This window comes from Vibrio sp. V09_P4A23P171 (assembly GCF_963875615.1).
In the GTDB taxonomy this organism is placed as follows: Bacteria; Pseudomonadota; Gammaproteobacteria; order Enterobacterales; family Vibrionaceae; genus Vibrio; species Vibrio anguillarum.
Window position 1 is genome coordinate 171,098 of the sequence record NZ_CAWNMR010000055.1, and the last position, 57,671, is coordinate 228,768.

At 46.9% G+C, this 57,671-nt stretch carries 48 protein-coding genes (2 of these 48 running past the window's edge); 31 read left to right on the top strand and 17 right to left on the bottom strand.

Annotated elements, in window-relative coordinates:
- Nucleotides 1–205, top strand: partial view of an MATE family efflux transporter gene (locus AACT23_RS14645; RefSeq protein ID WP_094123850.1) — the end only. 1,133 nt of this gene lie to the left of the window's left edge; 205 of the gene's 1,338 nt are visible here — the last part of the coding sequence; its start codon lies beyond the left edge, outside the window; the stop codon is at nucleotides 203–205.
- Nucleotides 206–310: 105 nt separating this feature from the next.
- On the opposite strand, the gene rraA is transcribed toward AACT23_RS14645, so the two are convergent.
- From rraA to priA, 7 genes are all read right to left on the bottom strand, one after another.
- Nucleotides 311–832, bottom strand: coding sequence for a ribonuclease E activity regulator RraA (gene rraA / locus AACT23_RS14650; RefSeq protein ID WP_026027418.1), 522 nt, complete (start codon nucleotides 830–832; stop codon nucleotides 311–313).
- A 76-nt stretch (nucleotides 833–908) separates the two neighbouring features.
- Nucleotides 909–1,826 (bottom strand): 1,4-dihydroxy-2-naphthoate polyprenyltransferase, encoded by a 918-nt coding sequence (locus AACT23_RS14655; RefSeq protein WP_017043197.1) that lies wholly within the window; start codon nucleotides 1,824–1,826, stop codon nucleotides 909–911.
- 122 nt (nucleotides 1,827–1,948) lie between these two features.
- Nucleotides 1,949–3,280 carry an HslU--HslV peptidase ATPase subunit gene (gene hslU, locus AACT23_RS14660; RefSeq protein WP_013855851.1) on the bottom strand — a complete coding sequence of 444 codons (1,332 nt, stop codon included), beginning with the start codon at nucleotides 3,278–3,280 and terminating at the stop codon, nucleotides 1,949–1,951.
- A 35-nt stretch (nucleotides 3,281–3,315) separates the two neighbouring features.
- The gene (hslV, locus tag AACT23_RS14665) at nucleotides 3,316–3,882 is read right to left on the bottom strand and encodes an ATP-dependent protease subunit HslV (RefSeq protein ID WP_010317615.1); all 567 of its coding nucleotides are present in this window, start codon (nucleotides 3,880–3,882) and stop codon (nucleotides 3,316–3,318) included.
- Between the two features lie 120 nt (nucleotides 3,883–4,002).
- Nucleotides 4,003–4,545, bottom strand: coding sequence for an SPOR domain-containing protein (locus AACT23_RS14670; protein WP_017043196.1), 543 nt, complete (start codon nucleotides 4,543–4,545; stop codon nucleotides 4,003–4,005).
- A 102-nt stretch (nucleotides 4,546–4,647) separates the two neighbouring features.
- The gene (gene cytR / locus AACT23_RS14675) at nucleotides 4,648–5,655 is read right to left on the bottom strand and encodes a DNA-binding transcriptional regulator CytR (RefSeq protein WP_017043195.1); all 1,008 of its coding nucleotides are present in this window, start codon (nucleotides 5,653–5,655) and stop codon (nucleotides 4,648–4,650) included.
- 305 nt (nucleotides 5,656–5,960) lie between these two features.
- Nucleotides 5,961–8,162, bottom strand: coding sequence for a primosomal protein N' (gene priA / locus AACT23_RS14680; RefSeq protein WP_094127515.1), 2,202 nt, complete (start codon nucleotides 8,160–8,162; stop codon nucleotides 5,961–5,963).
- 268 nt (nucleotides 8,163–8,430) lie between these two features.
- Here priA and rpmE point away from each other — a divergent pair, with 268 nt between their 5' ends.
- Together rpmE and AACT23_RS14690 are read left to right on the top strand one after the other, a co-directional pair.
- A complete protein-coding gene (rpmE, locus tag AACT23_RS14685; protein ID WP_010318344.1) occupies nucleotides 8,431–8,646 on the top strand; it encodes a 50S ribosomal protein L31 in 216 nt (71 codons plus the stop codon).
- A gap of 205 nt (nucleotides 8,647–8,851) precedes the next feature.
- Nucleotides 8,852–10,129: a malic enzyme-like NAD(P)-binding protein gene (locus AACT23_RS14690; RefSeq protein ID WP_026027888.1), complete on the top strand. Its 1,278-nt coding sequence runs from the start codon at nucleotides 8,852–8,854 to the stop codon at nucleotides 10,127–10,129.
- Between the two features lie 148 nt (nucleotides 10,130–10,277).
- On the opposite strand, the gene metJ is transcribed toward AACT23_RS14690, so the two are convergent.
- Nucleotides 10,278–10,604, bottom strand: coding sequence for a met regulon transcriptional regulator MetJ (gene metJ / locus AACT23_RS14695; protein ID WP_010318342.1), 327 nt, complete (start codon nucleotides 10,602–10,604; stop codon nucleotides 10,278–10,280).
- Between the two features lie 393 nt (nucleotides 10,605–10,997).
- On the opposite strand from metJ, the gene AACT23_RS14700 reads away from it, so the two are divergent.
- The 3 genes from AACT23_RS14700 (at nucleotide 10,998) to metF (ending at nucleotide 15,711) form a co-directional block, all read left to right on the top strand.
- Complete coding sequence (locus AACT23_RS14700; protein WP_017049224.1) at nucleotides 10,998–12,164, top strand: O-succinylhomoserine (thiol)-lyase; 1,167 nt, start codon at nucleotides 10,998–11,000, stop codon at nucleotides 12,162–12,164.
- Nucleotides 12,164–14,575, top strand: a complete 2,412-nt coding sequence (locus tag AACT23_RS14705) for a bifunctional aspartate kinase/homoserine dehydrogenase II (RefSeq protein ID WP_081245075.1) — start codon at nucleotides 12,164–12,166, stop codon at nucleotides 14,573–14,575. Before AACT23_RS14700 ends, AACT23_RS14705 begins: the two co-directional genes overlap by 1 nt.
- A 245-nt stretch (nucleotides 14,576–14,820) precedes the next feature.
- Nucleotides 14,821–15,711 carry a methylenetetrahydrofolate reductase gene (gene metF / locus AACT23_RS14710; protein WP_017043191.1) on the top strand — a complete coding sequence of 297 codons (891 nt, stop codon included), beginning with the start codon at nucleotides 14,821–14,823 and terminating at the stop codon, nucleotides 15,709–15,711.
- Nucleotides 15,712–15,829: 118 nt separating this feature from the next.
- Here metF and zapB read toward each other — a convergent pair whose 3' ends face one another.
- Complete coding sequence (gene zapB / locus AACT23_RS14715; RefSeq protein WP_013855843.1) at nucleotides 15,830–16,072, bottom strand: cell division protein ZapB; 243 nt, start codon at nucleotides 16,070–16,072, stop codon at nucleotides 15,830–15,832.
- Nucleotides 16,073–16,389: 317 nt separating this feature from the next.
- On the opposite strand from zapB, the gene glpX reads away from it, so the two are divergent.
- Entirely contained in the window at nucleotides 16,390–17,397 is a 1,008-nt protein-coding gene (gene glpX / locus AACT23_RS14720) for a class II fructose-bisphosphatase (RefSeq protein WP_064625978.1), read from the top strand.
- A gap of 111 nt (nucleotides 17,398–17,508) precedes the next feature.
- Here glpX and pfkA read toward each other — a convergent pair whose 3' ends face one another.
- The 3 genes from pfkA to AACT23_RS14735 all read right to left on the bottom strand — a co-directional run bounded on the left by pfkA (nucleotide 17,509) and on the right by AACT23_RS14735 (nucleotide 20,260).
- A complete protein-coding gene (gene pfkA / locus AACT23_RS14725; protein WP_026027886.1) occupies nucleotides 17,509–18,471 on the bottom strand; it encodes a 6-phosphofructokinase in 963 nt (320 codons plus the stop codon).
- A gap of 260 nt (nucleotides 18,472–18,731) precedes the next feature.
- A complete protein-coding gene (gene fieF / locus AACT23_RS14730; RefSeq protein ID WP_010318335.1) occupies nucleotides 18,732–19,640 on the bottom strand; it encodes a CDF family cation-efflux transporter FieF in 909 nt (302 codons plus the stop codon).
- Between the two features lie 122 nt (nucleotides 19,641–19,762).
- Entirely contained in the window at nucleotides 19,763–20,260 is a 498-nt protein-coding gene (locus AACT23_RS14735; protein WP_019281508.1) for a CpxP family protein, read from the bottom strand.
- A 183-nt stretch (nucleotides 20,261–20,443) separates the two neighbouring features.
- Between AACT23_RS14735 and AACT23_RS14740 the strand changes: the two genes are divergently transcribed.
- From AACT23_RS14740 to AACT23_RS14750, 3 genes are all read left to right on the top strand, one after another.
- Nucleotides 20,444–21,130: a response regulator gene (locus AACT23_RS14740; RefSeq protein ID WP_013855837.1), complete on the top strand. Its 687-nt coding sequence runs from the start codon at nucleotides 20,444–20,446 to the stop codon at nucleotides 21,128–21,130.
- Entirely contained in the window at nucleotides 21,130–22,530 is a 1,401-nt protein-coding gene (gene cpxA, locus AACT23_RS14745; RefSeq protein ID WP_094127518.1) for an envelope stress sensor histidine kinase CpxA, read from the top strand. Before AACT23_RS14740 ends, cpxA begins: the two co-directional genes overlap by 1 nt.
- A gap of 99 nt (nucleotides 22,531–22,629) precedes the next feature.
- The gene (locus AACT23_RS14750) at nucleotides 22,630–23,106 is read left to right on the top strand and encodes a tRNA (cytidine(34)-2'-O)-methyltransferase (RefSeq protein WP_094125367.1); all 477 of its coding nucleotides are present in this window, start codon (nucleotides 22,630–22,632) and stop codon (nucleotides 23,104–23,106) included.
- A 96-nt stretch (nucleotides 23,107–23,202) separates the two neighbouring features.
- Here the strand turns inward: AACT23_RS14750 and cspE are convergent, their stop codons facing one another.
- Nucleotides 23,203–23,415 carry a transcription antiterminator/RNA stability regulator CspE gene (gene cspE / locus AACT23_RS14755; protein WP_013855834.1) on the bottom strand — a complete coding sequence of 71 codons (213 nt, stop codon included), beginning with the start codon at nucleotides 23,413–23,415 and terminating at the stop codon, nucleotides 23,203–23,205.
- Nucleotides 23,416–23,701: 286 nt separating this feature from the next.
- Nucleotides 23,702–24,205, bottom strand: a complete 504-nt coding sequence (locus AACT23_RS14760) for an FxsA family protein (protein ID WP_038149154.1) — start codon at nucleotides 24,203–24,205, stop codon at nucleotides 23,702–23,704.
- Between the two features lie 479 nt (nucleotides 24,206–24,684).
- Between AACT23_RS14760 and aspA the strand changes: the two genes are divergently transcribed.
- From aspA to AACT23_RS14815, 11 genes are all read left to right on the top strand, one after another.
- Nucleotides 24,685–26,139 (top strand): aspartate ammonia-lyase, encoded by a 1,455-nt coding sequence (gene aspA, locus AACT23_RS14765; protein WP_017042195.1) that lies wholly within the window; start codon nucleotides 24,685–24,687, stop codon nucleotides 26,137–26,139.
- 148 nt (nucleotides 26,140–26,287) lie between these two features.
- A complete protein-coding gene (locus AACT23_RS14770; RefSeq protein ID WP_017042196.1) occupies nucleotides 26,288–27,601 on the top strand; it encodes an anaerobic C4-dicarboxylate transporter family protein in 1,314 nt (437 codons plus the stop codon).
- A 515-nt stretch (nucleotides 27,602–28,116) separates the two neighbouring features.
- On the top strand, nucleotides 28,117–29,562 hold the full coding sequence (locus tag AACT23_RS14775; protein WP_026027156.1) for a YfcC family protein: 1,446 nt from the start codon (nucleotides 28,117–28,119) through the stop codon (nucleotides 29,560–29,562).
- 848 nt (nucleotides 29,563–30,410) lie between these two features.
- The gene (arcA, locus tag AACT23_RS14780) at nucleotides 30,411–31,634 is read left to right on the top strand and encodes an arginine deiminase (RefSeq protein ID WP_017046788.1); all 1,224 of its coding nucleotides are present in this window, start codon (nucleotides 30,411–30,413) and stop codon (nucleotides 31,632–31,634) included.
- A gap of 73 nt (nucleotides 31,635–31,707) precedes the next feature.
- Nucleotides 31,708–32,619, top strand: a complete 912-nt coding sequence (arcC, locus tag AACT23_RS14785) for a carbamate kinase (protein WP_013855827.1) — start codon at nucleotides 31,708–31,710, stop codon at nucleotides 32,617–32,619.
- 114 nt (nucleotides 32,620–32,733) lie between these two features.
- Entirely contained in the window at nucleotides 32,734–33,744 is a 1,011-nt protein-coding gene (locus AACT23_RS14790; RefSeq protein WP_013855826.1) for an ornithine carbamoyltransferase, read from the top strand.
- A gap of 441 nt (nucleotides 33,745–34,185) precedes the next feature.
- Nucleotides 34,186–35,115 (top strand): aspartate carbamoyltransferase, encoded by a 930-nt coding sequence (gene pyrB / locus AACT23_RS14795; protein ID WP_017042200.1) that lies wholly within the window; start codon nucleotides 34,186–34,188, stop codon nucleotides 35,113–35,115.
- Between the two features lie 15 nt (nucleotides 35,116–35,130).
- Complete coding sequence (gene pyrI, locus AACT23_RS14800; RefSeq protein ID WP_017042201.1) at nucleotides 35,131–35,595, top strand: aspartate carbamoyltransferase regulatory subunit; 465 nt, start codon at nucleotides 35,131–35,133, stop codon at nucleotides 35,593–35,595.
- 407 nt (nucleotides 35,596–36,002) lie between these two features.
- Nucleotides 36,003–36,461, top strand: a complete 459-nt coding sequence (locus AACT23_RS14805) for an arginine repressor (protein ID WP_088718009.1) — start codon at nucleotides 36,003–36,005, stop codon at nucleotides 36,459–36,461.
- Between the two features lie 160 nt (nucleotides 36,462–36,621).
- Nucleotides 36,622–38,424, top strand: coding sequence for a protein-disulfide reductase DsbD (locus AACT23_RS14810; RefSeq protein WP_094127521.1), 1,803 nt, complete (start codon nucleotides 36,622–36,624; stop codon nucleotides 38,422–38,424).
- A 241-nt stretch (nucleotides 38,425–38,665) separates the two neighbouring features.
- Nucleotides 38,666–39,295: a response regulator transcription factor gene (locus AACT23_RS14815; protein WP_013855820.1), complete on the top strand. Its 630-nt coding sequence runs from the start codon at nucleotides 38,666–38,668 to the stop codon at nucleotides 39,293–39,295.
- A 4-nt stretch (nucleotides 39,296–39,299) separates the two neighbouring features.
- On the opposite strand, the gene AACT23_RS14820 is transcribed toward AACT23_RS14815, so the two are convergent.
- Complete coding sequence (locus AACT23_RS14820; protein WP_013855819.1) at nucleotides 39,300–41,045, bottom strand: potassium/proton antiporter; 1,746 nt, start codon at nucleotides 41,043–41,045, stop codon at nucleotides 39,300–39,302.
- A 387-nt stretch (nucleotides 41,046–41,432) separates the two neighbouring features.
- Here AACT23_RS14820 and AACT23_RS14825 point away from each other — a divergent pair, with 387 nt between their 5' ends.
- Both AACT23_RS14825 and AACT23_RS14830 read left to right on the top strand, forming a co-directional pair.
- Nucleotides 41,433–41,699 carry a DUF4212 domain-containing protein gene (locus AACT23_RS14825; RefSeq protein WP_013855818.1) on the top strand — a complete coding sequence of 89 codons (267 nt, stop codon included), beginning with the start codon at nucleotides 41,433–41,435 and terminating at the stop codon, nucleotides 41,697–41,699.
- 12 nt (nucleotides 41,700–41,711) lie between these two features.
- Complete coding sequence (locus AACT23_RS14830) at nucleotides 41,712–43,415, top strand: sodium:solute symporter family protein (protein WP_013855817.1); 1,704 nt, start codon at nucleotides 41,712–41,714, stop codon at nucleotides 43,413–43,415.
- A gap of 97 nt (nucleotides 43,416–43,512) precedes the next feature.
- Here AACT23_RS14830 and AACT23_RS14835 read toward each other — a convergent pair whose 3' ends face one another.
- Both AACT23_RS14835 and AACT23_RS14840 read right to left on the bottom strand, forming a co-directional pair.
- Nucleotides 43,513–46,947, bottom strand: a complete 3,435-nt coding sequence (locus AACT23_RS14835; protein ID WP_094127524.1) for a PAS domain-containing hybrid sensor histidine kinase/response regulator — start codon at nucleotides 46,945–46,947, stop codon at nucleotides 43,513–43,515.
- An 86-nt stretch (nucleotides 46,948–47,033) separates the two neighbouring features.
- Complete coding sequence (locus AACT23_RS14840; RefSeq protein ID WP_017048886.1) at nucleotides 47,034–48,224, bottom strand: 3-phenylpropionate MFS transporter; 1,191 nt, start codon at nucleotides 48,222–48,224, stop codon at nucleotides 47,034–47,036.
- 202 nt (nucleotides 48,225–48,426) lie between these two features.
- Here AACT23_RS14840 and AACT23_RS14845 point away from each other — a divergent pair, with 202 nt between their 5' ends.
- From AACT23_RS14845 to dusB, 8 genes are all read left to right on the top strand, one after another.
- A complete protein-coding gene (locus tag AACT23_RS14845; protein ID WP_094127545.1) occupies nucleotides 48,427–50,253 on the top strand; it encodes a DUF294 nucleotidyltransferase-like domain-containing protein in 1,827 nt (608 codons plus the stop codon).
- Nucleotides 50,254–50,266: 13 nt separating this feature from the next.
- On the top strand, nucleotides 50,267–50,899 hold the full coding sequence (locus AACT23_RS14850) for a 3'-5' exonuclease (protein WP_026027882.1): 633 nt from the start codon (nucleotides 50,267–50,269) through the stop codon (nucleotides 50,897–50,899).
- 141 nt (nucleotides 50,900–51,040) lie between these two features.
- On the top strand, nucleotides 51,041–52,990 hold the full coding sequence (acs, locus tag AACT23_RS14855) for an acetate--CoA ligase (RefSeq protein ID WP_094127527.1): 1,950 nt from the start codon (nucleotides 51,041–51,043) through the stop codon (nucleotides 52,988–52,990).
- 285 nt (nucleotides 52,991–53,275) lie between these two features.
- Nucleotides 53,276–53,725, top strand: a complete 450-nt coding sequence (aroQ, locus tag AACT23_RS14860; RefSeq protein ID WP_013855811.1) for a type II 3-dehydroquinate dehydratase — start codon at nucleotides 53,276–53,278, stop codon at nucleotides 53,723–53,725.
- Between the two features lie 83 nt (nucleotides 53,726–53,808).
- On the top strand, nucleotides 53,809–54,264 hold the full coding sequence (accB, locus tag AACT23_RS14865; protein ID WP_094127530.1) for an acetyl-CoA carboxylase biotin carboxyl carrier protein: 456 nt from the start codon (nucleotides 53,809–53,811) through the stop codon (nucleotides 54,262–54,264).
- A gap of 14 nt (nucleotides 54,265–54,278) precedes the next feature.
- A complete protein-coding gene (accC, locus tag AACT23_RS14870; RefSeq protein ID WP_013855809.1) occupies nucleotides 54,279–55,625 on the top strand; it encodes an acetyl-CoA carboxylase biotin carboxylase subunit in 1,347 nt (448 codons plus the stop codon).
- 113 nt (nucleotides 55,626–55,738) lie between these two features.
- Nucleotides 55,739–56,626, top strand: a complete 888-nt coding sequence (gene prmA, locus AACT23_RS14875) for a 50S ribosomal protein L11 methyltransferase (protein WP_013855808.1) — start codon at nucleotides 55,739–55,741, stop codon at nucleotides 56,624–56,626.
- Nucleotides 56,627–56,765: 139 nt separating this feature from the next.
- On the top strand, nucleotides 56,766–57,671 hold the 5' portion of the coding sequence (dusB, locus tag AACT23_RS14880) for a tRNA dihydrouridine synthase DusB (RefSeq protein WP_010320339.1). The gene runs 63 nt beyond the window's last position; the window shows 906 of its 969 coding nt (coding positions 1–906); its start codon is at nucleotides 56,766–56,768; its stop codon lies beyond the right edge, outside the window.

A 57,671-nucleotide genomic window follows, 5' to 3' on the forward strand; every position in this document is an offset into this window, starting at 1 on the left:
ATTGAATGCATTGCATCAACCTATGCGCGCCTTTCAGTGGAGCGTGATGCGGCTGTTTGTGTTCACTCTTCCTGCCGCGTGGTTAGGTTCGTATCTCTATGATGTCGAAGGGCTGTTTATCGGGATTGCCGCAGGCAATACCTTAGGTGGGCTGCTGGGTTATTACTACGCCCTGCGTCTAAAACGAACTTACCTGTTTCGCTAATGCTACCATTTATCTGGTTGAGCACGTCGTGGTGAACTAAATATAAAAAAGCCAGCATTCATGCTGGCTTTATCACTTAGAAACATCGCCTTTCAGCGCGAGAAACTACTCTTCAATCTCGTCAAGGTCATCATCTAAGTCCATATCCACATTTAAAGGCTCAGGAGATAAAATAATACCCGTATTATCAGCGTACAAATAATCTTCAGGTAGGAAAGTGACGCCACCAAAATTGACAGGCACATCCACTTCACCGATACCTTGATTGGATGCTCCAACAGGAATAGAGGCGAGCGCTTGAATGCCGATGCTCATCTCTTCGAGTTCATCCACTTCACGGACACAACCGTAAACAACGATGCCTTCCCACTCATTTTCTTCAGCAAGAGCGGCCAATTCTGCATCAATCAGCGCACGGCGCAGTGAACCACCACCATCAATTAACAGCACCCGTCCTAGCCCATCTTGCTCTAATACTTCACGGATTAAGCCATTATCTTCAAAACATTTAATCGTCGTAAGCTGGCCAGCAAAGGATGCGCTTCCACCAAAGTTACTAAACATTGGCTCCACCACATCGACTTGGTCGAGATAAATATCACATAACGCAGAGGTGTTGTATTCCATAATGGTTCTTCTCTTGCCGAAAATTATCTTCACCGAGTATATAGGGTCATTAAGTCATTGCAATGACAAGCGACAATTAACTCGTCAGAGTTTGAGCTATAACAATTCCAACAAACAACAAGTTGGTGATCAGTGAACATTTGACGATAGCGGGCATCATAGGTGCTATCTGCGCAGGTTGATCACTCACCCACACCGCTTTACTGTGTTTTACCACTACCACAATGCTCAACAAAAAGGGCAAACTTATCCACGTTGGGCTGCTTTGCATCACTAAATACCAAGCAAAAGCGATCACCGCACCCGCCAATAGCATAAAATGATATTGCTTGGCACGCGTTTGCCCAAGACGTACGGCAACGGTTTTTTTACCGCAAACTGCATCATTTTCAATATCACGCATATTGTTGACATTGAGCACAGCAACCGCCAATAAGCCACAGCCTAACGCGGGTAAGAACAGGCTCGGTTCCACATGGCCGGTATGCAAGAAATAGGTTCCAGACACCCCAAGTAAACCAAAGAAAATGAACACGGATAAATCACCTAAGCCGACATAGCCGTAGGGTTTGTTACCGACCGTGTAAGCAATCGCGGCCACAATAGCGAGCACGCCCAGCCCGACAAAAGCCAGAATACTTTGCACACTATCCAGTGCATAAAAAATCAACACCAAACCCGAGATAACCGTCAATGTGATGTTAATCAGCATCGCTTGCTTCATATCATCGAGCGTCACCGCACCGGACTGAATCGCTCTGATTGGCCCTAAGCGAGCCTCATTATCCGTGCCCTTGACCGCATCACCATAATCATTTGCAAGGTTAGATAAAATTTGTAATAAAGTTGCGGTAAGCAGAGCAAGCAGCGCTACTGGCAACGAAAAATGGCCCGATGAGAAAGCTAACGCGCTGCCCGTTAAAATAGAAACTAGCGCGAGAGGGAGCGTTTTAGGCCTGGCCGCATCAAGCCAGATATGGAGCGAATTCTTCATGCAAGGTCACTGCCGTTCAAAAAAGGGGTCAGTATATACTGTTCTGCTGGCGAGTATAACACGGCAATAAAAAGCCCGTCACTTTGGACGGGCTACAAACAGTGTACTGACCATTCGACCCGCTAAAGAATAAAGCGGCTCAAATCTTCATTCTCGACTAACTCACCTAGGCGCTGCTTGACATAGGCGGCATCGATAATCATTGAGGAGCCAGGTTTTTCTGTTGCATCAAATGAGATTTCATCCATCAAACGCTCCATCACGGTATGCAGGCGACGTGCGCCGATATTTTCCGTGGTTTCATTCACTTTCCACGCGGCTTCCGCAATTTGAGTGATGCCATCTTCAGTGAATTCAATGTGCACCTCTTCCGTCTTCATCAGCGCAATATACTGCTCGGTCAGAGAGGCTTTCGGCTCAGTCAAAATACGTTTAAAGTCATGGCTCGATAATGCTTCAAGTTCGACGCGAATCGGCAAGCGGCCTTGCAACTCGGGGATTAAATCAGAGGGCTTCGCCACTTGGAATGCACCCGACGTAATAAAGAGGATATGATCAGTTTTAACCATGCCGTGCTTAGTCGAGACAGTACTGCCCTCAATCAAAGGTAGCAAATCACGTTGCACTCCTTCACGCGACACATCTGGACCTGAGCTTTCGCCGCGTTTACAGATTTTGTCAATCTCATCGATGAAGACAATGCCGTTATTTTCAACATTAAAAATAGCTTGATCTTTCAGCTCTTCCTGATTGACCAATTTTGCCGCTTCTTCCTCAGTCAAAGCTTTGAAGGCCTCTTTGATTTTGAGTTTGCGTTTTTTCTTGGTATCTCCCGCAAGGTTCTGAAACAAACCTTGCAGCTGATTGGTCATCTCTTCCATGCCCGGAGGTGCCATAATTTCAACCCCCATTTGAGGGACAGCGACATTGATTTCAATCTCTTTGTCGTCGAGCTTTCCTTCACGCAACTTTTTACGGAAGATTTGGCGAGTGTTCGAGCTCTCTTCGCCCTTTTCATTCTCTCCCCAAGCATCACGAGCTGGCGGCAATAAAGCATCTAAAATACGCTCTTCTGCTTGTTCTTGCGCGCGAAATTGCACTTTTTCCATCGCTTGCTGGTGAGTCATTTTTACCGCGACATCGGTTAAATCGCGAATAATGGTTTCCACTTCTTTACCAACATAACCCACTTCGGTAAATTTGGTCGCTTCCACTTTAATAAATGGTGCGTTGGCAAGCTTGGCGAGACGACGAGCAATTTCCGTTTTTCCCACCCCAGTTGGACCAATCATCAAAATGTTTTTCGGCGTTACTTCGGCGCGCAAGCTCTCTTCGAGCTGCATGCGACGCCAGCGGTTACGCAGCGCAATCGCCACCGAACGTTTGGCTTTATCTTGACCAATAATATGGCGATTTAATTCGTGAACAATTTCACGTGGAGTCATTTCAGACATCAGATTTTCCTTAATTCTTTACCCTAACACTGTCTTTATTTTTCGGTGGTCACTGTTTGTTGCAGTAGCAATTCCGCCGGTATTTCTAGTTCTTCGATAGTGTGGAAATGGTTGGTAAACACGCAAATGTCGCCCGCAATTTTTAGTGCTTTTTCAGCGATTTCACGTGCATCTAAATCGGTATTTTCTAATAATGCGGTCGCCGCAGCTTGGGCAAAATTACCACCCGAACCGATAGCAATCAGGTCGTTTTCTGGTTGAACGACGTCACCATTGCCCGTAATAATGAGCGATGCCGTTTCATCAGCCACCGCTAAAATCGCTTCTAGCTTACGCAGTGCTCGGTCACTACGCCAATCTTTTGCCAGCTCAACCGCGGCCTTAGTAAGATGACCTTGATGCATTTGCAGCTTACTTTCAAAGCGCTCAAACAAGGTAAACGCATCGGCTGTGCCACCTGCAAACCCTGCCAAGACTTGATTATTGTACAGACGGCGAACCTTGCGCGCGTTGCCTTTCATTACTGTATTACCGAGCGATACTTGTCCGTCACCGGCGATGACAACTTTATTATTACGACGTACAGAGACGATGGTAGTCACGACAGGACCTCTTATTTGTTTTCACGATGGAGTTAGCAAATATATGAGGATGGTTGGGGAAGATTTCAAGTCACAAAAAACACTCACCGCGAATCGATTGGATGCGGTGAGTGATCGCTCTTATTGTGGTTCAGTCCAAATGGCGCACGGCTCAATTTTAGCGCGTTGTAATTTATGCTCGTCACGCTGCGCATCACGCTTATATTTGTATGGCCCTAATACCACGCGATACCAACTGCTGCCTTCCGTTTTTCGGATTTCACTTTTTAAACCCTGAAACGCGATATCAAGTTTACGGCTTTCAGCCTGTGCCGAAGTTTTGTACGCCCCACACTGCATGATATAAGGGATTTCAGACACTTTTTGTTCTTTGGCTACTACTTCTACTTCACGTTTCGGCAAGCTATCCACGTAATCCCATTTTTCCTCTGGGGGCGGTGGGATCACTTTCTCTGGCTTAGGTTTTGCAACTGGTTTTGTAGGAACCACAACCGCTTGAGGCGGCTCAGGATCACGGCTGAGTAAGAACAGCCCATAACCAAAACCGGAAACGAGCAACAGTGCCAATAAGCCACTACGCCAAGGTTTACGACGTGGAGTTGTTTTTTTCGGGGTCGGCTTTTTCGGACTACGACCGCGCCTTACATAATCTTTATTAGCCACAGAGAATTCAAAAGTTGATGGTTTGTACCAATGTTAATGCAGTTTCCAACGACTTAATAGTGTTGAAAGAGTTGCAGCGCATCAAAAGTGCGCTGCATGTGGTTAGCTCAAGCGAGGAGGTGCTGCGCTTTCTCGAATCACTAACTTGGTTTCTAATAGTCGAGAACCTGCGCCAACCTCTTGACCGCGAAGAAGATCGAGCATCATGAGCATCGCTTGACGCCCTATCTCATAGCGCGGCTGTGAGATGGTCGTTAACGGTGGATCGCAGTAGAGCGCAAATTGAATATCATCAAATCCCACCACTGAAATATCTTGTGGAACGCGCAAACCCAATTTTTTGGCTTCTTTAATGACACCGATCGCCATACTGTCATTATGACTAAAAATGGCTGTGGGTGGCTCAGATAACGCCAATAATTGGCGCAGTGCTTTAGCCCCAGCTTCAAAAGTAAAATCACCATAAGTGCAATAATTAGGGTTCATGGTAATTCCTGCGCGGCGTAAAGCTTGTTGATAACCTTGATGGCGGAACTTACACAGCGTGGCCTCTGCTGGCCCCGATATTTGCGCGATGCGTTTGTGCCCGAGCTGCGTCAAATAGTTCACCGCTTCAAACGCTGAAGTAAGGTTATCAATATGTACCGTCGGCAACTCAAGTTCTGGCGCAAATTCACATGCCATGACCATAGGTGGCAGGTTTTTTTGCTCCGGCTTACTAACATCAAACGGCAAATCCGTTCCCAGCAACAACATGCCATCGGCCTGCTTAGTAAATACGAGGTTAACTAACGAACTTTCTCGCTTTTTCTGCTGACCACTATCACCCAACAGTACTAAATAACCATGTTCCATCGCCGCATCTTCGATACCACGAATGATCTCTGTGAAGTAAGGGTCACAAATATCAGGCACGATAGCGACAATAGTTTTAGATTCATTACGACGTAAGTTGCGAGCGAGAGAATTTGGTGAGTAACCAGCTTCCAAAACAGCATCTTCGACACGCTTTCGCGTTGAAGATGATACTTTTTCAGGGTTCATCAACGCCCTAGATACTGTGGCGGTTGATACACCTGCAAGCTGGGCAACATCCTTCATTGTCGCCATAGAAATTAACCTCTTTAAAAGTTGTTACTGGGCTGAAATCACCCGTTGTTATGTTTATAAAATCCGGTTGTAAAATCTGGTTATCCATTTTGAACGCTGAGCTGTTATTCACAGCGGATATATGAGTGATAGTCTATTCATTTCCACCCAGAAAGTTACGGTCAGATTAACAAATTTTACATAATAAGCGTGAAGCCACTCACATTAGAGAGGATTAAATAGGCTGACAAAAATAACAGTAACCGTTTTAGCATTCGATTGCTTCAATATGTTACATCTCATTTCATCGAAAACGCTACTGAGGTTTAACTGAGATCTTGCGGTTCAATATCTAACGACCAGCGAATTTTCTTGGCTAATGGTAACAGTCCAATCGCAGGCTTAGCACTCATCAATAGTTTTTGCATTTTGGAGCGATGTTGAGTTTGCAGTAATAACTGCCAGCGATATTTGCCCGCTCTTTTCGCCAATGGTGCTGGGGTTGGCCCTAATACTAAGCACGAATCATCAAATAACGGATGCGCTTCTAACGTATGCCTAATTTGGCGTAAAAACTCTTCCACCATCGAAGCTTGATTGGATTCCGCTTTAAACAGAGTGAGATAGGTGTAAGGCGGCAACATCGCTATTTTCCGCTCTTCTAACGCGGTTTCTGCAAAATGACGATAATCCTTTTGCAACAATGCTTGCAGCAAACTGTGTTCCGGGTGATGCGTTTGTAAAATCACTTCGCCGGGTTTACTCGCGCGCCCTGCTCGACCTGCCACTTGAGTAAATAGCTGCGCCAAGCGTTCGGCGGCGCGAAAATCACTGCTGTATAGCGAACCATCCACATCCAATAACGCTACTAAAGTCACATCGGGAAAATGGTGCCCTTTAGCGAGCATCTGCGTGCCAATTAAAATCTGATACTCACCTTGGCGAATCGATGATAACGCACTTTCTAAACTGCCTTTACGACGCGTACTATCGCGATCAATACGCACCGTTTTATATTCGGGGAAAAGCTGCGCCAGTTGCGCTTCAAGTTGCTCGGTACCTACCCCAACCGTAACCAACTGAGTGGAACCACAACCTTGACACTGATGAACCACCGGACGTTGCGAGCCACAATGGTGACAACGCATGTCACTGCTATATTGGTGAAAGGTATAGTACGCATCGCAACGTTTACACTCGGCAATCCAACCGCATTCATGGCACATCAGCGCGGGCGAGAAGCCGCGCCGATTGAGAAACAGCATCACTTGGTTACCTGCGCTGAGGTGTTTTCTCATCTCAGCAATCAGCGGCGCTGATAAACCACTCTCTAAAAACAGGCCTTTCACATCCAACACCTTGTTTTTAGTGGGAACCGCTACGCCCGCACGCTGAGTTAAGCTTAAGTGATGATATTTGCCGCTCAATGCATTATGCAACGTTTCTAATGCTGGAGTGGCAGAACCAAGCACAATCGGGATCTGCTCAAGGTTTGCACGCATTACCGCAACATCTCTTGCATGGTAGCGTAGGCTATCTTGCTGTTTATACGAAGCGTCGTGCTCTTCATCAACAATGATGATACCTAGGTCTGCAAAAGGCGTTAGCAGCGCTGAGCGAGTACCAATGATAATGCCCGCAATATTATCACGCGCCGCTAACCACGCGTTGAGGCGCTCGGTTTCATTGAGCCCCGAGTGGACCACGGCAACTGGCACATTAAATCGCTTACGAAAGCGGTTAATGGTTTGTGGTGTTAGACCAATCTCAGGCACCAGTACCAATGCCTGACGTCCTTTTTCTAAAACGGGCTTGATTAAGTTTAGATAAACTTCGGTTTTCCCTGAACCGGTGACCCCTTCAAGTAAATAGCATGCGAAATGGTGATGGCTATTAATTGAAGCAATCGCGATCGCTTGTTCTTGGTTGAGCTTGGGCTTTTCCACATCCGCTTCAACATTTTGCGGCCAAGCCGTCAGTGTCGGCCGTTTTTCCAGTGATTCTATCCAGCCTTTCTCTTGTAAGGTTTTGAGTACGCTGCTACCTACCTCTTCATCAATAAACAGTTGATGGGGCACAGCGCCAGACTCAAGCATCACCATCACTTTGGCTTGCTTTACCGCTCGCCCAAATCCTTGCATGAGTTGATCGCGCCCACTGGGCGTCAGTTGCCACTCCACTAAGGTCGAAAAATCGGCCGCTTTCCCTTTGCGTAATGCGCCAGGCAAGGCATTAAATAACGTGTCGCCTAATGGGTATTGATAAAACTGGCTACACCACAACAGCAATTGATAGAGTTTCTCTGGCCAGACTGGCTGGCTATCGAGCACCGCTTTTAGCGGCTTTAATTGATCGACTGAAAACTCAGACTCACTGACTATAGCGGTGACGATACCCACCAGAGTTTGCCGACCAAATGGCACCGACACTCGTCCACCAACAATCGGAAACAGATGACTTGGGATCTGATAATCAAACTGCTTATCCAATGGGACAGGTAAGGCAACGCGTGCAATGGTGGGGCGCATAATCGACCGTTCGTTCTACAAAAAATGTGAAAAGACAGTCTACTGGATGCGTCACCGAAATTCGAGCTTCGTCATTGGACAAAAATGTGGCGAAAATAGCGGCGAAATGGCTTGATCCACTGAAGAGGATTCATTAATATATCGCGCCTTGATGATATGGCTTCTTGCTTGATGTTAAGCAGTCAGCGGTATCAACATTTTTTTATTAACTACGTGTGGTGTCCGGCATAGATTCGGATAGCGACGCGGCCCAATTTGAGGTTATCCCATGAAAGCTGGTATCCATCCAGAGTACAAAGCAGTTAGCGCGACTTGTTCTTGCGGCAACTCTTTCGAGTTCAGCTCAACGCTAGGCAAAGATTCTATCCACCTAGACGTGTGTGACAAATGTCACCCATTCTACACTGGTAAGCAACGTATCGTTGATACTGGCGGCCGTGTAGATCGCTTCAACAAGCGTTTCGGTGCTCTTTCTAGCAAATAATTTCTTTTTTGCTAGAAAATTAAAAAAGGATGCTTCGGCATCCTTTTTTGTTGGCATTTTTTGTATAGTTGTCAGTACGCACTGGTCTTATCTGCGACATTTTCTCCATTTTTTGATGAAGCACGTCAGGTTCCCGCCTAGGAAGTTTGAGCGACATCCATTAGAATTATGGACCTTTTCCAATCCAACACGAGCACTTATACCTATGTCTGATGACACTCACCAAGAATTAACGGCAGAAGAACAATTTCGCCAACGCGCACTCGATTACCATGCTTACCCAACCGCAGGTAAAATTGCCATTTCACTAACTAAGCCTGCCGACTCGGCTGAAGACCTTGCTTTAGCTTACAGCCCGGGCGTCGCTGAACCGGTTCGTGAAATCGCACAGAACATCGACAACGTTTATAAATACACTGCGAAAGGCAACACCGTCGCTGTGATCTCAAACGGCACGGCTATTCTTGGTTTAGGTAACTTAGGTCCGATGGCTTCCAAGCCCGTCATGGAAGGAAAAGCGCTACTGTTTAAACGCTTTGCTGGGCTTGATTCAATTGATATTGAAGTAAAACACCGCACAATCGATGAATTTGTCGATACGGTTGCCAACATCGCCGACACCTTTGGCGGCATCAACTTAGAAGATATCAAAGCACCAGATTGCTTTGAGATTGAACGCCGTTTGATCGAACGCTGTAATGTGCCTGTTTTCCATGACGATCAACACGGCACTGCGATTGTTACTGCCGCTGGCATGCTCAATGCGATTGAACTGCAAGGCAAGAAACTCAACGAATGCACTATCGTCTGTCTTGGCGCTGGCGCAGCAGCCACCGCTTGCATGGAACTATTGATTAAGTGCGGCGCAATGCGTGAAAAAATCTACATGCTTGATCGCAAAGGTGTGATTCATACTCGTCGCGATGACATCAATGAATATAAGCAGTTGTTTGCTAATAACACCGACAAACGCACACTGGAAGATGTGATTGAAGGCGCTGACTTATTCCTAGGTGTGTCAGGCCCCAACCTGCTGCCTGCCGAAGCGCTAAAATTAATGGCCGATAAACCGATCGTATTTGCTTGCTCAAACCCGGATCCAGAAATTAAACCGGAACTCGCACGCGCGGTACGTGACGATTTAATTCTCGGCACAGGCCGTAGCGATTATCCAAACCAAGTCAACAATGTGTTGTGCTTCCCATTTATTTTCCGTGGCGCTTTGGATGTCCGTGCTAGTGAAATTAATGACCAAATGAAGCTAGCCGCAGTTGAGGCAATACGTGAACTGGCTAAAGAAGAAGTGCCGGCTGAAGTGTTGAAAGCTGCAGGCGTAAAAGCGTTAAGTTTCGGCCCTGAATACATCATTCCAAAACCGATGGACCCACGCCTACTGCCTCGTGTTGCTAAAGCGGTTGCTCAAGCAGCGGTTGACTCTGGCGTCGCTCGAATCGAGATGCCTGTCAATTACATGCAAGAATAATCACAAGCTTGAGCGGCTAAATGCCTTGCTCGAAAAAAAACCGCTGACTTTCAGCGGTTTTTTTATATTCTGAGACACAGAGCCAAAGTCACAATGGCAACTTACCCAGTATCCTCTCGATTTTATCTCGTTGTACCGCAATTACGCGCTACACTTCTTCATCATCATACGCTTCAAATTCAATGCCCATAGCGGTCATTAATGCTTTTGCTTCCGTCGGAATATCGTCTGGACGATCTTTTCTCAAATCTTCGTCGGTCGGTAAAGGTTGACCGGTATAAGCATGCAAGAAGGCTTCACACAGCAGCTCACTGTTCGTTGCGTGGCGTAAGTTATTGATTTGACGGCGAGTGCGCTCATCAGTTAATACTTTCAACACTTTCAATGGGATTGAAACGGTGATTTTTTTGACTTGCTCACTCTTCTTCCCATGTTCAGCATATGGGCTAATGTATTCCCCATTCCAGTCTGCCATTGCGCACCTTCGTTATCGTAATTGGTCGTTAAAAATTTGAAAGTTGGATTTTAGCGGGATTTACCGCCACAAGCAAAGACATATAGACGTCTAGATATATTGACGTCTTCTTTTGAGTTCAGTAAAGTGTGCCATTATCGACAAAGAGATACCCGAAATACTTGAAATTTCAGCAGAGCGGCAAGTCAAGGCAACCAGACTATGTGATTGAAGTAGGTGAATCTAGCCAACATCGCAGCAACTTCAAGTTAGAAAGGGGATAGCAATCTCACGCACTATCGGATATAGCTAATACTCGAGACAATGGACGTTGCCCTTTCGTTGTCCCCAGATAAAGCAGGAACCCCTCAATAAAAGTCAGTTTATTGAGTTTAATTAAGTAAGGAAACCGTCATGACCACTCGCAAGCCAGCCACCATCGCCGTTAGAACCGGTATTGAATCCGACTCTCAATATCATGCTGTTGTGCCTCCAATTTATCTTTCGACAAATTATAGCTTTCCTGCGTTTGGTGAAGTGCCTAAATACGATTACACACGCTCTGGCAACCCGAATCGCGGTCTGCTCGAAAAAGCGTTGTTTGAACTAGAATCGGGTCAAGGCGCGGTGGTGACTAACTGTGGCACTTCGGCGCTGAATCTATGGGTTTCCGCCTTTTTAAGTCCTGACGATCTGATTGTGGCCCCGCATGACTGTTACGGTGGCACATATCGCCTGTTTAATACACGCGCCAAAAAAGGCGATTTTAAGACACTCTTTATTGATCAATCCGATCCAAACGCTTTGCAGGCTGCTTTGGCGAAAAAACCCAAATTGGTACTCATTGAAACCCCATCCAACCCATTAGTTCGCGTGGTAGATATTGCTGATATTTGCCAACAAGCACACGCCGTCGGTGCATTAGTGGCGGTTGACAACACCTTCTTAACGCCAGTCTTCCAAAAACCATTAGAGTTGGGCGCAGATTTTGTCATCCACTCCACCACCAAATTCATCAACGGCCACTCCGATGTGATTGGCGGAGTTGTTATCACCAAAACAGAGCAGCACGCTGAAGAGCTAGCATGGTGGGGCAACTGCCTTGGCTCAACGGGAACCCCTTTTGATAGCTATATGACGCTGCGTGGCATTCGTACCTTAGGCGCAAGAATGCGCGTCCATGAGGAAAGCTCACGTGCCATTTTGGACTATCTGCAAAGCGAAGCCTTAGTAAAGGTCATTTATCACCCGAGTTTGCCAGAGCATCCTGGCCATGAGATAGCGAAAAAGCAGCAATCTGGCTTTGGATCTATGCTAAGTTTTGAGTTTGCGGGCAGCTTTGAACAGCTCAAATATTTTGTCTCTCAGTTAACATTATTCTCACTGGCAGAATCATTAGGAGGCGTGGAGAGCTTAATCTGCCACCCCGCTTCGATGACTCACCGAGCGATGGGCGAAGAAGCGTTGGCCGAAGCCGGTGTTTCACAGCAGCTATTACGCCTATCGGTCGGCTTAGAAGATGCCCAAGATTTGATTGACGATCTCGCTCAAGCCTTTGCTAAAGCGAAGGAGGCCTATTAATGACTGCCCTACGTCAATTGCACAAGTTTGGCGGTAGCAGCCTTGCCGATCCTGAATGCTACAAACGGGTCGTTAATATCTTAAAAGAGTATTCTCAAGCTGATGATTTGGTGGTGGTTTCTGCCGCAGGAAAAACCACCAATCGTTTAATCGAATTTCTCGACGCTCTCAATAAAGATGGCCGAGTAGCTCATGAGAACTTGCAATCGGTCCGTCAGTACCAAATCGATTTAATCAACGCGCTGCTCGATGAAGATGCAGCGCAACCACTCATCACTTTACTCACCAACGAAATTCGCACCTTGGGTCAGCTTTGCGCGCCCCTATCGCCAGCTCAACAAGCGGCGGTACTTGGCCATGGTGAAGTGTGGTCATCACGCTTATTGGCGGCGTTACTCAATCAACATAATCTTGCGGCTGTGGCACAAGACGCCCGCGAATTTCTTCGCGCGCAAGCAGGCACACAACCGGAAGTGGATCGCGCTCGCTCCTACCCTTTGCTGAAAGAAATTTTGGCACAACACGCGCATCACCGAGTGATCATCACAGGCTTTATGGCTCGCAGTGAACAAGGTGATACTGTGCTACTTGGGCGCAATGGCTCTGATTACTCCGCCACTATGATCGGCGCACTTGCGGAAGTAAACCGGGTAACGATTTGGAGTGATGTGGCCGGTGTTTATAGCGCCGACCCGCGCATTGTCAGTGATGCCTGTTTACTGCCGCTACTGCGTTTGGACGAAACCAACGAGTTAGCACGCCTTGCCGCCCCAGTATTGCACAGCCGAACTTTGCAGCCCGTGGCGCAAAGCACCATGGATTTGCACTTGCGCTGCAGTTATCAACCCGAAGCAGGATCGACTCGTATTGAGCGTGTATTGGCATCGGGACGCGGTGCCAAAATCATTACTTCACTTGATGATGTGCTGTTGATTGAGCTTAATTTTGCTCACGGGCATGACTTCCAGCGCCTACAAAATGATGTACTACGCAGCTTGCGTCGTGCTCAACTCGAACCGCTAGCTTTCGATACTCAAGCCGATCAACACCAACTGCGTCTTGCCTATACTGCTGAGATTTCAGGCGGAGCCCTAGCCCATCTGCAAGATGCCGCTTTTGAAGCAGAAATTAAACTCAAAGAAGGCTTTTCATTAGTGGGTGCTGTGGGTGCGGGAGTGACGAAAAACCCCAATCACTGCTACGGCTTTTATCAACAGCTACGTTCATCACCGATCGAGTTTATCTGTGAAGCCGAATCTGGGCTGAGTTTAGTTGCGGTACTGCGTAAAACGCCGATCACCCCCTTAGTGGTGGGTATGCACAACCAACTATTTCAGGCGCAAAAACGGGTCGCACTGGCACTGTGTGGCAAAGGCAACATTGGTTCGAGTTGGTTAAAACTCTTTGCTGAACAAAAATCAGAGTTAGAAAAACGCCATGGCATGAACTTCGAGTTGGTCGCGGTGGTCGATAGCCAAACCTATTGGTTTGATGAGCAAGGGATTGATGCAGCATCGGTTTTAAAGCATTTTGACGATGAAGCGATTGCCAGTGAAGGAATGGCTTGGCTCCAACGATTAAGCAATATTCAAGGATATGACGAAGCGGTTGTGCTCGATGTAACCGCAAGCAAAGAACTGGCTGATCACTACCTCAACATTGCTGAAAATGGGGTGCACCTCATCTCAGCGAATAAAGTCGCGGGCTCTTCCTCTAGCGTCGATTACCACCAAATAAAAGAAGCGTTCGCGAAAATTAGCCGCCATTGGCTCTACAACGCGACGGTTGGCGCAGGCTTACCCATTAACCACACGGTACGTGATTTACGTGAAAGCGGTGATGAAATCGTCGCCCTCTCTGGTATTTTCTCTGGCACTTTATCTTGGTTATTTCAGCAATTCGACGGCTCAATACCGTTTAGCGAACTGGTCGATTTAGCATGGCAACAAGGACTTACCGAGCCTGATCCGCGCAGCGATCTGGATGGTTCAGACGTAATGCGCAAACTGGTGATCCTAGCCCGTGAAGCGGGATTACATATCGAACCGGAAAATGTCAAAGTTGAATCACTGGTTCCTGATGAGCTCAAGCACCTCTCACTGGATGACTTTTTAGACAAAGGCCAACTGCTGAGTGAAAAATTAGCAGAGAGACTAACCAAAGCACAACGTGAAGATAAAGTGCTACGCTATGTCGCAAGGCTTGAGAAAAATGGCAAAGCAACGGTGGGGGTTGAAGCTTTAGAGCGTGAACACGCTTTGGCTAACCTTTTACCTTGTGACAACATTTTTGCTATCGAGAGTAAATGGTATCGCGATAACCCGTTAGTGATTCGTGGCCCGGGCGCTGGTAGAGAAGTGACAGCAGGAGCTATCCAATCGGACCTCAACTTGCTGTCAAGCTTGCTGTAACACTCCAGCTTATTCCAGATTAAGGGGCCACTAGGCTCCTTAATTTAACTGCGAAAGGATGATATTAGGTCATGCATACCGAGGTTGAGCATGACTTGAAGGTCACTCACAATCAACATGAATAATATTCATAATTACAGTGTTGACATTAAATGCTATTCAATACATTCTGTGGACATATAGACGTCTAAACGTCAACTTAAGGAATGATAGATTGGCGGAAGAACGCCACAGGGAGAAATAAAATGGGATACACGCACGCCGGTCATATTGATGCACTCAACCAGAACGTGGCTGAGCTATCAGATAATATCAATGTCTCATTTGAGTTTTTTCCACCCAGCTCAGCGCAAATGGAAGAGACATTGTGGAATTCCGTTCACCGTTTAAAAACCCTACAACCTAAATTTGTTTCTGTGACTTACGGAGCAAACTCTGGCGAGCGCGACCGCACCCATTCGATCATTAAAGAGATTAAAGATCAAACTGGCCTTATTGCAGCACCGCACCTCACTTGCATTGATGCCTCTCGCGATGAGCTGATTCAGATTGCCGATGACTACTGGCACAACGGCATCCAGAACATAGTTGCGCTGCGTGGCGATATTCCCGCTGGTGGCGGCAAACCAGAAATGTATGCTTCCGACTTAGTTACTCTACTCAAATCTCGCCATGATTTTGATATTTCTGTCGCGGCATTTCCAGAAGTCCACCCTGAAGCGAAAAGCGCGCAATCCGATCTGGTCAATCTAAAACGCAAAATTGATGCAGGTGCAAACCGCGCAATTACTCAATTCTTTTTTGATGTTGAAAGCTACTTACGATTTCGCGACCGCTGCGTAGCCGCTGGTATTGATGCTGAAATTGTACCGGGCATTCTACCGGTATCAAACTTTAAACAAGCTTCTCGCTTTGCCGCGCAAAACAACGTTAAAGTCCCCGGATGGATGGCGAAACAATTTAATGGATTAGATGATGACCCAACCACACGCCAGCTCGTGGGTGCAAGCCAAGCAATTGACATGGTTCGCATTTTAAGCCGTGAAGGTGTCAAAGACTTCCATTTCTATACGCTCAATCGCGCTGAAATGACCTACGCATTGTGCCATACGTTGGGCGTAAGACCGAAAGCATAAACTTTCTCTACACTCATAACGCTATTATTGGTAAATGTTGCTCGTGATAAAACGCGATGATTGATTAAAAGTAACGCCGACTTGATGTCGGCGTTGTGGTATCACTTAAGCGAGCAGATTATTCCACGTCGTCCATTTTACCAAGTAAGCTACGAATACGATCTTGCCATGCACTCTGCTCTTGCTCCATTTGTTGCGCTTTTTGCTCAAGCTCTTCACGCGCTACTTTTAGCTCATTCGCTTCATTCACGAGCTGCTGTTTCTCTTCTTTAAGCTCTTCCACTTCCATTTGTAGAAGTGCGATGGTGTCAACTGCGGTTTGAATTTTTGCTTCTAGTAGTTCTAATACTTCAAAAGACATGGTGCATACCCTTAGTTATTCGGTTGAGGTGAACAAAATTTCACTTATTGGTTCATTCTACTCAGCACAGCGCTCAGAAACACTCACTATATGCAAATTTTCTCGCTATTTGGCTAAAAAATCGGCTCAACTTAACCGTCAACTCACTTAAGCGCCAAACCTAGGCCGAAAAACACTTTATCTAGCCATAGATTTGCTCAATTTGAGGCTTAGCTTTGATCAAGTGCAATCCTTGTGAACTAAAAAAGCAAACGTTTACTATTTGATATGCTAAAATTCCCGCCGAAATTTCCTATTCCCTTTTCTTTGGAGCTAGCATGAAACGCGATTTAGCAATGGCATTCTCTCGAGTCACTGAAGGTGCCGCACTGGCAGGTTACAAATGGCTTGGCCGAGGCGATAAAAATGCGGCCGATGGCGCAGCGGTAGAAGTCATGCGCAACCTACTCAATAAAACTGACATCCAAGGTGAAATTGTAATCGGTGAAGGCGAAATTGACGATGCTCCAATGCTCTACATTGGCGAGCTTGTTGGCCTTGGTGGCGATGCGGTTGATATCGCAGTGGATCCTATTGAAGGTACGCGCATGACGGCAATGGGCCAGTCAAACGCATTGGCTGTTTTGGCGGCTGGCGAAAAAGGCAGCTTCCTTAAAGCACCTGATATGTACATGGAAAAATTGGTGGTTGGCCCCGGCGCTAAAGGATGCATTGACCTCAATAAGCCTTTAAAAGAGAATTTAGAAAATATCGCCGCCGCGCTGAATAAACCATTAGACACTCTAGTGGTGATCACCTTAGCGAAACCTCGCCATGATGCCACCATAGCGCAGATGCAAGAGATGGGTGTTCGCGTGTTTGCTGTGCCAGATGGCGATGTCGCCGCCTCGATCCTAACTTGCATGCCTGATAGTGAAGTCGACGTGATGTACTGCATAGGCGGTGCACCTGAAGGAGTGGTTTCAGCCGCGGTCATCCGAGCTCTAGATGGTGACATGCATGGCCGTCTACTACCACGTCATGAAGTCAAAGGCGATACGGAAGAAAACCGCATTTACGGTGCAAAAGAGTTAGCTCGCTGCGCGGAAATGGGTGTCGAAGCTGGCATAGTGTTGAAAATGGAAGAGATGGCCCGCAGTGATAACGTCATTTTCTCAGCTACTGGTATCACCAAAGGGGATCTGCTGGAAGGTATTACCCGCAAAGGCAACATCGCCACCACAGAAACGCTATTAATTCGTGGCCGCTGTCGTACCATTCGCCGTATTAAATCAATTCACTACTTAGAGCGTAAAGACCCAGAAGTGCGCGCGATCATTTTGTAATCCGCCAGTGCTTTGCTCTGTTTTATTTTAAAGACAAAGCATAGAGAGACAAAAAAGACCGCAATGCGGTCTTTTTTACTTAATCACTTTATACCGAGATGGAAGAAGTGATTAGAATAACTCTTCAGCCACTTTATACAAATCAGTGCGAACTGGACGCTTCATATTTTCAATTGCGTCGATAATATCGTGGTGAACCAACTGCTCTTTCTGAATACCAACACAACGACCACCGTGGCCATCAAGCAGTAAATGTACCGCAAAATTACCCATGCGTGACGCAAGAACACGGTCAAACGCCGTCGGGCGACCACCGCGTTGAATATGACCCAGAACGGTAGCGCGAGTTTCACGTCCCGTTGCTTTTTCAATTTCTTTCGCCAGTTGGTTAGCATCCATCATCAACTCAGTCAGTGCAATAATGGCGTGTTTCTTACCTTTTTTAATACCGTCTTGAACATTTGCAATCAGTTGCTCCATATTCAGGCCAGTTTCAGGGGTGATGATGTATTCACAACCGCCTGCAATCGCCGACATCAGAGTCAAATCACCGCAATGACGACCCATAATTTCAACAATAGAAATACGTTGATGAGAAGAGGAAGTATCACGTAAACGGTCAATCGCATCAATAACCGTATTCAATGCCGTTAAGTAGCCAATGGTGTAATCGGTACCAGCAATGTCGTTATCAATCGTGCCTGGTAAACCAACGCATGGAAAACCCATTTCGGTCAGCTTTTTCGCACCCATGTAAGAACCGTCACCGCCGATGACAACTAAAGCATCAATACCATGCTTTCTTAGGTTCTCGATCGCTTTTTCACGTACTGCGACTTCACGAAATTCAGGGAAACGCGCAGAACCTAGGAAAGTACCACCTTTATTGATAACGTCAGAAACGCTTGAACGATCCAATTTTTTAATGCGATCTTCATAAAGACCAAGGTAGCCATCGTAAATACCAAATACTTCCAAATCAGCACCGAGTGCCGTACGAACAACACCACGGATTGCTGCGTTCATGCCAGGTGCGTCACCGCCACTAGTCAAAACACCGATCTTCTTAATCATGCTCACCCTCGATTTTTTGGGAACTTAATACTAATTTTTTACGCTGTCCGTTAGCGATAAAACCGACAGCAAAATCTTTCTAATCTGTGCATAATGTTACCTTTCCTAAAGAGGAATACTACTGTTATTTGCACGAAATTATGTAAGTTTGCTACTTATGTAAGAGTATTACAGTTTTGAGTTAATGCTTTGTTGATTCATATCAGAATCAGGCTTATTTATTGTTCTTAAAAAGATAGTTAATAAGCGCGTTTTTGTCGCTACCACCCTTGTGATTTTTGCTTTTTTTCTGGTCCAAACACCACAGAATAAGGATCTTGGTGGATTAATACATCAGCTCCCGGGAAAGCCTCGAGTAGCTTATCTTCCACCTCATCGGAAATGCGATGCGCCTCAATCAAGCGGATATTGTCATCTAGTTCCAGATGTAACTGAATGAATCTTACAGGTCCAGACATGCGAGTTCTTAATTGATGCACACCCAACACACCAGCCACAGAAAGACATTCTGTGCGGATTTGCTTCAATTCCTCATCAGGTAACTTACGATCCAATAAGGTCTGAATGGCCTCTTGCACCATACGAAAAGCGCTGTAAAGAATATAAACGCCAATGCCGATCGCAAAGATGGCATCGGCCTGTTTAAAGCCAAACCAGCTCAATATAAGCGCGATCATAATCGCCGCATTCATGAACAAATCGGTTTGGTAATGCAATGAATCCGCAGCAATGGCTTGGCTGCCCGTTTTTTTCACCACATGCTTTTGGAACAACACTAAGCCAAAAGTCACTAGCATTGCAAACAGGCTGACATAAACGCCATATTCAGGAGAAGTTAATTCGTGTGGGCGGAAAAAACGGTCAACCCCATTGAGGATAAGAAAACAGGCCGAGCCTGAAATGAACATCGCTTGGGCAAGAGCCGCAAGCGATTCCGCCTTACCATGACCAAAGGCGTGCTCTTTATCTGCGGGCTGCAGTGCGTAACGCACCACAATTAAATTGACCACGGAAGCGGCAATATCAAGTAAGGAATCAATCAAGGATGCGAGTAGGCTGACCGAGCCAGTAACCCACCAAGCGATCACTTTTACTATCAGCAACAATGAGGCTACAAGGGTTGCTGTCCAGGCAGCAAGCGTAACAAGGCGTGCGTATTCTTGTTTCATATCACTAAAATCAGCTTGAGAATGAGCAGGTAGTATACCTTCTCAAATTAAGAATGAATATGACACAAAAATGAACAGGCCTCACCCGAGGCCTATTATCAATGATTAGCGGTTATCAATGACTAGCTATTTTTTTTCATGTGCTTAGGACCATTTTCCATGCACTTCTGCATGCGATCTTGTTGTAGCGTTTGCAGTTTTGCTTTTTGTTCCGGAGTTAGCACACTCATCATGTCATGACGTTTTTCTAGCATCTTGACACGGTGAGCGACCTGTTGATCGACCATCTCTTTGGCTAGTTCATTTGCCGCTGCCGCATCAAAGTTCTCAGCGAGCACGAGAGCTTGTACTTTGTCATGGTGCGCTTTCATTTTCGCTTGGCGTTGACCTTTGTGCTCACCCTTCATCGCTTCGCGATTCGCCTCACGCATTCCTTTCAGCTTTGCTTGTTGATCAGACGTCAAATCAAGCTGCTGCATCATGCCGCGATCAAAACCGCCACACTCATCATTTGGGCCTTTATGCTGATCTTTACCACCAAATGCAAAGACGCTTGCTGTGCTAAGAGTCAGAGGAAGTATCACCGCCGCAAGTACTAATTTTTTTGCCATTTTCATCATCTATTCCTTCACTAAGTGGATTCTAACAGGCTGTATTCACAGCGCTTGAGTGTAGAATAGGGCCTGTACGGTAAAGCAACGTATAGTGAGCGTAAAGAATCGTAAAGAGCTTACCGCTCACTGAATATCTTGCCTATTTCGCAGTAAACTGTACCCATAACTTCCCCAACGACGAGGCGACACATGGCGCATATTCTTCTGATTGATGATGATACTGAGCTCACCAGCTTACTAAAAGAAGTCTTGAGCTATGAAGGCTTCGATGTCTCTGAAGCGAATGATGGAGAGAGCGGGCTCGCGGCCATTCATGATCGCATTGATCTTGTCTTACTCGATGTAATGATGCCTAAACTTAATGGGATGGAAACGCTGAAAAAGTTACGTGAAAACTGGCATACCCCGGTATTAATGCTCACCGCCAAAGGAGAGGAGATCGATCGCGTCATCGGTCTAGAACTCGGCGCGGATGACTATTTACCGAAGCCTTTCAGTGACCGAGAGCTGCTGGCACGCATTCGCGCGATTTTGCGCCGAACCCAAACCAGCAATGGCACCAAACATAATGAAGTCATTGAGTGCCAAGATATTCAAGTATACCCCAGCAAGCAGGAAGCCTATTGCCAAGGGCAATTGCTGGACCTTACCACCACGGAATTTGCCTTGCTGACTCATTTTGTGCAAAACCCAGGCGAAACCTTAACTAAAGAAGCGCTCAGCCTTGATGTTCTAGGAAAACGGTTGGCGGCCTTTGACCGCGCGATTGATATGCACGTCTCGAATTTACGCAAGAAATTACCTGAGCGTGTCGATGGTAAATCACGGATTAAAACGCTGCGTGGTCGTGGCTACCTCATGATTCTGGAGGATTAATGCGCCTACCTAAAATCAACAGCCTTTATGGCAGAATTTTTGCCATTTTTTGGTTTACGATGCTGCTGGTGCTGATCGCAGTATTAGCACTGCCGCACCTTGATCCTCGTAAAACCCGTGATATACCTAGCGATGAATACCAACGTCTTACACACTTAAAACAAAAAATAGAGAGTATGTTTAAAGATGAGCATGAACTCACACGCATCCTCTTTCGTTTAGAAAGTAGCAGCAACAAGCGTGGTGAAGGGCACATGCGCGAGAAGAACGGCACTCCACAATTCTTTATCACAACGCCAGATGGCACAATTCTCACCACCAAAACTCAAGCCGACTTTAAGTTTAAAGCACTCCAAAATTTCGTGACCAGCATTGAATCCATTGATAAGCCACAACAGAAGCTCTATGGCCGTTATATGATTTCAGGTCCATTGCCAATTACCCTTGCTAAGCAAGATCTACTCATGTTTGTCGGTATTCGCTGGAATGAGCCCCCTCCGTTCTTATTGCAACTATTCGACCGTCCGTTCGGCCTACTGCTTGCCGTGATGCTCGTCAGTACACCACTACTCTTATGGCTCGCATGGGCATTGAGTCAACCCGCCAGCCGCCTCGAGCAAGCCGCCAAACGGGTCGCTCGCGGCGAATTTGTGGTCGACCCAAGCTTAGAAAAAGGCACCAGTGAATTTCGCCAAGCAGGAAAAAGCTTTAACCAAATGGTAGAAGCCGTCAATCAGATGATTTCTGGCCAGCAGCGATTGCTGTCGGATATTTCACACGAACTGCGCTCCCCTTTAACGCGACTGAGAATGGCCAATGCACTTGCCACTCGAAAACAAGGTAGCAGCTCAGAATTGGAGCGGATCGACACCGAAGCACAGCGTTTAGAGCAGATGATCGGTGAACTTCTGACGCTTTCGCGTATGCAAACCAATAGCCATCTCAGCCGACAAACTCAACCGCTATCCAGTTTATGGGAGGAATTATTGAGTGATGCCCAATTTGAGGCGGAGCAGATGGAAAAAAGACTCACCTATAATGCGATTCCACCGCACACGATTTCCGGTACACCAAAACTGCTGATGAGCGCATTGGAAAACATTGTGCGTAACGCCATTTACTATGGCAAAGATGAAATCAATATTACCTTTTCGGTCGAAAAAGGCAGACTATCGGTTTGCGTGGAAGACAATGGTGAAGGCGTTCCCGAAAACGAGTTAGACGATATTTTCCGCCCCTTTTATCGTGTTTCCACTGCGCGTGATAGGCACAGTGGTGGTACAGGGTTAGGTTTAGCCATCACCGAAAGTGCCATTCGTCAACACAGCGGTACGATTCACGCAAGTCGCAGCCAATTAGGTGGGTTAAAAGTACAATTCACGCTCCCATTGGATAGTTAAATTCCACTTATGCCTATATTGCCAAATAACGGGTGACTTGTACTCAATAGGCTCGTCACCTTATACTTCCGGCCCACACTCCTTAAGAGCAGCTATACCATGTTTGATATCGCACTTTACGAACCTGAAATCGCCCCTAATACCGGAAATATTATTCGCTTGTGTGCCAATTGCGGCGCTAATTTGCATCTTATTGAACCGCTGGGTTTTGATCTAGAAGAGAAGAAAGTGCGCCGTGCAGGGCTTGATTACCACGATTTAGCGCGCGTAACGCGTCATGCCAACTTGGATGCTTTTATGGACTACCTCAATGCAGAGCGCGAAACGTACCGGATTTTTGCTTGTACCACTAAAACCACGGGGCACCACGTCGATGCGCAGTTTCAAAAAGGGGATGTGTTGATGTTTGGCCCAGAAACTCGTGGATTACCAGCGCAAGTCATCGCAAGCCTACCGATGACACAACGTATTCGTATTCCGATGATGGCAGAAGCTCGCAGTTTAAATCTCTCTAATGCGGTAGCTATTATTGCGTTTGAAGCGTGGCGTCAAATGGGCTTTGAAGGTGCGCAATAACAGCGCTAGTGCTCTAAAACGGTAGGAAGATAAATCACCAAATAGCAAAAAGGCCGCCTAGGCGACCTTTTTATTAATTCTAGATATTAGGCTAGATTACAGAACAGTTACTTGAGCTGCTTGTAGGCCTTTTTGACCGTTTTCTACATTGAAAGACACTTTTTGGCCTTCAATTAGAGTTTTGAAACCGTCAGAAGCGATTGCATTGAAGTGTACGAACACGTCAGCGCCGCCGTTATCTTGAGTAAGGAAGCCGAAACCTTTAGTTTCGTTAAACCATTTTACAGAACCAGTTGTTTTGTTAGACATAATGTGTCCCTTTTATTTAAATTCATAAAGTTATCGCGCTTATGCGCAATGCACTGATAGATTGAATTATTTAATGTTACTAATAAGGTAAGGGAAACACTGAGGACATCAACTTTTACGATGGGATTCTGAGAATTTACTTTTACTTTTATTTTTTGTTTCATTAATAACCCCTGAACAACAGAGCGAGGTAACTATATTCGCTAACGTTGCACTAAGCAATCTATTTCGGCATTTAATTTTTACAACTCAAAACAATAGAGTAAGAAACACCATAAAAAGTCTTTTATTTCAACCTATTATGCTCATCATCTTTACGTTCAAATTCACCTTCGAAGGTTTTTCCCGTTTCAGATGGTTCAAAGTCACGATCAAATGGGGCTTTGTTATGACGGCTATCATCAAACTGCGCCTGAAAACGGCCTGATACACCATTCACCACCACTTTATTCATCAAATAGTTGGCAAGCAAAGCCCGAGGCGCAGGCAATAACACCACCATACCAAGTGCATCGGTCAAAAAACCCGGTACTAAAAGTAGCACACCCGCCACCGCCAGCATCACGCCCTCAATAATTTGCTGCGCAGGTAGCTCACCTTGGTGCAAACGGTGTTGAACGCTAAGTAAAGTTTGTATCCCTTGACTACGAACCAATGATGCACCAACAAATGCCGTAATCAGCACCAAGGCGATAGTTGGCCACATACCTAGCAAGCTGCCTACTTGGATAAAGAGACCAATTTCAATGATTGGCACAAAAATAAAAGCCAGAAGTAAGATTGGAAACACACGCCCTCCTTTGTTTATTGCTCTCACCTTACCGTCAACCACAGGCGACTACAACACTCAACGCTCAATCAAAGAGCACCACCTCGCAGCCTAAATGACTAAATAGAGCCAGTATCTATCTTAAAATAGACCGAATATTGGCTCTATCTGAAATCCATTCATTCGCTCATTTTGCTAACAAAACCTGAACAAATCTCATACCACACAGACAAATCCAACCGCCGGCATCACAACTATTTATCAACGCGATAACTGTTTTTAAAACCTAAAAATAACGCATGTGAGTGCGTATCAAATTTTCATAAAATATTGACCTAAAAGGTGATCCACTTACTATTTTTTAAATCTAGGTTGAGTATGATGTGCCACAGAAGTCAGGACGGATTTTCCAGCCTAAAATTCTGACGAATGGATTCTTAAACTGCAGAAATGGCTAATAATTTCACTAATTATCAGAATAATTCTCTAAGGATCCTGTTATGGCTACCCTATCAGAAACGACAGCTGCTACAGCTAACTCAGCCACTCGTATCGAAGAAGATCTATTAGGTCAACGTCACGTTCCTGCTGACGCGTATTACGGCATTCATACACTGCGCGCTATCGAAAACTTTAATATTTCAAAATCAACCATTTCTGATGTGCCTGAATTTGTACGCGGTATGGTGATGACCAAAAAAGCCGCCACGCTAGCCAACAAAGAGCTCGGCGTCATTCCAAGCCAAGTGGCTAATTACATCCTCCAAGCGTGTGACTTGATCCTAGAAACAGGTAAGTGCATGGATCAATTTCCGTCAGACGTATACCAAGGCGGCGCCGGTACTTCTGTCAATATGAACACCAACGAAGTGATCGCAAACCTTGCTCTGGAATTGATGGGTAAAGAAAAGGGTCAATACGAGTTCATCAACCCCAATGACCACGTTAATAAAAGCCAATCAACCAACTGTGCTTACCCTACTGGTTTCCGCATTGCGGTATACAATAGCATCCTGAAACTGATTGATTCTATTGCCTATCTAAAAGGTGCGTTTGAGCTAAAAAGCCAAGAGTTCTCTGGCATTTTGAAAATGGGTCGTACTCAATTGCAAGACGCCGTACCGATGACCGTAGGTCAAGAGTTCCGCGCTTGGGCGGTCACCATTAATGAAGAGATCCGCAACCTAGAGTACACCTCTAAACTGCTGCTTGAGATCAACCTTGGCGCAACAGCGATCGGTACTGGCCTGAATGCGGCGCCGGGATATCAAGCGGCGGCGGTGAAACACCTTGCTGCGGTGACTGGCTTAGCTGTGGTACCAGCGGAAGATTTAATTGAAGCAACCTCTGACTGCGGAGCTTATGTTATGGCGCATGGCGCGCTAAAACGCCTTGCTGTGAAACTCTCTAAAATCTGTAATGACTTGCGTCTTCTTTCATCTGGCCCTCGAGCGGGTCTAAACGAGTTGAACCTACCTGAACTGCAAGCTGGGTCTTCCATCATGCCTGCAAAAGTAAACCCTGTGGTGCCTGAAGTGGTCAACCAAGTGTGCTTTAAAGTACTTGGTAACGACAACACTATTTCCTTTGCCGCAGAAGGTGGCCAATTACAGCTAAACGTGATGGAACCTGTGATTGCACAAAGCATGTTTGAGTCAATTGAAATTCTTTCAAACGCCTGCATAAACCTTCGTGACAAGTGTGTTGACGGCATCACTGTCAATAAAGAAGTGTGTGAAGCTTACGTATTCAACTCTATCGGTATCGTGACTTACCTTAACCCATATATTGGCCACCATGAAGGTGACATCGTGGGTAAAATTTGTGCGGAAACGGGTAAGAGCGTACGTGAAGTGGTGCTTGAGCGAGGCTTACTCACCGCCGAAGAGCTCGATGACATCTTGTCCGTCGAAAACTTTATGCGCCCTCAGTACAAAGCGAAACGCTACGAATAATCAAAAAAGGCTCTGATTCAGAGCCTTTTTACTTTCTACAAGTTATTAAGTGAGAAAAAATTGCGTTACATCATGGCGCAAAGCATACCGTTCAATATCGCTGAACCTGTAGAATGACCCTATTTTTCATTATCTTTAGGAGTATAAGATGTTCTTAATTGAGTTCCTTATCGTATTAGGATGTATCCTAATTGGTGCAAGGATTGGTGGTATTGGGCTTGGTGTGATGGGCGGTATTGGCCTTGCTGTACTGAGCTTTGGATTTGGCATGCAACCAACCAGCCCACCGATTGATGTGATGTTGATGATCATGGCCGTGGTTGCAGCAGCAGCCTCAATGCAAGCGGCTGGCGGTTTAGATTATTTGATCAAAATTGCCACTAACATTTTGCATAAAAACCCTCGCCACATCACTTTCATCGCCCCTTTGGTAACTTACTTTTTTACAATGATGGCTGGTACAGGTCACGTGGCCTATTCAGTACTGCCCGTTATTGCTGAAGTGAGCCGTCGCAGTGGTATTCGTCCAGAACGTCCTTTAGGTATGGCGGTGATCGCGTCACAATTTGCGATTGTAGCTAGCCCAATTGCGGCCGCCGTCGTGGCGTTAGTCGCCTTCTTAGAACCACAAGGCATCACGCTAACGGATGTGTTGATGATCACCATCCCAAGTACCATTCTTGGTTTGGCTTGCGCGTGCTTATTCGTCAATAAAATCGGTGTTGAGCTGAAAGACGACCCAGAATATCAACGTCGCTTGCAAGACCCAGAATTCCGCGCAGAGATGGAACAAGAAGTATCGATTGCTGATATTCAAATCACGCCACAAGCGAAAAAATCGGTCGGGCTATTTTTGTTCGGTGCCATTGTGGTGGTGGTGATGGGTGCATTGCCTAGCTTGCGCCCACAATTTAACGGATCAGCCATGGGGATGGCGCACACGATTGAAATCGTGATGCTGTCTATCGCGGCGCTGATCATTTTACTGTGCAAACCTGACGGCAACGCCATCAGCCAAGGTTCCGTATTCCATGCAGGTATGCGTGCTATCGTGGCGATCTTCGGTATCGCTTGGTTAGGTGACACCTTCATTGCTGGCCATGGTGCCATGGTCAAAGAAGCGGTCTCTGGCTTAGTGGAAGTCGCACCATGGACATTCGCGTTCGCGTTATTTGCTCTGTCGGTGATGGTCAATAGCCAAGGCGCAACAACAGCCGTGTTAGTCCCTGTTGCAATAACCTTGGGTTTGCCACCAGCCATTATTATTGCGGTTTTCGTTGCCGTTAACGGTTACTTCTTCATTCCAAACTACGGCCCTATCATCGCATCTATCGACTTTGACCGGACTGGTACCACCCGTATTGGTAAGTATATTTTCAACCACAGCTTTATGCTCCCTGGCTTGTTAAGCATGGTGTTTAGTATTGGTTTTGGTTTGTTGTTCTCCAATATTTTGATGTAATCTCTACTATTGTTATAAGGGAGCTTTGGCTCCCTTTTTATTTGTTACGTATAAAATATTGATACATATCAATAAAGCAATAAATAATTACTTCTCTTCATTCATTCAGCTTAATGAATAAAATTTCAATATATTTACCCTACAACGATTATCCGCCTATATCCATGTCTTCGAATAAAAAGCGTAAGAATATAATTCCATTATTTACACTCAATTACCCTAAATTAAATTCCCTAAAAAAATGGTGTGTAACTCGGTACTATTTTTTTGTGAAGCAAGACAAAGTTACGCTTTAAAACTCACCTTAGAATTTATACAGATATCTGAGCAAGTGAGCATTTATGTTCACTTAATAATAATTAAAACTTTTCATTTAACGTATTTAATTGAAGTTCCAATAACTTTTTATTCTTTCACCCCTAATAGATAATATTTTAATGGGCTGGAAGACTGAAGAACATTAGCCGCTGAACACACTCAGAATCTCGTTGTTCTCTGAGTGTAAGGAGATCGCTATGACAACCCAAACTGTATCCACGGAACCTAAAGGTGGCTTCTTTGCTAACTTTAAGTTTCCTTCCGCTTACACCATCCTTTTCATTCTAATTGCTCTTGTGGCCCTTTTAACCTGGATTGTGCCTGCCGGTCAGTATCAGCGCACCATGAATGAAGAACTGGGCAAAGAAGTGCCTATTGCGGGAACTTATCAACACGCAGAAGGTAACCCACAAGGGGTGATCGATGTGTTGATGGCACCGATTGACGGCTTTTATGACCACAACAGCTACGAAGCTGCCGCGATTGACGTGTCTCTGTTCATTTTGGTCATTGGTGGCTTTTTGGGCCTAGTGACCAAAACAGGTGCGATTGATGCGGGCATTGAACGCGTAACAGCGCGGCTTGAAGGGCGTGAAGAGTTGATGATACCCATCCTGATGGCGCTGTTTGCCGCAGGCGGTACGATTTACGGTATGGCTGAAGAATCCTTACCTTTCTACACCTTACTCGTACCTGTGATGATGGCCGCTCGTTTTGACCCACTGGTTGCCGCCGCTACCGTACTGCTTGGCGCGGGTATCGGTACGCTGGGCTCCACTATCAACCCGTTTGCCACCGTAATTGCGGCCAACGCAGCGGGCATTCCGTTTACTGATGGCATCATGTTGCGCTTAGCAATGTTAGCTGTCGGTTGGGTTATCTGTGTACTGTACGTGATGCGCTACGCGAAAATGGTGCAAGCAGATCAAAGCAAATCGATTGTGTACGACAAGTACGAAGAGAACAAAGCTCACTTCCTTGGCAACCAAAGTGGAGAGAAACTCGAATTCACCGCCACCCGCAAAGTTATTTTGACCATTTTCGCGGCCGCTTTTGGCGTGATGATTTATGGGGTATCTGTTGCTGGATGGTGGATGGCTGAGATCTCAGCGATGTTCTTGGGTGCAACCATCATTATCGGTTTAATTGCTCGTATGAGTGAAGAGGAATTCACCACCAGCTTTATTGATGGTGCACGAGACCTATTAGGCGTAGCGCTGATCATTGGTATCGCACGCGGCATTGTGGTGATCATGGACCGCGGGATGATCACCGACACTATTTTGTTCTCAGCCGAGCAAATGGTTACTGGCCTTTCATCCGTCATTTTTATTAACGTAATGTATTTACTGGAAATTCTTCTCTCTTTCCTTGTACCTTCGTCTTCTGGCCTTGCGGTATTAACCATGCCCATCATGGCTCCATTGGCTGACTTTGCAGGCGTTGGCCGCGACCTTGTCGTCACGGCTTACCAATCGGCTTCAGGGATAGTCAACCTCATCACGCCAACCTCTGCGGTAGTGATGGGCGGCTTAGCAATTGCTCGTGTACCTTATGTTCGCTGGGTGAAATGGGTCGCACCACTGTTAGGCATATTGTGCGTATTCATTATGCTATCTCTCAGCCTAGGTGCGATGCTATAGCGCCAAACTGATGAACGATACGATATGTCGTAGGTGAAAACCGCGTCACACCCTTTAAAAGCCGCATGATTGCGGCTTTTTTATTGGCAGGCCGACTTAGGCTCATTGGCTGCGCAGCTACCCAGTTCTAAACATGATACGTTAGCCAAATCAGGAAATGATGGCTTTCAACGTCGTTAGATAACCATTAGTTTTGATGGCTATTTTTTTATAGCAATCGGCTGGGATAAATAACCACTTTTGGTGACTAAATAAAACGCGGCCTATATTCCTTTATCACCAAATTCAGATCGCCTGCTATGTCATCTCTCATTTTCCGTCCTCTATTACGCCCATTCAGACAAAACATCTACATTAGAAAGCCTGCGTGAGATCAAGTTTTATTAAGAAAGTTATGTTAACACAGCCCATTTCTTCGACTCACATTCAACTATATACCCTTTTCAAGTGCATATTCTTAACCAATTCGATGAATTATCGATGTGTTTTTGGTGCATAAAATTCCCAACCAAAATACCGAGCCTATATGGAGTAGTGCTGCGTGAGATTTAAATTGAATGAACATCCATAAAAAAAGCAGTAATAAATATGACACTCACAATATAAACACTGCATAAACATTGTTAAAAAACTATTATTTTCGCCGAATTTCAATATAAATCATTCTGTGATGGACCTCTAAGAACATATACAGACCAAGGGTAATATTAATTGCAGAACAAAGAAGTGAATAAATAAATTCATACTGAATTCCCTACAGAAATAATTATGTATTTATCCAGAACAAGTTGAATTTAATGTCAAAAATATAACGGCATAAATGCATATAAATTAAGAGAGATACTATTATGAGTAAGTTATATGTTGGTTCTGAAATTGGTCAATTACGTCGAGTTCTTGTTCACCGCCCAAGACGCTCACTCACTCACTTAACACCATCCAACTGTCACGACCTTTTGTTTGATGATGTATTGGCCGTAGAGCGTGCGGGGAAAGAGCATGATGCGTTCACACAAACGCTACGTGACCAAGGTGTTGAAGTTTTACTGCTGACCGATCTATTAGCCGACACGCTAGCGGTTCCCGTCGCAAAAGAGTGGCTGCTTACTCAACAAGTATCGGATTACCGCCTTGGCAAAACATTTGCGAATGACGTGCGCTGCTACCTCAGCGATCTGCCAAACCTTGAATTGGCAAAAATCCTGACAGGTGGTTTGTCTTACGCTGAAATGCCAATGAAATCCTCTTCAATGATGCAAGGCTTGCATGCACCAACCGATTTCATCATTGAACCACTGCCAAACCATCTCTTTACTCGCGATACGTCTTGCTGGGTATACGGTGGCGTGTCAATCAACCCGATGGCAAAACCTGCACGTCAACGTGAAACCAACCATGTGCGTGCGATTTACCGCTGGCACCCAAGCTTTGCGGGCCAAGACTTCATTAAATACTTCGGTGATGACGAGAGCATTAATTACGATAATTCAACCATTGAAGGTGGCGACGTTCTTGTAATTGGCAAAGGTGCAGTACTGATTGGTATGTCTGAGCGCACCACAGCGCAAGGTGTTGAACACTTAGCTGCGGGCCTATTTAAACATGGCCAAGCGAAGCAAATCATTGCGATGGAACTACCAAAACACCGCTCTTGCATGCACTTAGATACCGTCATGACACACATGCGTGAAGACACCTTCTCTGTTTACCCAGAAGTAGTACGCAAAGATGTGAAATGCTGGAGCCTCACAGGCGATGAGTCTGGTGCAGTGAACGTCAAAGAAGAAGGTTACTTCGTGACCGCCATCGAAAAAGCACTTGGCGTTGACAAGCTCAACCTAATCACAACGGGCGGTGACAACTTCAACGCAGAACGTGAACAGTGGAACGATGCAAACAATGTCCTAACCGTCAAACCTGGCGTAGTGATTGGCTATGAAGGCAACACCTATACCAATGAAAAATACGACAAAGCAGGCATCACTGTTCTGTCTATTCCTGGTGACGAATTGGGCCGTGGCCGTGGCGGCGCACGCTGCATGAGCTGCCCAATTGAGCGTGACGGTATCTAGCCCTTAGGTTAATCAAATGGGTTGAGGCAAATTTCCTCTGCACGCCTCAACCCATCTTAGAAGAGATAGAATTATGAGCAAACAAACTGTTGTTGTTGCATTAGGTGGAAACGCGCTACTTCGTCGTGGTCAGCCATTAGAAGCAGATGTTCAACGTCGCAACATTGAAATTGCAGTCAAAACCATTTCCGAAATAGCCAAACACTATAACGTGGTGCTGGTGCATGGCAATGGCCCTCAAGTTGGCCTGCTGGCACTACAAGGTCTCGAATACAAAAAAGTAGCGCCGTACCCACTCGACGTATTGGGCAGTGAAACTCAAGGGATGATTGGCTACATGTTGATGCAAGAGTTCAAAAACATGCTGCCTGAACGCAACATTTCGTGCATGTTGACCCAAATGATGGTCGACCCGAAAGACCCTGCATTTGCCAACCCAACTAAACCGATTGGCCCAGTTTATCAAGAAGCAGAAGCGCGTGAATTGGCTGAGAAATACCACTGGACAGTCAAGCCCGACGGCCAATACTTCCGCCGTGTGGTTCCGAGCCCTCAACCGATAGGCATCGTCGAACATGATGCGATTTCCCAGCTTATCAGTGCTGGTCATTTAGTGATTTGCACCGGTGGTGGCGGTATTCCAGTCAAACGTGAAAACGGCAAATTAGTCGGTGTAGAAGCAGTGATCGACAAAGACATGTCTGCTGCCTTTCTTGCCAAACAATTGAACGCCGACGCGCTGCTCATTTTGACCGATGCTGACGCCGTTTACCTTGATTGGGGTAAACCAACCCAACATGCGCTGCGCAGCACAACGCCAAGCGAGCTTGCCAACTATCAATTTGATGCTGGTTCTATGGGGCCAAAAATTGAAGCCTCGTGCGAATTCATTCAACAAGGCGGGAAAGTCGTTGGGATCGGCGCGTTAGAAGATGGCCTACGCATCTTAGAAGGCACAGCAGGCACCAACATTACGCGTGACTAAAACATTGTTTTTAAATCTATTTTATAAACCGAATCTGTTTTTAACTTTAAACAAATATTAACGCTTTCTTCCACCCTCTCATCAGAAGCAAGCGTTGCAAATGAGGAAAAGATCATGGCTTTTAACTTACGCAATCGTAACTTTCTAAAACTTCTTGATTTCACTCCACGCGAAATCCAGCACCTATTGGATCTATCACTTGAGCTGAAAAAAGCCAAATACAACGGTTATGAGCAGCCTCGTCTCAAAGGCAAAAACATTGCACTTATCTTTGAAAAAACCTCAACTCGCACTCGCTGTGCATTCGAAGTAGCGGCGTTTGACCAAGGTGCTCAAGTCTCCTACTTAGGCCCATCAGGTTCACAAATTGGCCACAAAGAGTCGATGAAAGATACCGCGCGCGTCTTAGGCCGCATGTATGACGGCATCGAATATCGCGGCTTTGGTCAAGAGATCGTTGAAGAGCTTGGTGCCTACGCTGGCGTACCAGTATGGAACGGCTTAACTGACGAATTCCACCCAACACAAATTTTGGCTGATTTCCTTACCATGATCGAACATGGCCGTGGCAAACGTCTCCATGAAATGAAATTTGCCTACCTCGGTGATGCACGCAACAACATGGGTAACTCCTTGATGGTGGGCGCTGCGAAAATGGGCATGGACATTCGCCTTGTTGCACCAAAAGCGTTCTGGCCAACCGAAGAATTAGTCGCGGAATGTCGCACTATTGCAAAGCAAACAGGCGCGAAAATTACGCTCACAGATGATGTTCAAGAAGGCGTTCAAGGTTGTGATTTCCTTTACACCGATGTTTGGGTATCGATGGGCGAAGCGAAAGAAGCATGGGCAGAGCGCATTGAATTGATGCTGCCTTACCAAGTGAATATGGCGATGTTAAAAGCCACTGGTAACCCACATGTGAAATTCATGCACTGCTTGCCTGCTTTCCACGGCGAAGATACCACCGTTGGCAAAGAGCTTGCGAAAAACTACCCAGTGCTTGCCAAAGGCGTTGAAGTGACCGATGAAGTGATTGAATCTGAGCATTCCATCGTGTTCGATGAAGCTGAAAACCGCATGCACACCATCAAAGCCGTGATGGTGGCCACCTTAGGTAACTAACTTAGGTAACGAATAGTAGATAATGAATCGTCTACTTCATCTCTTTGATGTTGAATCGATGCGAGCTTGAATAAAGCTCGCATTTTTTTTCAGTCAATAACACTCACAAATCGCGCTTATGCTTTAGCTGTAAACGCGTAGTAAATAACATCGAAATCAAGCTAATTTCGCATAAAAATCCATTTTCTGGATATTTTCCAAAGAGTATTGCCAGCGTGTTTTTTGTCCGTATAATCCTTCGCAATTTGTCTAAACGGAGCAGAAAATGAACCGCAGCACTCCCCATCAACGCCATCCATTACACCCGGCGCCGGTCGAGTTAGCTGTTTTGTTTTTCTGTTCTGAACGTTATTGAAGCCTCCTATTTTAGGGGGCTTTTTTTTAAGCAAAATTTCGCAAAGGCTAGTAGCCAAAGCGAACCATACAGAGGGAAGACACGTTATGGCGCATTCGTTATTTAACAAGCACATCATTTCCATTCCAGAACTGAGCCGCGCGGAACTGGAGCTGATTGTTGAAACTGCAACAAGGCTTAAAGCGGAACCAAACCCTGAACTTCTCAAAAATAAAGTGGTGGCAAGCTGCTTCTTTGAACCTTCTACACGTACCCGTTTGTCGTTTGAAACGGCAGTGCAGCGCCTAGGCGGCACAGTGATTGGTTTTGATAATGGTGGCAATACGTCACTTGCCAAGAAAGGGGAAACCTTAGCTGACTCGGTGCAAGTTATTTCCTCTTATGTCGATGCATTTGTCATGCGCCACCCACAAGAAGGCGCTGCACGTTTAGCCTCTGAGTTTTCCAACGGCGTTCCCGTAGTCAACGGTGGCGATGGTGCTAACCAGCATCCCACTCAAACCTTGCTCGATCTGTTTTCCATTTATGAAACGCAAGGCAGGCTCGATAACCTTAACGTCGCGTTCGTCGGCGACTTAAAATATGGCCGCACCGTCCATTCGCTCACCCAAGCCTTATCGAAATTCAACAATGTACGTTTCTTTTTTATCGCCCCAGAAGTGCTGGCGATGCCGGATTACATTTGCGAAGAGCTCTCAGAGGCTGGCATTGCGTTTAGTTTGCACGCCAGCATTGAAGAGGTCGTGCCTGAACTGGATGTGCTGTACATGACGCGCGTACAAAAAGAGCGCTTTGATGCATCCGAATACGCACATATGAAATCGGCTTACATCTTAACCGCAGAAACATTAAAAGAAGCGCGCCACAATTTAAAAGTGCTGCACCCACTGCCTCGGGTCGATGAAATCACCACCGATGTCGATAAAACACCTTACGCCTACTATTTCCAACAAGCCGAAAACGGCGTTTATGCGCGTGAAGCTTTATTAGCCCTTGTTCTTAACCCAACCTTATAAGTAGGAGATAACATCATGGTAAAAGAGACCCAATTGCAAGTTGAAGCGATTCGTAACGGTAGCGTGATTGACCATATCCCTGCCAACCTTGGGATCAAAATTCTCTCTTTGTTTAAGTTAAATGAAACCAATCAACGTGTGACGATTGGCCTAAACCTACCCTCTTCTGCGTTAGGTAATAAAGATCTGATTAAAATAGAAAACCTTTATCTCACCAAAGAGCAAGCGAACCAATTAGCACTGTATGCCCCGAAAGCCACCGTCAATCAAATTGAAGAGTATAAAGTGGTCAACAAACTGACCCTCACTTTGCCAGAGAGAATTGACAGCGTATTTCGTTGCCCAAACAGCAACTGCATCTCTCATGGCGAGCCTGTCGAGAGCCGCTTTAAAGTGCAACTCAAACAAGAGAATGTGCATCTCAAATGCCACTATTGTGAGAAAGTATTCTCGCGCGAAATCATGACTGAACGTTGCTAAAACAGCACTAAGCGCGCATCCATCGCGTTTACAGCCCTGCCAGCCTCCAGCGTCCTAACTCGGCGCTGGACCAACTTACGAATCTTGCATATTTCCGTGCATATTATTCCATCAAATCAACATAAAACGCCAAAAATCAATCGGTAATCTAGTTTATTATTTGGTGATCCCCCGCAAAAAGCGACACATTGATTAATGTTAAGCTACAAGCATCAATAATAATCCCCCACCACTTATAGAGGGGAAAGAGCAATGCTCAACCGTTGCGCCATTGGCGTCAAACATAACGTGAACTCACACTCTATGGCTTTGGGAGTGTGCTGGCATGGTAAGGATCACCGATACCCCAGACGCAGTAGCGTGTATAAAAGGAACCGCCCGTGAACAGAAAAATCCCCCACGGCGCAATGCAAACCGATGACAAAACGTTAGCTTCCGCTTGTAAAAAAATCCTACAACAACAAAGTTTTGCTAACCAAAATGAGCTACGACTCAGGCTAATAGAGCTCGGCTATGAGGGCATTAGCCAATCCACTGTGTCACGCTTGCTTTCCCAACTTGGTGTGGTGAAAGTGCAAAATGCGTGCGGCAAAAAAGTGTACTGCATTACGGTCGAAACCGCGCCAGTGCGTGTTGAGTCATCTATCGCCTCACAAATTGAGTTTATCACTCACAATCAATCCACTGTGGTGGTAAAAACTCATCCTGGAAGTGCTCAATTGGTCGCGCGATTGGTTGATATTGATCCCCACACTGAGATTTTAGGAACGGTCGGTGGTAATGACACTGTGCTTATTATTCCCAAAGACATCAATAATATTGAAGCGTGTGAAGCGGTGGTGAAAACTCGCCTAGGTGTCGCTTAACCCCCATCGCCCAGCCAAGTGAGGTCCACAACCTCACTTGGCTTTTCTCGCTTCACTGCCTCATCAGCGACGATTTTTCCATCACTGTGAAACTTATTGCGCCGAAAAGCGGTCTGATTGGGTTAAGATGACACTCACCTAATGAAGACTCGATTTTTGTATGCGCCTACTCTTTTCCTTTGTACTGCTAGCTCTGCTGACACTTTCCCAACCTGCGTTGGCGGTCTTCGGCAATGACAATCCATTCAATAGTGGTAACAACCTCGGTTTGGCCTCAGCCGACAATCAATTTGTCCCAGTTGACCAAGCGTTTCCTTTTCATGCCGAGCAGCAAGGTAAGCAGATCTTCTTAGATTGGCAGGTCAAGCAGGGCTATTACCTCTACCAAGATCGGATCAGTATCAGCGCCGAAAATGCACAGCTTGGTGAAATCGAGATGCTCGATGGTCAGCCATATCACGATGAATTTTTTGGTGATGTGAAGATTTATACTGAGCCACTGTTTGTCGACGTACCGCTCCTCAGTGCAGCAGCGAACGCCAAATTAATTATCCAGTACCAAGGGTGTGCAAAAGCGGGCTTTTGCTATCCACCAGAAACGCGAATTATCGACCTTCAAGCTGTGGCAAGCGATACTCGCTCTGACAACAACACGGCGGCCAATATGGCGAAAAGCGAAACAGATTCGCCAAAAGCGCCCGTGGCTGAACAAGACGGGCTAGCAAACCGCCTCGCCGATTCTTGGTGGACACCGCTACTCTTTTTAGCACTTGGCGTTGGCCTAGCCTTTACCCCTTGTGTACTCCCTATGTACCCGATCCTCACCAGTATCGTGCTTGGCCGTGGCCAACTTTCACCACGGCGCGCGTTGATTTTATCGTTTATTTACGTGCAAGGTATGGCGCTCACTTATACCGTGCTTGGCCTAGTCGTCGCTTCGGCTGGGTTACAATTTCAAGCCGCGATGCAGCACCCTTATGTACTGATTGGCCTCAGTACCCTATTTGTGCTACTCGCCCTGTCGATGTTTGGCGTTTATACCTTGCAACTGCCAAGCAAAGTGCAGACGTGGCTAAACAGCCTGAGTAATAAGCAGCAAGGCGGGAACAGTCTTGGCGTGTTTGCCATGGGCGCGATTTCCGGTTTGGTTTGCTCACCGTGCACCACCGCGCCTCTTTCTGGCGCGCTGCTGTATGTCGCGCAAAGTGGCGACCTATTCACGGGGGCGATTGCACTGTATGCCTTAGCAATGGGTATGGGGATTCCGCTGATTTTGGTCGCCGTATTTGGTAACAAACTACTCCCCAAAGCCGGTGGCTGGATGGAGAGAGTAAAAACACTATTTGGCTTTATTTTACTGGCTGCGCCGATCTTCTTACTAGAACGCTTATTGCCACCAGTGTGGTCAACGGCGCTCTGGTCCGCGCTTGGGATCGCCGCGTTTGGTTGGCTCTATCATTGTAAAAACAGCTTGCCGTTTGGTGGCTGGAAACAGAGCATGGTTGGCATTATTGCGGTATTGGGTCTGTTCGCCTCGGCGCAACCTGCGTTGGATGCGTGGTTTAAACCAGAACAAACCGACCTAGTAAGCCGTAGCCATGTCGAGTTCATTCGGGTGAATAATATTGCCGAGCTCAACTTGCAGTTAAGCCAAGCCAAATTAGCAGGTAAACCCGTCATGCTCGATTTCTACGCCGACTGGTGCGTGGCGTGTAAAGAGTTTGAAAAATACACTTTCCATCAGCAAGAGGTCGCGCAGAAACTGCAAAACTTTGTGCTATTGCAAGCGGACGTCACCAAAAATCAGCCACAAGATATTGAGCTACTCAAGACGATGAACGTGCTAGGGTTACCGACGATTGATTTTTGGAATGCGCAAGGTGAACGCGTTTCAAACGCACGTATCAGCGGTTTTATGCCAGCCGATCGCTTTTTAGCGCACCTCATCGCCCACCAGCTTTAAGGTTTACCGATTATTGCCGCCTGTTTGAGCAAGTCATTGCAACCGTCGGCAATAATAGCGCGTGAACGCCATCACTTCTTCTCGAACCACTTGGCATGCACCACTCTCAGATCAGGCTCAGTCACTACTCAGTATCAGACAAAAAGTGGATACAGTTCAGACTTTTAGCGTATAAAGATTGTTCAGTGAGAGATCGCGGTCAATAATCGATTTAACGACATTGCTAAAAGTGTAAAACGTCATGGATTCGACCTACACCATCATCATTGCTGACGACCACCCTCTGTTTCGCAATGCGCTATTTCAATCAGTGCATATGGCGATAAGCGGTGCCAATTTATTGGAAGCGGATTCGCTAGATGCCCTGTTAGCCTTATTAACCAAACAGAGCGATGTGGATTTGCTGCTGTTGGATCTCAAAATGCCAGGCGCAAATGGGATGTCAGGGCTCATTCACTTGCGAGCCGAATACCCTGATTTACCGATTGTGGTGATTTCAGCCAGTGAAGAACCTTCGGTGGTGGCGCAAGTAAAAAGCCACGGTGCCTTTGGTTTTATTCCTAAATCGAGTGACATGCGCGCGCTGATCTCGGCGCTCAATCAAGTCCTAGCCGGTGACCCATTTTTCCCTGAAGGGCTAATTGCCAATCACGCCGCATGCAATGATTTAACCAAGAAAATTGCCGCCTTAACCCCGCAACAATACAAAGTATTAGGCATGCTCTCTGATGGGCTACTCAACAAACAAATCGCCTATGAGCTTAATGTTTCTGAGGCAACCATCAAAGCGCACATGACGGCTATTTTCCGTAAACTTGGGGTTAAAAACCGCACTCAAGCAGTAATTTTACTCAATGAGTTGGGCGAGTAGTCGGCTACTCGCTCGCTTCATCTAACGTCTCTTCTAAAGGTAATCGCAAACCGACTTTGGTTGCTTGCCAATCGGCCACGTCCGCCACGACCAGATACAGACCTTGCCATTCAAAATGGTCACCCAGTACTTGTGTGGCTCCGAGCTCTTGGATCAGCAAATCGTTGAGCGTCATCTCTTGATTGAGGTGTTCAATCGTCAAACCATAATAGGCAGCAACGTCAACGAGTTTTGCATCCACATCCAAAAAGAAGTCACCAAAGAAGCGCTCTAACGAGGCTTTTTCTGGCGCTTCACTGAATAGGTTGCTCAGTGATTCGAGATCTTTCTCCTGTGCTAACACGCACAAGACATCGCCCTCTTGCAACTTGGTGCTGCCCGATGGGTGAAGCAGTTGCTCGTCACGAAACACAGCGGTAATACGTGTTCCTTCAGGCATTGAGAGATTGCGTAATGGCTCACCAATACACCATTTATCTTGTTTGAGTTTATAGACCAACATTTCCCATTCGCTGCACGGGTATATCTCAACACCGGTACGTGAAATTGGCTCAGGTTTGGGCGGTAGTTCAACGCGAGCCAAAGCGGCCGCTTTCATCAAGGTTCCCCCTTGTACCACTAGCGACACCATCACCACGAAGAAGGCTAAGTTGAAATAGAGCTGCGCATTCGGCAAACCGGCCATCATTGGGAAAACCGCTAAAATAATGGGTACAGCGCCGCGCAGTCCAACCCAAGAGATAAACCACTTTTCACGCGCAGTAAATGCTTTGAATGGCAATAAACCAATCCATACAGAAATGGGGCGCGCAAACAAAATCATACCAAAGGCGAGCGCAAAGCCCGGCACCGCAATGGTCAGCAATTCAGAAGGTGTGACCAATAACCCAAGTACCAAGAACATGCCAATTTGGCTAAGCCACGTCATCCCATCCAGTACGTTCAAAATGGAATAGCGGCAACGAGTCGGTTTATTGCCCAGCAATAAACCCGTCAAGTAGATGGATAGAATACCACTGCCGCCGAGTGAATTGGACAGCGCAAAGATAATCAAACCGCCACTGATGGCCAAAATGGAATAGAGCCCTTCTGGAAGTTGATTGCTATTAATCAGCTTCCAGAGCAGCCAACCTCCGGCTAATCCAAATAAAGCCCCGAGGCCAAATTGCTGGATAAAACTCAGCAGCAAGAATCCTGCGCTGAGATCATCGCCTTGGCTACCCAGTACCGCAATTAACGTCACGGTTAAAAACACCGCCATTGGATCGTTAGTGCCCGATTCAATCTCTAACGTTGAACCGACGCGCTCATTCAAGCTTCTCCCTTTAAGCAGGGAAAAAACCGCCGCCGCATCGGTTGAGCCAACAATCGCACCCACCAAAATACCTTGCAGCAATTCCAAATTAAACAGCCACGCCGCCATCAAGCCGGTGAGAATGGTGGTGATCGCCACCCCAAACGTCGCTAACGAAACTGACGGCCAAAAGGCAATCCGAAAACTGGCAACACGGGTACGCATGCCGCCATCCAATAAGATGATGGCAAGCGCTAAGTTACTGACTAAATAAGCAATCGGATAATTATCAAATAAGATGCCACCGGGGCCATCCTCCCCAGCCAACATACCCACCAATAAAAAAACGAGCAGAATAGGAATTCCTAACTTAGAAGAGACTGGACTTAACAACACACTTAATGCAATCAGCAAAGCACCTACGAGAAAAAAACCATTGATAGCGATTGCATCCATATTCCTTCCTTATTGATTTAATTATTATTGATTGAATAACCAACATAAATTCGCGTTCCATTGTGCCTTAGTTTAATCCGTTTTTAAGACAACTTTATGTAAACATTGATCGTTTTTATCGCGGCATGAATAACCAACCACATAAAAAATCGTTAACTCGCCATGAGCGATTTTCCAATCAAGAGCTTATGATCTTATACTTTTGGCTAATTTAACATTTACTCAACATAAGAAAGACCTTCTAAATTGAGGAATTTCATTTAGTTACAATGAATTGGGGAAAACAACCTCCCGACTAAAGTTGCACAGACCCACCACCCTTTCACTGCTATCTTAATTTCGTAACATTAAATTAACACTACGATATGCAAACCGAAGGAGAAGGTCATGGCGTTCCAATCAACCGAACATGCTCAAGCCTACTGGAAGGAAAACTTGGGAATTATGGGCTCACTGCTGGCAGTGTGGTTCTTGGTATCATATGGTGCAGGCGTTCTTTTCGTCGACGCACTTAATACGATTCATTTAGGCGGGTTCAAACTAGGGTTCTGGTTCGCACAACAAGGGTCCATCTATACCTTTGTCGCCTTGATCTTTATTTACGTTGTGCGCATGAATGCGCTCGACAAGAAATACAACGTGCAGGAAGACTAAGAGGTTTACGAAATGGATATTCAAACTTGGACGTTTATTCTGGTCGGTATTACGTTTGCACTCTATATCGGCATTGCCATTTGGGCCCGTGCAGGATCGACCAGTGAATTCTATGTTGCTGGCGGTGGTGTTCACCCTGTTGCCAACGGCATGGCAACCGCAGCGGACTGGATGTCAGCCGCTTCATTTATCTCAATGGCGGGTATCATCTCGTTCATTGGCTATGATGGTACCGTGTACTTGATGGGCTGGACAGGCGGCTATGTGTTATTGGCACTTTGCCTTGCACCTTACTTGCGTAAATTTGGCCAGTTCACCGTGCCAGATTTTATCGGTGAGCGATACTACTCAAAGACCGCGCGTATGGTGGCGGTATTTTGCGCCATCTTTATCTCGTTTACTTATGTTGCGGGGCAAATGCGCGGCGTCGGCGTGGTATTCTCTCGCTTCCTCGAAGTGGATATTAACGTTGGTATCGTCATCGGTATGGGGATCGTGTTTTTCTATGCGGTACTCGGTGGCATGAAAGGCATCACTTATACGCAAGTTGCACAGTTCTGCGTTCTCATTTTCGCCTTCCTTGTTCCCGCCATTTTCACCTCGATCATGATGACAGGTAACCCTCTGCCACAAATTGGTATGGGCTCAACCATTACCGGTACCGATGTTTACCTACTCGATAAACTCGATGGCTTAACTCAAGAGCTCGGTTTCACCGCTTATACCGAAGGCAACAAGAGCACGGTTGACGTGTTCTTTATCTGCGCAGCCTTGATGGTGGGTACTGCTGGTCTTCCTCACGTCATTATTCGCTTCTTCACTGTGCCTAAAGTGCGTGATGCGCGTATCTCAGCAGGTTGGGCATTGCTGTTCATCTCTTTGCTATATACCACAGCGCCAGGTGTTGCTGCTTTTGCTCGTGTGAACATGATTGAGACCATTAATGGCCCAGACATGCAAGGCGTACCCGCAACAGACGCGCCTACTTGGTTTAAGAACTGGGAGAATACTGGCCTTGTAAGCTGGAAAGATAAGAACAACGACGGTCGTATGTTCTACTCTGGCGATGAGCGCAACGAGATGAACATTAACCGTGACATCATCGTATTGGCGTCTCCTGAATTGGCAAAACTGCCAAACTGGGTGGTTGGCTTGCTCGCAGCTGGGGGGTTAGCTGCTGCGCTTTCGACAGCTGCAGGTCTTTTATTGGTTATCTCGACGTCAATTTCTCACGACTTATTGAAGAAAGGCTTCAAACCAAACATGACCGATAAACAAGAGCTGTTAGCCGCACGCTTAGCCGCCATCATTGCGATTGTGGGTGCTGGTTACCTAGGCATTAACCCACCGGGTTTTGTGGCTCAGGTGGTAGCGTTTGCCTTCGGCTTGGCAGCCGCCTCCTTCTTCCCGGCCATTATTTTGGGCATCTTCTACAAGAAGATGAATAAAGAAGGCGCGATCGCGGGCATGGTCGCAGGGATTATCTTTACTGCAACCTACATCATCTACTTCAAATTCATTAACCCGGCAGCCAGCACGCCAGATAACTGGTTGTTTGGTATCAGCCCTGAAGGCATTGGTACGTTAGGTATGTGTTTGAACTTCGTGGTATCGATTGTGGTGAATAAATTTACCGCAGAAGTTCCAACCGAAGTGCAAGAAATGGTGGAGTCAATCCGCTTCCCGAAAGGCGCGGGGCAAGCTCACGACCATTAATCTTCACCTGCGAGCGTCATGCTCGATGTTCGCTCCGCAGTGAAGTGTGATAACAACCATAAAGCCGATGCCCACGCATCGGCTTTATGCTGCATGCTTAATTGACTCGATTCAACAGCGCGCGCAGTTTGAGTGGTTTTATTGGTTTGGGAATAAAGCTAAAGCCATTGGATTTAATCGCATCCATCATCTCTTCAGTGCGATCAGCGCTGATGATGACCCCTTCAAAGCTATCTCCAAGCCGCAAGCGACACTGCTGCAACACTTCTAAACCAGTGCGACCATTATCTAAGCGGTAATCCGACAAAATAACATCAGGCAACCAATTGTTTTCTAATGCTTTCAGGCTTTGCAGTAAGTCCGCTGCTACTTTGACATCACACCCCCACCTTGCGAGTAGATCGTTCATGCCGACTAAAATATCAGCTTCGTTGTCCACACACAGTACGCGCAGATGATTGAGATCAGATGGCATACCTTGCTCTATCGCCAGGGTCGGAGCCTGTTTGGCAGGTTCAGCTCGCGTCAAAGAGAGCGAAAACACGCTGCCTTTTCCATGCCAAGAGCGCATCGAAATTTCATGACCCAGCACATATGCAATGCCTTTTGAAATCGCTAAACCGAGCCCCAAACCTTGGTCAGAACGGACTTGGCTACCACGGTTAAACTCTTCGAAGATTTCTTGCTGCTTATCTTGCTCGATACCAATGCCATTATCCCAAACATCAATCCTGACCTGATCTCGCACTCGGCGTACACCCAGCACCACTTTACCTTTAGGGTTGTAGCGAAACGCGTTAGTGAGAAAGTTTTGTACCACGCGACGTAATAATTTAGGGTCAGACATCACATAGAGCGAGGATGGGATTACTTTAAAATCAATCCCTTGCTGCTTAGCTAAAGCGCTAAATTCAGCGTTAAGATTCGAAAATACATCATTAATAGCAAAGCTATGAGAATGCACATCGAGCTTGCCAGACTCTAAACGTGAAATATCCAGCAAATCACCAATCAGATCTTCAGCCGCGCCCAGAGCACTCTCTATATAACCCGCCAACGTTTTTACTTCCGTCTCTTTGGCCACCTCCGAGAGCGAAGAGGCAAACAGGCGCGCAGCGTTCAACGGCTGCATTAAATCGTGGCTGACAGCGGCCAAAAAGCGCGATTTTGATTGCGATTCTTGGTCTGATTTTTGAGTTGCCGCCACCAAGCGTTTGTTGAGGGTTTCAAGCTCTAGGGTTCGTTGGTGCACGCGCTCTTCCAAGGTTTCATTGGCCTCTTTTAATGCCTGCTCCGCTTCGCGAAAAACGGTGATGTCGCTAAAGCTCATCACAAACCCGCCGCCCGGCATCGGGTTCCCTTGCACTTCAATAACTCGTCCATCAGGGCGAATACGCGCCGAGGTGTGTCTGGTTCCTTGCTCAAGGTGATACACCCGCCGCCGCACGTGATCCTCAGGGTCACCAGGGCCGCATAATCCGTGTTGCGCGTTGTGCCGTATCACATCCGCAATCGGCCGCCCCACTTGAATCAGCCCAGCGGGAAACTCAAACAGTTCGAGATAGCGTTGATTCCACGCCACCAGCCGTAGCTTTTTATCGACCACGGTAATTCCTTGACCAATATGCTCAATGGCCCCTTGTAATAAGCCGCGACTAAAGTCGTACAGCTCGGATGCTTCATCAACAATGGTCGCCACTTCCTCAAGCTGCATGTTGCGTCCCTGCAGTGCGGAAGTGAGCACCAATTTGGCCGAAGAAGCACCAAACACCCCCGCCAGCACTCTTTCTGTATGACGGATTAAGGTAGATGGCGCTTGTTGGTTAGGTAGTAACGTCTCTCTCTGCTGGCTCCAATATTGGCGAAAAGCAGTGCGAACGCGAGTGCGCCCCACAAAACGAGCGGCCAACATTTCAAGCTCAGCCACTGTCACGCGGCTTTGATACAAGCTGAGATTCTCACTCTCAGGCAGCGGCGTACCGACAAAAGAGGCCGATTGTAAACGCTCACTCAAACTCGGACGAGTCACCATAGAGACAACAACGTAGCAAAATGTGTTGAGAGCAACACTGAGCATCATGCCCCAATCTGAGTTTTTCAGCCCCATCTGCACCAACCAATCCGGCGGGGTGATCATCCATAACAGAACGTTAGTTTGTGCATCGCCCGCCAGCATGTCGGTTTGGCTCATTAAGGTTACTAGCCACACAGTAAAACCGACCGCCAATCCAACATAAACGCCTTTACGGTTGCCTTCACGCCAGTACATGCCACCAATCAATGAAGGGGCAAATTGGGTAATCGCCGCAAATGAGAGAAAACCGATCGCCGATAAAGAACCAATCGCATCCAACGCCTGATAAAAACCCCAAGCGCCAAGCAGTAGCAATAGAATCAACCCGCGACGGATGTTGAGCAACAACCCTGATAAATGACGGTAGTTGCGCTGAGTTAAACGCATGCGGCGCAGCAGAAGCGGCATCACCAAATCATTAGAAACCATGATAGCCAATGCAATGGTCGAGACAATCACCATGCCGCTGGCCGCTGATGTGCCACCTAAAAACGCCAGTAACGCTATCTGCTCGGCGCCCACCGACATAGGCACGCTGAGTACATAAGTATCGGCAGGGCTGCCACTTAACAAACTTTGCCCAACCCATGCAATAGGTAGAACAAATAATCCCATTAAAGTCAGGTAAAGAGGAAATAACCAGCGTGCCGTGTGTAGATCTTGCGCGCGTTCATTTTCTACCACCATGGTATGAAACTGACGCGGTAAGCAGATGATCGCCATCATGGTTAATACGGTGTGGATCAACAGCGTTGGCCAGTTGGGCGCTTGATACGTCTGCTGGGCAATCGCACTTAGATCAACCGTTTCACGGCTTGAAGCCAGATAAATGATGAAACCGCCCACGGTTAAAAAAGCGACCAATTTAACAATCGATTCAAACGCAATCGCCATCATCATGCCGCGGTGGTGCTCGGTGTTATCAATATGCCGTGTACCAAACAGCATAGTAAATAGCGCTAAAGCCGCGACCACAAACCACGAGACGTGATAATTCTGATAACCAAATTGCGTAGCGAGGTTGGGGGCGACAATCTCAAGCCCCATAGTGATGCCGCGCAGTTGCAAGGCGATGTAAGGTAAAATGCCCACCACGGCAATCAAAGTTACGGTTACCGCTAATCCTTGCGATTTTCCGTAGCGAGCAGCAATAAAATCGGCGATGGAGGTAATATGTTCGCGCTTCGCAATCAAAATCAGCCGCGCCAATATACGCCAGCCAAGGGTAAACACTAAAATAGGCGCAATATAGATAGGCAGAAATGACCAAGGGTTGCTAGCCGCTTGACCCACAGTGCCGTAAAAAGTCCAAGAGGTGCAATAGACCGCGATCGATAAGCTGTAGATCCACGGTCGCCATTTCGCCAGCCATTGGCTTTGCCTATCACCATACCAAGCGACGAGAAACAGCACGCCTAAATAAGCGAGCGAAACGGGAACGACGATCCATCCTTGCATTTGATATCCTTATCGGTTCAAAAAAGCCTCTTCAAAGAAGAGGCTTCATTTAACTAAGGATAATTTTTAATCTCAATCAGTTAAGGTTAATTCTGTGCTTCAGGCGCTGCTTTCATTACCTCAGTACCTGACTCATTGGATGATGTGGGTTCTACTTTTATCAACAGCGCCAAGATGCCCATTGCTGCCATCGCCCAAAATACATTAGCGCCCCAGCGTTCATAACCCCAGCCACTCAAGGTGGTCATCAAAGCAATAAATGCCCCAAGTGGAATGGCATTATACAGCGCTTGCATAGCCACCATTTTGCTTTGCGGTGCGTGCTGAATGTATTGAATCGCCGCTATATGCGCCATCGCAAACGTCACCCCATGCAGCAGTTGAATCGTCCCTAGCGCAAGCAGCGCGGTAGTCGACGCCATTAACGTCCAACGCACCACAACCCCAATCGACGCGACAACAAATAATGTGCGTAGTGACCAGCCTGAAAAAAGGCGTTTGCTGAGCGCAAATACCGCGACTTCAGCGGCAACCCCTAAACTCCATAAATAGCCAATCAGCTCTTCCGAATGCCCCGCCGCTTTCCAGTGAATCGAACTGAAACTGTAATACGCCGCGTGACTGCCCTGTATTAGCGCCGCTAAAATCAAGAATTTTATCACTGGCCACTCACGCAATAACTGCGTCAGTTTCGGCCGGACGGCATGTGCATCACCAACCGTCACGGGCATTGGGTTGGGATTGCGCAAGCTAATCAATAGTGAAACAAACACCCCAGCCAAGGCGGTGTAGAGGATCATGTCAGAACCATAACGTGCCACAAGTACGCCAACCACAGTAGAACCAGCGATAAAAGCCACCGACCCCCATAAGCGAGTGCGACCATAATCGAGCATTTTTAAGCGTGCATAATAGTTAGCCATCGCATCGGATAGCGGCACCACGGGGCCACAGCAAAGGTTAAACAACACAGTAGCTAACGCCATCAGCCAGAAACTGCCGCCCGTAAAGAAGTGAAAACCAATAAATAAAAACGCCGCCAAACTTAACCAACGCAGTGCTGGTAGAAGAAGCTCGGCCTTATGGATACGCGGCGTAATCACCAAATTAGCGACGCAACGCGTGGCAAAGCCCATACCGATTAATACGCCAATATCGGTTGCAGACACACCTTGGGTTTCAAACCACAGCGCCCAAAATGGCAAGTAAACGCCATACGCAAAGAAGAAACCAATAAAGTACTGCGATATCCAACCATATGGAGAGGGGTTAAGCATGATTCATCCTGAACAAAATGAGGGAGAGAAAACCGCCGTATTATGCAGGCAGTTTAGGCTTCTAAAAAGGGAAGTTTACTGACAAATCTGTTTCCTTATTCACAACCTTGCGGGTCATATCACTCATTAGACCAAAGTCGTCTGGAGGTAGTGGCGATTTTTGTCACACTTAGATAGGAATTTCTTCTGAGTGACGATCGTTATGCCTGACAAATTCAACATGCAGTCACCGCCCTTTGACCGCTTAACATTGCCGCAGCAACAGCGACTTCGCTCATCCTTGGATGTTGCGTATTTTCGTAGCAACGATCTGCTGCAGACCAGTGATAGAGCCAGCGTGTATCTGCACGTACTGATCAAAGGCGCGGTCGAAGAACGCTCGCCAGATGGCAAAGAGATTTTTGCTCACTACGCCAACGATGACATGTTTGATGTACGCGCACTGTTTGAAGAAAAAGCCAAACATCAGTACGTGGCGCTGGAAGATACCTTAAGCTATCTGCTGCCGAAAGCCGTCTTTCTCGAACTGTATAACGACAACGGCCAGTTCGCCGCCTACTTCGACAATAACCTTGCCAAACGCCAAGCTCTGCTTGATGTGGCACATCAGCAGAAGAATTTAGCCGAATTTATTTTAACTAAGGTGGATGACTCGATTTACCATCCACCGATGATTTTAAACCCAGATCAACCGCTCAACCAAGTGACCCAGCAATTACGCGATAACGGAGTTGATGCGGCCTTAGTTCGTCTTGCCGAGCATGATCAACGCTTAATCGAAAACCCCAGCGCGCACCCTTATGCTATCGTCACGCGCACCAATATGCTGCATTCCGTCATGCTCGATAACCACCCGCTCGATACCCCTGTTGGGGAAATTGCTACCTTTCCTGTGCTGCACATCAACGATGGCGATTTTCTGTTTAATGCGATGATTGCCATGACGCGCAACCGCATAAAACGAGTGATGGTGTGTGATGGCCATCAAGCGGTTGGCATGCTGGACATGACACAAATCCTCAGTGCTTTCTCCACTCATTCTCACGTGCTGACGTTAAGTATTGCTCGCGCCAACTGCGTAGAAGAGTTAGCTCTCGCCTCCAACAAACAGCGGCAACTGGTTGAAAGCCTAATCAACAATGGCATTCGCACTCGTTTTATTATGGAGCTGATTTCAGCGGTCAATGAACAGATCATCGAAAAAGCCTTTCAGTTGGTTGTGCCGCCCGCGCTGCATGATCACTGCTGCTTGATCGTACTCGGCTCCGAAGGCCGTGGAGAGCAGATCCTCAAAACCGACCAAGATAACGCGCTGATCATCAAAGATGGCTTGCAGTGGCATCAAATGGGTGTGGTCATGGACACGCTCACCCACACCTTACAGCAGCTCGGCTATCCGCTTTGTCCGGGCAATGTGATGGTCAATAATCCCAAATGGGTTAAAAGCCAAACTGAGTGGAAAACCACGCTTAGCCAATGGGTGAAAGCGGCCAAACCCGAGCAAGTGATGGATATTGCGATCATGGCCGACGCACACGCAGTTGCGGGCAACAAACACTTATTGGCCCCTATTAAACAGCACTTGAGCCATTTAATGGCTGACCAAGAATTGATTTTGATGGAGTTTACTCGCCCCGCGCTGAGCTTTTCTGTGCCGCTCACGCTGTTTGGCACCGTAAAACACTCCAAATCTGGCTTAGATATTAAACAAGGTGGCATTTTCCCGATTGTGCATGGCATTCGCGCCCTAAGCCTTGAACATCAAGTTCAACAAAACAACACCTTTGAACGCATCGAGGCGCTAGTAGAGCAACGGGTTTTGGAAAAAGAAACCGCCGATAATCTCAGTGAAGCGCTCAAGCAGTTCTTTAAATTGCGCTTAGCTCAGCAATTGAGCAATCAACACAGCACCAATAAACTCGATTTAAAACAGCTCGACCGAACCGAGCGTGACCTGCTCAGGCACAGTTTACACGTGGTGAAAAAATTCAAGCAGTGGCTTGGCTATCACTATCAAATTCGCGAATAGTGGAGGCGAACAATTGAATTGGTTTACACGCCATTATTGGTTTCACAAGCTGAAAGACTCGCCTTATCAGCCGTTGTTTGCGACGCCGATGCAAGGGGAATATGTGTCGCTCGATTGCGAAACCACCAGCCTTGACCCGAATCGCGCCGAGTTAGTGACGATTGCCGCCACCAAAATTATCGACAACCGTATTTTAACCAGCCAGCCATTTGAAGTGCGTTTGAGCGCGCCACAATCGCTCGACTCGGGTTCAGTCAAAATCCACAAAATTCGCCATCAAGATCTGGTCGATGGCATCGACGAGCAAGAGGCCATCACACACCTATTAGACTTTATCGGCAACCGACCTTTAGTGGGCTACCACATTCGCTATGACAAAAAAATCCTCGACCTCGCTTGTCGGCGACATTTAGGCTTTCCACTGCCTAATGCTCTCATCGAGGTAAGTCAGATCTATCATGATCAGTTAGAGAGAATGCTGCCGAACGCGTACATCGACCTCAGCTTAGAGGCGATTTGTCGCCATCTCGACTTGCCGATGCAGGATAAACACGACGCGCTGCAAGATGCCATCGCCGCGGCATTAGTGTTTGTGCGCTTGACCAAAGGTGATCTGCCTCCCTTTGTTGCACCTTACTCGCGCTAGCACTTACCCCACACTCATCCTAAAGTCTAATTGTAGAAAATCGCACTCTGACTGACAGTTACCCACATACAGATTTTCCTTTCAGCGCAATTTGATCGCCAATCAACAGGGAAATTGTTCAAATTCACAAGGAGAAAAGCAATGAGTGAAGCCCACGTTTATCCGGTAAAAGAGAACATTAAAGCCAAAACACATGCGGATAATGACACTTACCTAGCGATGTACCAACAATCAGTGACCGACCCAGAAGGCTTCTGGAGTGAACACGGCAAGATTGTGGATTGGATTAAGCCTTTCACTCAAGTGAAACAAACCTCGTTTGATACTGGCCATGTAGATATTCGCTGGTTTGAAGACGGCACATTAAACGTCTCCGCTAACTGCATTGATCGCCACCTTGCCACACGTGGTGATGAAGTGGCGATTATCTGGGAAGGTGACGATCCGGCTGACGATAAGACCCTCACCTTTAAAGAACTCCATCAACAAGTGTGTCGCTTTTCTAACGTGTTGAAAGAGCAAGGAGTACGCAAGGGAGATGTGGTCTGTCTTTACATGCCAATGGTGCCAGAAGCAGCCGTTGCGATGCTCGCTTGTACTCGAATAGGCGCAGTGCATACTGTGGTGTTTGGTGGCTTTTCACCGGAAGCCCTTTCCGGTCGCATCATTGATTCCGATTCCAAAATAGTCATCACCGCCGACGAAGGTGTACGTGGCGGTCGCGCTGTGCCCTTGAAGAAAAACGTCGATGAAGCCTTGACCCACCCTGAAGTGAAAAACATCAGCAAAGTGATCGTCTTTAAACGCACTGGTGGCCAAATTGACTGGCACGAACATCGTGATGTGTGGTGGCATGAAGCAACCGCAAAAGCTTCCGACCACTGCCCAGCCGAAGCCATGAAAGCGGAAGATCCCCTCTTCATTCTCTATACCTCTGGTTCAACGGGTAAACCCAAAGGTGTGCTGCACACAACCGGTGGCTACCTTGTTTACGCGGCGATGACCTTCAAATATGTGTTTGACTATCAGCCGGGCGAAGTGTTTTGGTGTACCGCCGATGTGGGCTGGATCACTGGCCACACCTACTTGGTTTACGGTCCTTTGGCCAATGGTGCAAAAACCGTTCTGTTTGAAGGGGTTCCCAACTACCCAGACACCAACCGCATGAGTCAAGTGGTGGATAAACACCAAGTCAACATTCTTTACACTGCGCCGACCGCTATTCGCGCCTTGATGGCGAAAGGCAATGAAGCCGTCAAAGAGACGTCACGCACCAGTTTGCGCATTATGGGTTCGGTGGGAGAACCAATTAACCCAGAAGCGTGGGAGTGGTACTACAAAACCATCGGTAACGAAAAATCACCGATTGTCGATACATGGTGGCAAACCGAAACGGGTGGCATTTTAATTACGCCACTGCCAGGTGCGACGGCACTTAAACCGGGTTCGGCCACACGGCCATTTTTTGGCGTGCAACCAGCCTTGGTCGATAACATGGGCAACATCATTGAAGGGGCTGCCGAAGGTAACTTGGTTATTTTAGATTCATGGCCGGGCCAAATGCGCACCGTTTATGGCGATCATGACCGTTTTGAACAAACCTATTTTTCAACCTTCAAAGGTATGTATTTCACCAGTGATGGCGCACGCCGTGATGAGGATGGCTACTACTGGATAACGGGCCGCGTGGATGACGTGTTAAACGTTTCTGGCCACCGCATGGGCACCGCGGAAATTGAATCAGCTTTGGTTGCTTTTGATAAAATTGCAGAAGCGGCGATTGTCGGCGTGCCACACGATATTAAAGGCCAAGCCATTTATGCTTACATCACCTTAAATGATGGCGTCTACCCCAGTGCCGAGTTGCACAAAGAGGTCAAAGATTGGGTACGAAAAGAGATTGGCCCAATTGCAACGCCCGATGTACTGCACTGGACCGATTCACTGCCCAAAACCCGTTCTGGCAAAATCATGCGTCGTATTTTGCGTAAAATCGCCACCGGCGACACCAGCAATTTGGGCGATACCTCAACACTGGCCGATCCTAGCGTAGTGGATAAATTGATCGCCGAAAAAGCAGAATTGTCTTAACGCTAACGATTCTACCTGCCGCGAGGCATTGAGATGATTAAGCCGTCACACTTGTGGCGGCTTTTTCTTTCCCTCTCAGTTCTTCTCATTCTGTTAACTCGGTTGCAGAATTAAATGAGTAAACTATCTGATAAGACCAGTAAATTGCTGCCATTTGCGCTGAATTAGCTATAATCTTGGGCAATTTCTTAAATTCAGGGAATTTTTGACGAAAAATTCACTCTGACCTAAGAATAATATGGGAATATTAATATTCGTTTCACGATATAGGGAGATGTCGACACAATGACTGCTAAATCTCGCATTCTGGTCTTAAATGGGCCAAATCTTAACCTGTTAGGGCTACGTGAACCTGCACATTATGGTTCTGACACCTTAGCGCACATTGTCGAGACATTACGCGAACAAGCGCAAAAAGCAGATATTGAGTTAGAACATCTTCAATCGAACCGCGAATATGAGCTGATCGAAGCCATCCATGCCGCTTACGGCAAGGTCGACTTCATCATCATTAATCCCGCCGCATTGACGCACACCAGTGTGGCACTGCGCGATGCGTTATTGGGTGTCGCCATCCCATTTATTGAAGTGCATCTATCCAACGTTCACGCACGTGAACCTTTTCGCCACCACTCCTATCTGTCGGATAAGGCGCAAGGGGTGATTTGCGGGTTAGGTGCACAAGGTTATGAATTTGCTCTTGCAGCTGCCATAAAAGCGCTACAGGCAAAATAACCCACATACGATCAACGATAAACAAACACTCTACGGCCCAACCTTAAGGGCTGACGTATTCACAAGATAAAGAGAAAGAAAAGATGGATATTCGTAAAATCAAGAAGCTTATCGAACTGGTAGAAGAATCTGGCATTTCTGAACTAGAAATCTCTGAAGGTGAAGAATCGGTACGCATCAGTCGTAACACTGCGCCAGTACAGATGGCTCAGATGCATTACGCTGCACCAGCGCCAGCACAACAAGCCGCGCCAGTCGCTGCCCCTGCGCCAACGGCTGAAGCCGCCGCGCCTTTAGCGCCAAAAGGTCACCAAGTGCTTTCGCCAATGGTCGGTACTTTCTACCGCTCACCAAGTCCAGATTCAAAAGCGTTCATCGAAGTCGGTCAAAGTGTTTCAGTCGGTGACACACTATGCATCGTTGAAGCGATGAAAATGATGAACCAAATCGAAGCCGATAAAGCAGGTATCGTTACGGCAATCCTACTTGAAGACGGCCAGACCGTTGAATTCGACCAACCGCTTGTTGTTATCGAATAATCGAGGTTTGCTTTATGTTAGATAAATTAGTCATCGCGAATCGAGGTGAAATTGCACTTCGTATTCTGCGCGCATGTAAAGAGCTTGGCATCAAAACTGTTGCCGTGCACTCCACTGCCGATCGTGATTTAAAACACGTACTGCTGGCCGACGAAACCATCTGTATTGGCCCAGCACGTGGTATTGACAGCTACTTAAACATTCCACGCATTATTTCTGCAGCAGAAGTAACTGGCGCAGTAGCAATTCACCCCGGTTACGGTTTTCTTTCTGAAAACGCCGACTTTGCTGAACAAGTCGAGCGTTCAGGCTTCATTTTTGTTGGCCCGAAAGCCGATACCATTCGCATGATGGGTGACAAAGTGTCAGCCATCAGCGCAATGAAAAAAGCGGGCGTTCCTTGTGTGCCGGGTTCTGACGGCCCACTTGATGGCGATGAAGTCAAAAACAAAGCTCATGCGAAACGCATTGGCTACCCTGTGATCATCAAAGCTTCTGGCGGCGGCGGCGGTCGTGGTATGCGCGTGGTTCGTAGCGAAAATGAACTAACCCAAGCGATCGCAATGACACGTGCCGAAGCCAAAGCGGCGTTCAACAATGACATGGTTTACATGGAAAAATTCCTAGAAAACCCACGTCACGTTGAAGTACAAATTATTGCGGATGGCCAAGGTGGCGCGATTCACCTTGGTGAACGTGACTGCTCAATGCAGCGTCGTCACCAAAAAGTAGTTGAAGAAGCTCCTGCACCAGGCATTACCGAAGAGATGCGTAAATACATCGGTGAACGTTGTACACGCGCTTGTCTCGAAATTGGCTATCGTGGTGCCGGTACGTTTGAGTTCCTATACGAAAACGGCGAGTTCTACTTCATTGAGATGAACACGCGTATTCAAGTTGAGCACCCAGTCACTGAAATGGTCACTGGCGTTGATCTCATCAAAGAACAGCTTCGCGTCGCCGCAGGTCAACCACTGTCGTTTACCCAAGATGACATCAAGATCCGTGGCCATGCAATTGAATGCCGTATCAACGCGGAAGATCCGGTTCGTTTCCTCCCTTCACCGGGCAAAATTGAACGTTTTCACGCGCCGGGCGGTATGGGCGTTCGTTGGGAATCGCACATTTATGCTGGCTACACAGTGCCGCCACATTACGATTCAATGATCGGCAAGCTCATCACTTACGGTGAAAACCGTGACGTGGCGATTGCGCGCATGAAAAATGCGTTAAACGAAATGATCGTCGATGGCATTAAAACCAATATCACCTTGCAGCAATCGATCATGCAAGATGAGAACTTCCAACACGGTGGAGCGAACATCCACTACCTTGAGAAGAAATTGGGTTTACAGCACTAATTTTCGCGTCGCGAGAGACCAAATGCTCACTTCGGTGAGCATTTTTGTTTTCGGCAGCCGAGTCAGTTTCTGCTAAACTCTGCGCCAACTGACGATATAACAGAGCAACTGACATGCCTTGGATTCAAATTAAACTGAACGCAACTAACGCCAATGCCGAGCCAATTGGCGACATGCTGATGGAAGAGACGGGCGCAGTATCCGTCACTTTTCTTGATGCTCACGACACCCCTGTTTTTGAACCGCTTCCGGGCGAAACTCGCCTTTGGGGCGATACCGACGTGCTGGCGCTATATGATGCCGAAGCCGATAGCGCATGGATCATTGACCAAATTCGCTCAAGCAAACTGCTGAGTGATGACTTTGCCTACAAAGTTGAACAGCTCGAAGATAAAGACTGGGAACGTGAATGGATGGACAACTTCCACCCGATGAAATTTGGTCAACGTTTGTGGATTTGCCCAAGCTGGCGTGAAATCCCAGAACCTGACGCTGTCAACGTAATGCTCGACCCGGGCCTTGCATTCGGCACAGGTACTCACCCGACGACCGCATTATGTTTAGAGTGGCTCGAAGGGCTCGATCTGACAGGTAAAACCGTCATCGATTTTGGTTGTGGTTCAGGCATCCTAGCCATTGCAGCGATCAAATTGGGCGCAGCCAAAGTCGTCGGTATTGATATCGACCCACAAGCACTGCTTGCTTCTAACGACAACGCAGGACGCAATGGCGTAGCTGACCAACTTGAAGTGTATTTGCCACAAGATCAACCTGAAGGCTTAATCGCTGACGTGGTTGTGGCCAACATTTTGGCCGGCCCACTGCGTGACCTGAATGGTGTGATCAAAGGGTTACTTAAGCCCAATGGCCAACTTGCGATGTCCGGTGTTTTGGACACTCAAGCCGAAGAAGTTGCCAACCATTATCGTGACGAGCTTCACATTGACCCGATAATTGAGCTCAATGAGTGGTGCCGCATCTCGGGTCGCAAGCAAGGCTAGATAAGACTTTGCGTGCTAATAGACTGTATTTTATACGATTTACTAAAACAAATTGTAAATGCTCAAATATTAGTCTTTTCACGCAGTAAAAAAATGCGTAAAATGCGCGCCCTTGCTGGTACAGAACTGTGATGACGTTTTGAAAATCGGAAACTATCAACTTAAGAACAATCTTATCGTTGCCCCTATGGCAGGAGTGACTGACAGACCATTTCGAGAGTTGTGTCTTCGCTATGGAGCAGGCATGGCCGTCAGTGAAATGATGTCCTCTAATCCTGCTCTATGGAATACGTCAAAGTCGATGCAACGTATGGTACATGAGGGCGAATCGGGCATTCGCTCGGTACAAATTGCGGGAGCCGACCCACAGCTTATGGCCGATGCAGCCCAATTTAGTGTTGAGAACGGTGCTCAGATCATCGACATCAACATGGGTTGCCCAGCAAAAAAAGTGAATAAAAAGCTGGCGGGTTCAGCCTTACTCCAATTTCCGGAGACGATTGAACAGATCTTGAAAGCGGTGGTGAACGCCGTTGATGTCCCAGTGACATTAAAGACCCGTACTGGCTGGGATACAGACAACAAAAACTGTGTCTACATCGCTAAATTAGCCGAAGACTGCGGCATACAAGCTTTAGCCCTGCATGGCAGAACCAAAGCGTGTATGTACAAAGGCGAGGCCGAATACGACAGCATTAAAGCGGTGAAAAACGCCATCTCTATTCCGGTTATTGCTAACGGTGATATCGATAGCCCAGAGAAGGCGAAATACGTGCTGGATTACACCGGCGCTGACGCTTTAATGATTGGACGCCCTGCCCAAGGTCGCCCGTGGATTTTCCAAGAAATCCAACACTATTTGGAAAACGGCACCACGATGTCTGAACTTCCGGCTGCGGAAGTGAAAGATATTATGCTTGGCCATGTACAGGCTCTCCACAGTTTCTATGGTGAGTATTTAGGCCCTCGCATCGCTCGTAAGCATGTGGGTTGGTATCTGAAAGAACATGAACAAGCGAGTGAGTTTCGCCGTACCTTCAACGCT

Bases quoted from the DNA above. Each gene is read 5' to 3' on its own strand.
- accB (WP_094127530.1), top strand. From the start codon at position 53,809: ATGGATATTCGTAAAATCAAGAAGCTTATCGAACTGGTAGAAGAATCT.
- AACT23_RS14735 (WP_019281508.1), bottom strand. From the start codon at position 20,260: ATGATGAAAATGGCAAAAAAATTAGTACTTGCGGCGGTGATACTTCCT.
- AACT23_RS14655 (WP_017043197.1), bottom strand. From the start codon at position 1,826: ATGAAGAATTCGCTCCATATCTGGCTTGATGCGGCCAGGCCTAAAACG.
- aspA (WP_017042195.1), top strand. From the start codon at position 24,685: ATGGCTACCCTATCAGAAACGACAGCTGCTACAGCTAACTCAGCCACT.
- AACT23_RS14815 (WP_013855820.1), top strand. From the start codon at position 38,666: ATGGATTCGACCTACACCATCATCATTGCTGACGACCACCCTCTGTTT.
- AACT23_RS14690 (WP_026027888.1), top strand. From the start codon at position 8,852: ATGTCTGATGACACTCACCAAGAATTAACGGCAGAAGAACAATTTCGC.
- AACT23_RS14700 (WP_017049224.1), top strand. From the start codon at position 10,998: ATGACCACTCGCAAGCCAGCCACCATCGCCGTTAGAACCGGTATTGAA.
- cytR (WP_017043195.1), bottom strand. From the start codon at position 5,655: ATGGCGACAATGAAGGATGTTGCCCAGCTTGCAGGTGTATCAACCGCC.
- hslU (WP_013855851.1), bottom strand. From the start codon at position 3,280: ATGTCTGAAATGACTCCACGTGAAATTGTTCACGAATTAAATCGCCAT.
- AACT23_RS14775 (WP_026027156.1), top strand. From the start codon at position 28,117: ATGACAACCCAAACTGTATCCACGGAACCTAAAGGTGGCTTCTTTGCT.
- pyrB (WP_017042200.1), top strand. From the start codon at position 34,186: ATGGCGCATTCGTTATTTAACAAGCACATCATTTCCATTCCAGAACTG.
- acs (WP_094127527.1), top strand. From the start codon at position 51,041: ATGAGTGAAGCCCACGTTTATCCGGTAAAAGAGAACATTAAAGCCAAA.
- metF (WP_017043191.1), top strand. From the start codon at position 14,821: ATGGGATACACGCACGCCGGTCATATTGATGCACTCAACCAGAACGTG.
- zapB (WP_013855843.1), bottom strand. From the start codon at position 16,072: ATGTCTTTTGAAGTATTAGAACTACTAGAAGCAAAAATTCAAACCGCA.
- AACT23_RS14820 (WP_013855819.1), bottom strand. From the start codon at position 41,045: ATGGATGCAATCGCTATCAATGGTTTTTTTCTCGTAGGTGCTTTGCTG.
- accC (WP_013855809.1), top strand. From the start codon at position 54,279: ATGTTAGATAAATTAGTCATCGCGAATCGAGGTGAAATTGCACTTCGT.
- pfkA (WP_026027886.1), bottom strand. From the start codon at position 18,471: ATGATTAAGAAGATCGGTGTTTTGACTAGTGGCGGTGACGCACCTGGC.
- AACT23_RS14770 (WP_017042196.1), top strand. From the start codon at position 26,288: ATGTTCTTAATTGAGTTCCTTATCGTATTAGGATGTATCCTAATTGGT.
- AACT23_RS14740 (WP_013855837.1), top strand. From the start codon at position 20,444: ATGGCGCATATTCTTCTGATTGATGATGATACTGAGCTCACCAGCTTA.
- pyrI (WP_017042201.1), top strand. From the start codon at position 35,131: ATGGTAAAAGAGACCCAATTGCAAGTTGAAGCGATTCGTAACGGTAGC.
- AACT23_RS14830 (WP_013855817.1), top strand. From the start codon at position 41,712: ATGGATATTCAAACTTGGACGTTTATTCTGGTCGGTATTACGTTTGCA.
- glpX (WP_064625978.1), top strand. From the start codon at position 16,390: ATGAAACGCGATTTAGCAATGGCATTCTCTCGAGTCACTGAAGGTGCC.
- AACT23_RS14825 (WP_013855818.1), top strand. From the start codon at position 41,433: ATGGCGTTCCAATCAACCGAACATGCTCAAGCCTACTGGAAGGAAAAC.
- prmA (WP_013855808.1), top strand. From the start codon at position 55,739: ATGCCTTGGATTCAAATTAAACTGAACGCAACTAACGCCAATGCCGAG.
- rpmE (WP_010318344.1), top strand. From the start codon at position 8,431: ATGAAAGCTGGTATCCATCCAGAGTACAAAGCAGTTAGCGCGACTTGT.
- fieF (WP_010318335.1), bottom strand. From the start codon at position 19,640: ATGAAACAAGAATACGCACGCCTTGTTACGCTTGCTGCCTGGACAGCA.
- rraA (WP_026027418.1), bottom strand. From the start codon at position 832: ATGGAATACAACACCTCTGCGTTATGTGATATTTATCTCGACCAAGTC.
- AACT23_RS14790 (WP_013855826.1), top strand. From the start codon at position 32,734: ATGGCTTTTAACTTACGCAATCGTAACTTTCTAAAACTTCTTGATTTC.
- AACT23_RS14840 (WP_017048886.1), bottom strand. From the start codon at position 48,224: ATGCTTAACCCCTCTCCATATGGTTGGATATCGCAGTACTTTATTGGT.
- priA (WP_094127515.1), bottom strand. From the start codon at position 8,162: ATGCGCCCCACCATTGCACGCGTTGCCTTACCTGTCCCATTGGATAAG.
- AACT23_RS14845 (WP_094127545.1), top strand. From the start codon at position 48,427: ATGCCTGACAAATTCAACATGCAGTCACCGCCCTTTGACCGCTTAACA.
- cspE (WP_013855834.1), bottom strand. From the start codon at position 23,415: ATGTCTAACAAAACAACTGGTTCTGTAAAATGGTTTAACGAAACTAAA.
- AACT23_RS14705 (WP_081245075.1), top strand. From the start codon at position 12,164: ATGACTGCCCTACGTCAATTGCACAAGTTTGGCGGTAGCAGCCTTGCC.
- AACT23_RS14835 (WP_094127524.1), bottom strand. From the start codon at position 46,947: ATGCAAGGATGGATCGTCGTTCCCGTTTCGCTCGCTTATTTAGGCGTG.
- aroQ (WP_013855811.1), top strand. From the start codon at position 53,276: ATGACTGCTAAATCTCGCATTCTGGTCTTAAATGGGCCAAATCTTAAC.
- arcA (WP_017046788.1), top strand. From the start codon at position 30,411: ATGAGTAAGTTATATGTTGGTTCTGAAATTGGTCAATTACGTCGAGTT.
- AACT23_RS14750 (WP_094125367.1), top strand. From the start codon at position 22,630: ATGTTTGATATCGCACTTTACGAACCTGAAATCGCCCCTAATACCGGA.
- arcC (WP_013855827.1), top strand. From the start codon at position 31,708: ATGAGCAAACAAACTGTTGTTGTTGCATTAGGTGGAAACGCGCTACTT.
- metJ (WP_010318342.1), bottom strand. From the start codon at position 10,604: ATGGCAGACTGGAATGGGGAATACATTAGCCCATATGCTGAACATGGG.
- AACT23_RS14805 (WP_088718009.1), top strand. From the start codon at position 36,003: ATGCAAACCGATGACAAAACGTTAGCTTCCGCTTGTAAAAAAATCCTA.
- AACT23_RS14810 (WP_094127521.1), top strand. From the start codon at position 36,622: ATGCGCCTACTCTTTTCCTTTGTACTGCTAGCTCTGCTGACACTTTCC.
- cpxA (WP_094127518.1), top strand. From the start codon at position 21,130: ATGCGCCTACCTAAAATCAACAGCCTTTATGGCAGAATTTTTGCCATT.